Genomic DNA, 57,671 nt, shown 5'->3' with positions numbered 1-57,671 from the left:
GAGCATGTCCCACCACATGCCGCGCGGGGTGTGGGCGATGCCCTGGGGGTCGAATGTCCACACCGTGCCGATCTTGGCCCGTTCGGCGCGGGTGACGGCGTACACATCGGACTTGTTGGAGGTCAGGAGCACCGCACCGCGGGCCCGCAGCACCCGGGGGATGGCAATTCCGGTGGATTTTCCAGCGCGCGGTGCCATGAGATCCAGCTCCACGTCCTCGTACGAGGAACGCAGTTCGGGCCCGGACGGCTCCAGATCGCCGAGGAGATTACCCGTCTCGTCCGGGTGCAGCTCGTCGACACCCTTCAGCGACGGGCGCAGTTCACGGGCGCGGGCAGCGATGCCCTGGGGAGCCATGGCCGCCAGTTCCCGTCGGCCGGCCAGGCCCTTGGGCCGGGAGCGCACCCCTCGTATCCTCATCACGGCCACGGCGGACAGGACGGCGATCACCGCGAACAGGGCGATCACACCGCCGTACACGGCGTACGGGGAGGTGCCGGGCCAGAGTCGGCCGGGGCCGTCGGCAACCAGGGTGGCGAAGGTCGACAGGACGAAGGGCGGCGGATTCCAGCCCGCCCCCGTCGCCGCCGCGCCCACGGTGCCACCCAGCCAGGTCACACCGAACAGCACCAGGTTCACGGCGGCGACGGCCACGATCGCCCAGGGGGCGAGATCGCTGCCGTGCAGACCGCCGGGCTTTCCGCTCATGCGGTCCACCTCCCCGACGGATCGGACAGGTCGGCGGCGGGACGGGACAAGTCCGCGGCAGGGCCGAGGTCTTCGAGGGCAGGACCGGGACCGGCGGCGAACGCGGCCGCCTTGGCCGCGGCCCGCTCGGCCGCCCGTTCCTCGGCGTATCCGTTGGAGGTCCAGCGGGTGTTGGTGTTGTGCAGCTCCCGTTCGGTGTCGGTGATGGCGACCTTGATCGGGATACCGGGCCGGCCACCGACCTTGATCAGGAACCGGCCGCGTCCCGGCGGCTCTTCGTTCGCCCCGGCGCTCGCCCAGCCGGGCGGCGAGGACCAGGACGAGACCAGCTCGATCTCCCGCCGGGACAGGCCCACAACCCTGCCCAGGTCCTCCATCTCGGCCCGCGGCAGTCCGGCGCACACCACCATGCCCGCCCGCTCGACGAAGCCCCTGGCCTTGGCCCGGTCCGAGTCACTGCCCAGCGCCTCGGCATCCTTCAGAGTGTGGGTGATCTTGGCGTCGCCCAGGCCGAGGGAGCGGTTGAGGCGGGTCAGGGCGTCGATGCGGTCGACGATGCCCGAGGCGGCCCGCAGTGGGCGCCACAGCTCGTCGAGGACGGTGAAGAACCAGCGCCGGGGCGCGAGTCCGGCGTCTGCCAGGGCGTGCGAGGCCGCGACCGTACCGAGGCCGTCCGACCAGGCCGCGAGCATCGCGGCGGCCGTCAGCTGCGTGTCGGCCTCGCCGATACGGGAGATGTCGATGCAGACGGCGGGGGCATCGGGGTTGATGCGCGTCGAGGTCTCGGATGCGAAGGTGCTGCCCAGTGGGCCGTCCAGGATGCCCAGCAGCGAGCGGTGCAGTGGATCGACCGCGTCCCGGTACCGGGTGTCGTCGCCTCGGTCCAGGGTGACCGCGCGCACGCGGTCGGGTCCTTCGTTGAGCACCCTCAGCAGGTCGGGCAGGAGGAGAGTGCGGCTCTGTGGGATGCGCTCGCGCAGATGGTGCAGACACGCGGAGAGCACCGACTGCTCGTGGTCGTCCATCGGCCGCCCGCGCACGATCGTGATCAGCGCCGCCACCATGTTGAGCACGCGGCCGTGGGTCTCGGCCGCCAGCGCCTTGCCCGCCTCGCCGCCGATCTGTGCGGCGGCGGCTCCCATGGCACCCGGGTCCAGGACGTTGATGCCGCCGACCCCGCGTCCGATGGAGATCACCTGGCCGCCCAGGGCCCGTACGGTGTCTGCGTAGTCCGGCTTGAGGTCGCCCAGCACCAGCGGCACCACCCCCGTGGCGGACAGCCCGATGAGCATTCGGTTGATCAGGGTCGACTTCCCGAGTCCCGGCATGCCCAGCATGAAAAGGGAGGGGTTGGAGATGTACCGGGCCCGGGTGAACCAGCTCAGCGGGTCGCCGCACACAGTGGCGCCGGTGAACAGATGTTGCCCCAGCGGCACGCCGGTCATGGGCGCACCGGAGCCGGCCGCGAACGGCCACAGCCCGCACGCCTGCACGGTGGTGGCACGCCACATGGTCGGCGGGTCCATATAGCCGACGCGGCCGCCACCGGGGGCCGGCCAGCCGCGGGAGGGCACGAACTGCTCACGGACCGGGCGGGCGGAACGGTTCTTACTCCCGCCCGTGCCCTCCCTCTGCGTCTCCTTCCGCGCCTCTTTCCGCGTTTCCTTCCTGGTCTTCTTCCTGGTTCTCGGCCGGCCCTTCTTCTCGGTGTCGTCCTCTGTGTCCGCCCCCGTGAGGGTGATACCGCTCAAGGCGGTGGTGCCGCCGGACGCCCCCTTCGGCCAGCCCGCGCCGAGGTCCAGGACGCGCTCCTGGGAACGGTTCCCGCTCACAGCGCCTCCTGAAGCTCGTGCGGAACCAGCGTCTGCTCCCACGGAAGGATCCCGGTGGGCAGGGTGCAGCTGAACGCCGCAGCCTGCATCCGGTCGGCCGGGCGCATCGAAATGCGCGAGGAGGCCAGGAGGTTGCGTACGGTCACGCTCGCGTCGCCGAGCTGGTCGGCGGAGTCGACGGTGACGGTGAGCATCAGCGAGAATTCCACGAGACCCGCGCCCGACGCCTCCTCCGCGGCTGTCTGCTCGGCCGCCCGTACCTCGGAAGCTGCTCGCGCCTGCACCATGCCGCGCCCGGAAGTGGCCATGAACTGGGCGCTGCGGCGGTCCGCCTCGACGATGCGCGCCGACGTCGCGGGGTCGATGGGCCGGTAAAGGAGAGCGACCCGCTTGCGGCGGGTCCCGGGGGCGGCCTCCAACATGCCGCGCAGCACACCGGAGCGCACCGTGCCGCGCGGGGCGAGGGTCAGCATCCAGGTGCGGGAGATCCCGGAGTCGTGCTGGTAAGCGTCGACCGTCTCGAGGCAGGCGGCCGGTCCCGCGTCCTCCCACTCCAGTCCGGTGCCGCCGTGCTGGGCCCGCGCGCTGAGAACGTCCGCCGCGACGGCCGGGTCGTAGGCAACGCGTACGACCTCGGCGATCCGTTCCGCGGACAGCGGATACGCCGAGCCTCCGCCGGCCCCGACAAGTCCGCTGAGAAGACCTGGAATCCGGATCGCCAGGTCGGCGAGAACGTCTTCGTGCTTGCGCTTCTGGCCCGGCGGGATGCCATAGGTGAGGGTGATGTAGGTGTGCATCTCGGAGGAGGCGGACGGGTAACGCTGGACGACTTCCTCCATCACCGCGCGCGCGGCGGGCGGGGCGTCCGGCGAGATCCGGGGCAGCACTTCGGCGGCAAGCCGGGTGCCCGGATCGGGGGCGGTCTCGATGATGATGGAGGCGCCGCGCAGCCCCGGTTCGTGGGACAGCCGGGCCAGCCACTCGCCCCACATCGCCACCCATACGTCCACCTGGTCGGGATCCACCAGGGAGCCGCCGTCGGGTTCGCAGCCGAGGACGACGGTGTACAGGTTGCGGTTGCGGTGGTGCAGTACTCCGAAGGGACGGTCGTACGCGTCCCGGCCCTCGTCCGCGGTCACCCGGTTCAGCAGGCCGGGCGGCCGGAACCGGCCACCGGGGCGCTGTGACAAGGGGCCCGAGACATAGAGGTGCGCGCCCTTGGCCTTACGGCGCCTCCAGCCGATGCGCAGGGTCATCAACTGGTAGAGGTTGCGCCCGTCCTGGGTCCGCAGGGTCAGCGGGGTGAGTACGACCACGAGCGGGACGAGCACCACCGCGGCGGCAACCAGCGAGACCAGCGACGCGAGCAGCACCAGAACCAGCCCGCCGAACACTCCGACGGTGCCGACCAGACCGAGCGGGCCGAGCCCTGGTCTCCTGGGCCGGCGCCAGTTCCCGTAGGTGGGATGCGTAACGGCTTCCGTAGACATGGTTGTGCTTCCTTTCCCTTCTGCTTCGTTTGCGGACTCGCTGCTGGATCGCCGGGCGGCGGACTGCGGCAATGTGCCGGGGCCGGGCCGGGGGCGGGACCCTGAAGGGCCTCGCCTTCCCGCCCGGCAGCAGTACGCGTCGGCGCAGGAGCCGCTATCTGTTGTGGCCCGCGTCCCCGTCCGCGCCGTCCAGGGCACCGGATGCGACCTGCCCCACTCCCTTGGCGACGCCGATCGCCACACCCAGCGCCGCACCGGCGGGACCCGCGGCGGCCGCAGCTCCCGCACCACCGGCAGCACCACCACCGGCAGCGCCGGCCCCGGCACCACCGGCAGCGCCCCCTGGCGCACCGCCTTGTTGACCGGCCTCGCCGGTGCCGCCGGAGGAGCCCGCACCGCCCGAAGAGCCCGAAGAGCCCGAAGAGCCCGAAGCACCCGAAGGCCCGGGGCTTCCCGCCGATCCGCCCTGACCGCTGCCCACCGAAGAGGAGCCGAGCGATCTGGCTCCGGTGGCCACGGCGCCGCCCATGGTCGCCATCCCCTTGCCCACGGCGTCTCCGCCGCCGAGCGCCGCGGTCGCGGGCACAACGAGCTTGAGCAGGGCGGGCAGGGCGACAGCCGACAGAAGCATCACGCCGATACCGGCGATCCGCTCGTGGATGTCGTTGTCGGGACCGTCCGAGATCATCGCCGAGCCGGCGTACATGACCAGGCCTGCCGCGGGCTTGTAGAGCAACCAGGCGATCATCCAGCCGATGTGCTTGCGCCACCAGCCGTTGCCCCAGTCCGTCATCGAAGCCGCTGCGGCCAGCGGCAGCGTGCCCAGGAGCACGATCATCACGCCGAGGCGGATGTAGAGCAGGATGGTGTGCAGGATGGCGGCGATGAGCAGGAGGAAGGCGAGGACGAGCAGCAGGAACGACTCGATGCCGTTGCCTTCCTGGCAGCCGATGTTGCTGGTCAGCTGCTCGTAGGCACCCTTCTTGAAAAGGAAGTCGGCGTACCGGTCGGACAGGCCCGCCAGAAGAGTCACCACCGTGGTCGCGGCGCCTGCCACCAGGATCACCCGGAGCAGGCCCTTGAGAGCGGTCGCCCCTGCCTCCCCGCGCCGCTCGAGAGCCATCCGGATCGAGGCGAAGATCAGTGAGCCGACCGCCGTATAGACCACGACCCACTGCGTCTGGTTGTTGACCTGTTGCGAGGTCCCGGACGAGGAAAGCGTGGGAATGGAGGTGGTCAGTTCACCGAAGACCGCGATCGCGCCCGCGAGCACGGCGTTGGCGATGCCCTCGACGATGGTGCCGATCGGGTTGCCGAGGAAGGAGAAGAAGCCAACGACGGCGTCGGCAAGGGGGTTTCCGGTTGGGCAGGCCATGTCACACCTTCCACATGATGAATCCGGCGTTTCCCATCACGGTCGTCATCGATGTGTAGAGGGATCCGTTCGACTTGGGCTGCACCTTCCAGTCACCGCCGTCCCACTTCACCGCGACGAAGGTCGATCCGTAGCCGCCCGAACCGTTTTTGATGAGGAGTTGCACCTTGGCGGCGTCCGGGGAGTACGAAGCCAGCGCGAAGCCCGCGTAGGAGCCGACGGCACTCCCGTTCTGAGCCGTCTGGGGGACGGTGGACCGCTGGGCCACGAAAATGTCCCGCCCCGGCCCCGCCACCACCTGCTGCTGGGTGACGCTGCGCCAGTCGCTGCCGCTCATGTGGGTGGGAATGATGTGTGCGGCCATCACGGCACCCATAGGTGTGTGGGCGAAGCACCACATGAGTGGACCGTCGGACCGGATCGGGCCCGCCGAGGGCGACACGGGAACCCGCGCGACGCCGACCTGCCGCCACTCGATGTCGTCGGGCGACGCCGTCGGCTTCGCGTCGGCGCTGTCGTCGGTGCGGCAGCCGTCCGGCCGTCCGTCGACGCGCTGTCCTCCGCCGCCGTTCGCAGCGGCCGAGGACAGCGGGCCCTTTTTCCCGGCGGCCTTGTCCTGGCCGGCCGAGTCGTCGTCGCCCGTCGTCAGCCAGGTGACCCCCGCCATGACGAGAGCCACGGCGAGAAAGGCCGCAGACAGGATCCATCCCTGCTGCTTCCAGAACGGTGACTCCGCCCCGGCATTCCTCCGATTGCGTCCGAACACGATGTCCGACCTCTCTGGTCAGGCGAAGACGAAGGTGACCAGCGGACCCGCGGTGGCGACCAGCACACAGCCGCCGAGCACCATTCCGAGGCGGCCCATGTGCTCGGAACTCTCGCCGCGCTTCAGGGAGATGGCCATCATCGCGCCGGTGATCAAAACGCCGGCGACACCGGCGGCGGTGCCTGCCCACGCGGCTATGCCGAGCACCGTGTCCACCTTCTGCGTGAGCGGATCCGGTGCGTTACGTCCCGGATTGGGCACCGCGCCGCCGGCCTTGATCAGAAAAGGCGTGAGCATCCTCATGGGAATCTCCTGCGAGTTCGTACGCCACTGACGCGTGGCTGTGGAAGGAAAGGAATGAAAAGGGGTCCCGGAAGTCGGGAAGTCCGGCGCGGCCCGGAAGGTCGAGACGGCCGTGAAAGCGGTGCGGGAGGTGCGTGCGCCACGGATCGAAGGTTTCGGGGGTTGCCCGTGGACGCTCCGGCGTGCCTGCCGTCCCTCAGAGCCCGAGCGGGCCGAGGAAGCTCACGATCGGTCCCGCGGTGCTGGACAGGACGCAAGCGAGCATGACAAAGAAGAAGCCTCGGAAGTGCTCCCCGCCCTCGCCCGGGTCACCGCGGCGCAGCTGGAGCGCCATCATCGTGCCTACTGTGATCACACCGCCGACCCCGGCGGCCGAGGCGCACCAGGCGAGGATGCCGAGCAGCTGATTCGCTTCCGCACCGGGCGTGAAGGTCGCGGCGAGGGATCCGGCCGCGAGGACCGTGTCCGTCACCGTGGTTCACCCGCCTCGGCGGGCCTGGTCCCGGCCAGGGCGCCCAGTCGGAAAACTTCCTTGGGCAGGTCCTTCGCCTGCTTGCCCATGCGCCAGGCGGGGATCCACGGGACGCGTCGCACTGGTGCGACGGATCGCAGTACCCGCACCCGGCGCGCTAGCGAGATGGGGAGGCGCCCGGGCGCGTCGGCGACGAGCACCAGGGCCACCAGCTCCATGCCCCTGGGGTGCCGGCCCTCACGGAGGGCCCCCAGTGCCCGGGACGCCGCCCGCATTCCGTCGGCATGGGTTCGCGCCACCAGCATCACCTTGGCAGGTTCGCCCTGGGACGCGTCGGGCCAACGGCACCCGAGATCAGTGCCGCCGAGCACCTTCGCGAGGGTGCTGGCGCCGGCACCGCCGTGCGCCGCGACCCAGCCGACGCCTTCGCCGGACAGCGCCCGTTGTTGCCGGGTCCGCCCAGGGCGCTGCGGCCGCCCCTGCTGCTGGGGGCGTGGTTGCCCCGGGTGGGCGACTCCCGGTCCCTCGGCGGGGACGGACCTCATGACCATCGTGGGACTGTCCCTGACTTCCGTCTGCTGCGCGTGGGGAGCCCCTTCGGCGACTTCCTGCGGTGCGCCTGCCGACACGGGAGCGGTCTGCTCCCCGGTTGGCTGCTGGGCGGTCGGTCCCCGCACCCACATCTGCGGCCCGGAAGGCCCCGCTGAGGGGACGCTCATACGCGTCCCACCCCCTCTCCTGATCGATACATGCGTGTTTGAACTGGTTCGCTCCGAGCCCCGTTGCGTTCTTCGAGTCCGTCGTGATCCATCAGACCCACAACGGGAGCCCACCCCGCACCGGTTCAAGACTTCGGCGACTCTCTTCGAACAAGCGACGACAAGCGAGAAGAAAGGGGAGAGCGTGATGCGCTCATGAGCAGTGGCGAAGGGGCGGGCGATCAGCCCGACGACTCCTCGAAGAACGCGAACGCGACCAAGATCGCCCTGGGCGCGGCGGGCGGTCTCGGCTGTCTGATGTCGCCCGCTCTGCTGCTCGGCGGGGTCATCGTGATCATCATCATCGGCGGTTTCGGCGTCCTCCTCGCCCCGCTCATCGCTCTCATCCTGCTGTTCGGGGGTGGTGGCGGAGGCTCGGACCCGGCCGACGACGCCAACCAGGTCGTCGATGTGCTCCAGGGTGACGGGAAAGGTGAACTGGACCCCGACCAGGTGCCGGCGGATCTGGTGGAACCCATTCGGAACGCGGGCGCGATATGCGACGTGATCGGTCCGATCGTGATCGCCGCCCAGATCGAGCGGGAGTCCAACTTCAATCCGACGCTGGTCGGCCCAGACGGCTCCGAGGGGATCTCCCAACTGCCCCCGGCCGTGTTCAAAACGTTCGGCGAGGACGAGGACGACAACGGCAAGGTGTCGGCCTTCGACGCACCCGACTCGATCATGGCCCAGGGCCGCTACCTCTGCTCCCTGGCCAAGGAGGTCCAAGGACTCCTCGACAGCGGTCAGGCCATCGGCAGCGTTCTCGACCTGACGCTCGTGGCGTACGACGCGGGCGTGGACGCGGTACGTACGGCGGGGGGCATCCCAGCCACCAATCAGTCGCAGGGCTATGTCGTGGGCATCAGGGCGCTGTTCGCGAAGTACCAGGGGCTCGGCGCCCCGCCGCCGTCGTTCAGCCCCACCCCCACCCCGAGCGGAACGCCGCAGGAGACCCCATCCGGAAGCACTGAGTGATCAGGAGACCCCACCTGGACGCGCTGAGTGATGTACGAGGCGTCAATCGGCTGTCAATACGACGTGGAACCGGTCCCGCAAGACTCCGGACAGGCGAGGGCCGGCCGAGTCGGCGGCCTTCTCAACTCTCGGCCCACGGGGGTCGAACGACCGAGGGAGTACGCCGTGAAGTGGTCCGTCATCGGATCTGCGAACGCGCCGGACGAACAGGAACGAGCGATGCGCGCGCTGTACGAGGAGCAGGCGGACCACCTGTACTCGTATGTGGTGCGTCTGCTCGGCGGGGACCGTCACCGGGCCGAGGACATCGTTCAGGAGACCCTGCTGCGGTGTTGGAGGAGACAGGACCTGCGCGTCGGCGGGCAGCTGCTGAGGCCCTGGCTGTTCCGGGTGGCCCGCAATCTGGTGATCGACGGGCACCGGAGGCGGCTGGCGCGTCCGCACGAGATCGACGGCGACGGCTGGCTGCGCGAACTGTCCGACGACGCGGACGAGATCGAGGATCTGCTCTCCTCCGTGGTGGTCGGCGAAGCCATGAAGGCGCTGGCTCCCTCACACCGCGAGGCGCTGTACGAGACGTACTTCGTCGGCAGGACGACTCGGGAGGCAGCCGTCGCTCTCGGCGTCCCGCAGGGCACCGTGAAGTCTCGTGTCTACTACGCCCTTCGGGCCCTGCGGCTGGCCCTGGAGGAACGCGGGGTCGCCACGCACGCCTCGCGACCGGTGCGTGCGGCGCGGGCATGAGCGGTCCGGTCGGCCCGGGCCTCCACAGCGCACTGCCGGCATGTGGGGCCGGGCCGTCAAGGGTCGAGTACATCGCCGGGTTCCCCTCGCTCCTCGTCCAGTCGGCGGAGAGAGTCGCGGACATGCTCGGCGTCGGGGTGGCCGATCTCGTCCAGGCGTGCAACGGCCTGTTCCCAAGCCGTGCGGGCCGCATCCAGGTCCCCCGCCGCGTGCCGGGATCCGCCGAGATGTGTCAGCGAGTGGGTCTCCATATAGCGTTCGCCAAGCTCCCGGTAGAGGTCGATCGCGTACAGGAAGCGGTCGGTGGCCTCGTCGTGCTCCCCGAGATGGTGCAAGGCGTAGCCGACGCTGTCCTGGGCCGCTGCCTCTCCGTAGCGGTCGCCGATTTCCTGGTGCAGCGCGATGGCGTGCGTGCACTGGGCGAGCGCCTCTTTGTGGTTTCCGAGCAGGATGTGCGTCCAGCCGACCTCGTTGAGGACGCTGGCCTCCCCGCTGCGATGGCCGGCTCCGTGGTACAGCGTGCTGGCCTTCTGGTAGTGGCCGAGCGCGTCGCGGTGCCGCTCGTCGCGGTTGGCCAGGAAGGCGAGGGAGCGGTGCGTGCGGGCTTCCCCGAAGGTGTCGCCGAGCGCGGCGTACAGATCCAGCGCGTACCCCAGGTGACGGGCGGCGTCTTTGGCGCGGTCCAGCCGCAGGCAGGCGAAGCCGAGGGCACGTTCCGCGTGCGCCTGCCCGAGCCGGTCCTGGATGCTACGGGCGGCTGCCAGCGCGGCACACTGGATCGTGAACTGGTCGTGCCAGTAGCCCAGCCGGTCGAAGAACAGGTCCAAGGCGCAGGCGAGCCGCCAGGCGTGCGCGGCGAAACCGGCCTCGGCGGCCCGCTCGACGGCGGCGACCAGCACCCGCCGCTCGGTGCCCAGCCAAGCCATCGCCTGCTGGTGGTCGCGGAACGTCTCCGTACCGCAGCCGGGTTCGGCCTCGGGCAGGGGGATCGTCTCGCGGTGGGGAGCGACCAGCATGGAGACGCCGTGCGCTGTGTGGAGGTGGTGGTCGAGCATCCTGTGCAGCGCCTTGTGCCGGTCGGCCTCGGTGTCCAGGGTGCCGGCGATTTCGGCGGCGTAGGCGCGCAGCAGGTCATGGAAGGTGTAGCGACCGGGGGCGCGTTGGGTGATGAGGTGGGAGCGGGTCAGGTCGGCGAGGAGCGAGCGGGTCTCGCGCAGCGGCAGTCCGGCGAGAGCGGCCGCGGCGGGGGCGGAGATGTCTGGCCCCGGGTGCAGTGCGAGCAGCCGGAAAATCCGGGCCGCCGCGGGCGGCAGGGCGTGGTACGACCAGGAGAAGACGGCGCGGGCGTCGGTGGCGGCGTCGGTTCCGGTGAATGCGTCCAGGCTGCCGTGGCTCTCGCGCAGTTCCTCGGCGATGGCGTAGAGCGGAAAGTCGGGATAAGTGACGGCCCTGGCAGCCACGATGGCCAGCGTCAGCGGCAGCCCGCCGCAGAGCGCGACGATCTCGTCCACGGCTTCCGGCTCTGCCGCAGTGCGGGCCTGCCCGATCCGGCGGGTCAGGAGTTCCCTGGCCTCGGAGGACGCGAGCAGATCGAGGGTCAGAGGGTGTGCTCCCTCGCTGGTGACCAAGCCGGAGAGCTGATTGCGGCTGGTGACGATGACCAGACAGCCGGCTGTGCCGGGGAGCAGTGGCCGGACCTGCTCGGTGTCGCGGGCATTGTCGAGGACGATCAGCACACGGCGGCGGGCCAGCAGACTGCGGTAGAGCGCAGCCTGCGCCTCCAGTCCGGCCGGAATCCGCTGCGGAGGGATGCCGAGGGCGTCGAGGAAGGCGCGGATGGCCTCGGTAGGGTCCATGGCGGCGCCGCCGGGATCGAAGCCGCGGAGGTTGACGTAGAGCTGGCCGTCGGGGAAGCGGGGCGCGATCTCGTGGGCCCAGTGCACGGCCAGTGTCGTCTTGCCGATGCCGGCCATCCCGCCGATGGCGCTGATGATCACGGTGGAGGGGTATTCGCCGTCCGGGAGCAGGGCACGGGTTCTGTTGAGTTCGGCAAGGCGCCCGGTGAACGCCGGCAGATCGGCGGGCAGTTGGGAGGGCAGTGGCGCGAAAGCGGGCCCGGCGGCAGGGGCAGCACCGGACACGGCCCGGTCCGCGTGTCCCGCTGTGCTCTTGTCTTCGCCGGTCCCCCCATGGTCACCGGCCGGTGTCATGTTCTCTGCCGGATCGGCCGCGACCGCAGCGGCCCATCCACCGGCAACCGACGACGTCCCCCCGCCCGGCCCGGCCTTCCCAAGATCTCCGTCGGCGGCATCGGGGTCGGCCACAGCGGTGCCCGGGACCGGAGCTCCGGCTCGGGCCTCTTCGGGACGTCCGGTCCGCCCTCCGTCGACGGCGGCAGCCGTGCCCGGACCGGCACCTGGATCGACACCGGCACCGGCGGTCGCCTCGTCGGCCGCACGGGGCCCCACGGCAGAACCCTCGCCTCCGCCCCCGCCATGACCCGGCCGGGCCGACGTGACCAGATCGGCGGCCGGGCCGGCCGCGGCCAGCACGGGGTCCGCGGCCAACAGCCTCATATGCGTCTCGCGAAGCGCGGGACCGGGTTCGACGCCGAGTTCGTCCACCAGTTTCCGACGGGTGGCCCGGTACGCACCCAGCGCCTCCGCCTGCCGTCCGCAGCGGTACAACGACAGCATCAGCAGCTCGCACAGCCGCTCCCGCAGCGGATGATCGCCGCAGAGCCCCTTCAACTCGGGCACCAGCTCGGCGTGGTGCCCCATCTGCAGATCCACCTCGATCCTGGTCTCCAGCGCGTTCAGCCGGCGCTCGGCCAGCCGGGACCGTTCGGCCTCGGCGAGCGGCCCGGGTATCCCGGCCAGCGGTGTGCCCGACCAGGCGTCGAGAGCGATGTGCAGCAGTTCCCCGGCCTCCGGCAGTTCGCCCGCGGCCCTCAGCTGCTTGGCCCGGGCCATGCGCTGCTCGAAGACGCCGAGGTCCAGGGCGGTCTGCGCAACGCGCAACGCGTAGCCGTCGCCGATCGAGACCACCAGTCCAGAGCTTCGGCCCGGGATCCGGTCCGGTTCCAGGATTTTGCGCAGGCGTGAGGCGTATGTACGTAAGACCGATACGGCGCCCGGCGGCGGGTCCTCGCCCCACAGCGCATCGATCAGCTCTCCGGCCGTGGCCGGGTGCCCTCGTCGCAGCAGCAGCGCGACAAGCACCGCCTTCTGCTGGGGAGAACCGAGGCCCATCTCCGCCTCGCCCCGCCACGCACGCACGGGACCCAGGATGGAAAACTTCACATCACCTTCACCATTTGCTGCCACGCTGCCGGACCCTAGCCGGTCGTCCGGAGCATCACGTCGGCGCCGGCGGAGTGAGACACGACACGTATCGGGCCCGAAACAGGGCTCGGACGAGGCAGTTGACGGAATTCTGCCGCGGTGATCGGCCGAGCCCTCGAGGTCCGGCCGGGCGACCTGTCGGCGCTACGGGCACAGGGACGGCCGGAATTCGACGTCCAACGGCCGGGAGGGGACGCGTGACACCCGGCGAGGTGTGCGGTGGCCTGCCTGCCGCACTCCCGCCGCCCAACCTCCGTGTGGCTGCGACGGGACAGCCGCGCGGCGTGCTGAACCCCTTCCCGTGTGAACCGGTGCCGTCCCGAATCCGTCGAGGGGCATGAAGACAGCCCTCCGGCCCGGAGCCTCGCCACGAACCCCGATCCGCCCGACGACGGAGAACAGCGTCCATGACACTTTTCGAACCCGCCCTCGCTCTTTCACTCTTCGATGTATACGTCTCCGACGAGGGTACTGCCGTCCTCAACGGCGAACGTGTCGCTGTCATGGAGGGGCAAACCGTCCACGAAGCGATCCTCGATCTGCTCCAGCATCATGCGCGCGCCCGGCGGTCGCCGGTGCAGGCAATGGTCTTCGACCGCCCGGACGCCCGCACCTTCCGTATCGAGGTGGCGCCCGACGGTTCCAGTCGCATCCCCGAAGCGGCCGTGGACGATGCCGCAACGACCGGGGACGATCACCGAACGGGTCGGCGCCACCACGTCGCCGCCGCAGGTACCCCGCGGGAGCCCACCGAAGGGGACAGGATCCCCGCCTCGCTCGCCGACCGGATTCATCGCGTCGAAGAAGCCATCTTCCAGGGAGACATGGAACATGCCTCCGTCCTCGCCGCCGCTCTGCGCGAGCACCTGACCAGCAGTCATGGCGCCGATCATCCTCACTCCTTGGAGGCCCGGGCGATGGAGGCGTACGTCGCGCACCTCGGCGGCCACCACCGGGCGGCCACCGTGTTGTCCATGGGGGTCGCGCGGATCCGCTGCGGACTTGGCGACACGCGCGCCGGGGAGGATGTGATGAGAGCCACGGCCGCGTGGCAGCGGCTGCACGACGACCGCGCCGCCGTGGCGCACGGCCGTGAGCTACTGCACCTATGGGCCCATCTCGAGGACAAAGGTCTGCTGACGCCCGCGCACAGCGAGGCAATGCGGCAGGTACGGCGACGCCTTGTGACGTTGGGCGTCGCGCCAGCACAGGACCTGGACGTCCCTGCCCCGCACTCCGGTCATCAGTGGCCGAGCGAGGAGCAGCGCCTCCGAGAAGCCTCACGCAGGGCCAGGGCGAACGAGTACTGCCGGTCCACCGGGCAAGGGGGACCGTCTGCCCTGTGAGGATTGACTCATGCCTTCCGCGCAACTGGCCCAAATAGCAGGATAAATGCTCCCGAAAGGAGGCTGCTCTCCCGGTGGATCGGCCAAAGGGCTGAAATCGGTACCCCGCACTCTGTTCTCCACGCCTATACGGTCAATCGCAGAGAACGCTTCTGTGAGGGGCGGGAACACCGATGAGATCAACCGGCGTTGCCGAGCTGCGGTTCACTGTTCTGGGACCACTCCAGGCATGGCGCGGCGACGACGAAGTGCCGCTCGGGTCACCGCAGCAGCGGGCCGTACTGGCGACGCTGTTGCTCAGGCAGGGACGGCCGGCCACCGTCGAAGAACTTGTCGACGCCGTCTGGGACGAGGATCCGCCGACCGGAGCCGTCTCGGTGCTGCGGACATACATCTCCCGGTTGCGTGGCGTACTGGAACCGGACCGGGAAAAGGACCAAGCTCCCAGCGTTCTGGTGTCGGTCGCCAACGGATACGCCGTCCGCGTGCCCGACGGGGCCATGGATCTCACCGAATTCGAGCACCAGGTGCACGAAGCCCGAGAGCTCAACACCCAAGGCGCCACCCGTGCCGCCAGGGACCTGCTGCGCATGGCCCTGGACTGCTGGAAGGGCGTCCCACTGGCCGGAGTTCCCGGGGCCTTCGCCGACTCGGAACGATCCCGGCTCGCCGAACTACGGGTGTGTGCGACGGAGACGCGAGTGGACCTGGACCTGGAGCTCGGAGGTCACCGCGATGTCGTGTCCGAGCTCATCACACTCACCGCGGCGCATCCGCTGAGAGAGAGATTACGTCGGCAGCTGATGCTTGCGCTGTACCGCTGCGACAGGCAGGCGGAAGCACTGGCGGTCTACCACGACACCAGACACACGCTGATCGAGCAGCTCGGTATCGAACCCGGCACCGCACTGCGGGAGTTGCACGGACTGGTGCTGGCGGCGGATCCGTCCCTCTCGGCGCCACCGGCCGAACCCGGGCCCAGGACCTCGGCAGTGAGGCCGGCCCAATTGCCCTCCGACCTGGCAGACTTCACCGGCCGCGAAGTGGAGACGGCCGAACTGAGCGCGGTCCTGTCGGATGAATCCGGGACGGCCGTTCCCGTCGCCGTCCTCACCGGCATGGGCGGAGCCGGCAAGACCACACTGGCCGTGCACGTGGCCCACAAGGTGAGCGACGACTTCCCCGACGGCCAACTGTACGTGGACCTGCGCGGCGTGGACGGAACACCGGCCTGCCCGGCAGCCGTGCTGGGGGGATTCCTGCGAGCCCTGGGAGAGAAGGACCAGGGCATGCCGGACAGCCTTGCGGAACGGGCCGCACTGTACCGCTCGATCCTGTCCCGGCGGCGGATCCTGGTGGTGGTGGACAACGCCCACGACTCGGAGCAGGTCCGCCCGCTCCTTCCCGGCTCAGGCAGGTGCGCCGTCATCGTGACGAGCCGGTCCAGGCTCGCCGCACTTCCGGCCACCGGACGTGTATCCGTGGAGGTCTTCCAGCCGCAGGTGGCGGCCGCCCTGTTCGCCCGTATCGTCAGCGGACCCCGGACCGACACCGAGCGCCTGGCGGTACTGCGCGTTGTCGAACTGTGCGGCGGGCTTCCACTGGCCGTACGCATTCTCGCCTCCCGACTGGCGGTCAGGCCGGAGTGGAGCATCACGGACGCGGTCGACCAGCTCAAGGACGAGCGGCGGCTCCTGGGCGAGTTGCGGGTTGAGAGCCTTGCCGTAGAGGCCTGCTTCCGACTCGGATACGGTCAACTCGACCAAGAGCAGGCGCGAGCGTTCCGTCTGCTGGCCCTGCCCGCGCCGAACACCTTGGGTCTGGTCGACGCGGCCGCCGTTCTCGATCTGCCCCTGGAACGGACCGAGCCCCTGCTCGAATCGCTGGTCGAAGTCGGCATGCTGGAATCACCGACCCGAAGACGCTACCGATACCACGATCTGCTCCGTCTGTTCGCCCGGCAGCGCGCCCAGGAGGAGGAGTCGACGGACACCCGCGCCGCGGCGCTGACGCGTCTGCTGGACTCACTGGTGGCCACCGCGCGCAACGCGTACTGCCTGATCCGCCCGGGACACACCACCCCTGCGTCGCTCGTCCTCACCAAGCACCGGGGGGTGACCTTCGCCGACGCCGAAGAAGCATGCGCCTGGGGTGCCCGGGAACTGTCCGCGGCACTGGAACTCGTCGAGCAGGTCGCCCAGACGGCAACCGCAGGCGCCGCCGATCTGCTGCTGGCTCTCGATCCACTGCTGATGGCCGAGCACCGTTGGCACGATGTCATCCCAGTTGCGCGAGTGGTGGCGGCCGCGGCACGCCGTGCGGGTGACCGTCGCGCCGAAAGGCGGGTCTGCTACATGCTGGGCGGCGCGCTGATGCAGGTGGGCGACAACGGCAGCGCACGCGAGGTGACCAGCCGCGCCGTCGACCTGTCCGCCGGCACCAGCGACCAGACGGTCCACGCCATGGCGCTGAACGTACAGGGGATTCTGCAGTCCCATGCCGGCCGCGGTCAGGACGCCGTGGAGCTGGGCGGGCGCGCCGTCACCATCGCCCGGGGCATAGGAGACCGATCGGTCGAGGCACTCGCCCTGGGCAACATCATCCAGGCACGCCTGTGGCTCGGAGAATCGGACCAGTCGCTGCTCAACGCGGCCCAGCAGCTGGTGGGCCTGCACGAGAGTCTCGACGATCAACACGGCAGCATCATGGCTCTCTACCGGGTCGGGCAGGTACTGCGAAGGCTCGGCCGGCCGGCCGAGGCTCTGCGCAGACACCAGGAGAGCCTTGAGATCCTCGGCGCCGACGGACAGCGCTTCCTCCAGGCCGGCAACTTGATCAGGGGCGCTGAAGCCTGTCTGGACCTGGACCAGCCCGAGGCGGCCGCCCGCATGGCCGAGCGAGGAATCATGGTGAGCCGGGAGCTGGGATTCGACCGGCTCGAGGCCATGGGCGCGTTGACTCTCGGCGACGCGCTGATCCGTATGGGACATCAGTCCTGGGCGCGTGCTTGTTGGGAACAGGCACACGACATCTGTGTCCGACTGGAAATGACCCGTGAGGCCGGAGAGCTCCGGGACAGGCTTCTCGCGGAACCCGCTCACTCACACTGACCCTCTCACCGCCGTCTGCGATCCTCTCTTCTCCCTTGAACCGTCCATAGGGATGGGTCCGTTGTAGGGAGGGCGGGACGAGTGGATTTCCTGCCTCTGTCTGCTGCGCCGGGTGGCGGCGCAGATCCATGAACTCGAATGGATGACGGAGCATCAGCCGAGATGAGGCGGAGCGTTATCGGAAACCGAAGCAGGACGACAGCGGCCGCGGCCCTGGTCTGTGTGATTGCCGTAACCGCGCAGGGGGCGGCGTTCGCCTTCCCCGTCACGGAACCACGCCCGGACCGGCCCCTCTCCCTCGCCGAGGTACGCAAGGAACTGAACCGTCTTTACCACGACGCGGAGGTCGCCACGGATGCTTACAACGCCGCGAAGGAGAAAGTGGATAAACAGTCCAGGCGGGTGACCGCGCTCGCTGAGGATGTGGCCGAGGGGGAGAAGAAGCTGGAGATGCTGAAGGCACGCGCAGGCGCGGCTGCTCGACTCCAGTACCAAAGCGGCGGCCTGCCGCCCGAGGTCCACCTGTTCCTGAGCGACGATCCCCAGCAGGATCTGAACGACGTCGGTGTGGCACACCAGGTTCAGGAGGACACCAAGGACCTGCTGATCGCGCTGACGACAACACAAGAAGACCTGCGGGAAAAGTCCGAGGACGCCTCGGACCAGCTGCAGAAGCTGGATGCTGGCCGCAAGGCCAAGGCGAATGCCCAGACGGAGATCGAAGAACGTATCTCCGCTGCCGAAAAACTCGAATCGAAGCTGAAGAAGGAGGAGTTGGACCGGCTTCTCGCGATGGAACAGGAAGCCGGAGCCGAAGCGCAATCGGCGTGGTTGAGCTCCGGCATCCTCAAGGACATCAAGGCAGAGGCGAGCGCGCAGGGCGCCAAAGCCCTCGCATACGCGATCCTGCAGATCGGCAAACCTTACGAGTGGGGCGCCGAGGGGCCGAATTCGTATGACTGTTCCGGGCTCACGTCGCAGGCCTGGGCCGCTGCGAAACGTCCCATCCCGCGTACGTCGCAGGAGCAGTGGCGGCAGCTTGCGCACATCGACATCAAGGAACTGCGCCCCGGCGATCTGATCATTTACCACCGGGACGCCAGCCATGTGGGCATGTACATCGGCCACGGCTCGATCGTGCACGCACCCCGCCCCGGGCGGAATGTCACCATCGCTGATGCCGGCTCGATGTACATCCTTGGAGTCGTCCGTCCCGACAAGTGACTCTTCAGTGTCACTACGGTCTCGCCGGAGCCCGGCATCTGCTCACCCACCCCGCGGCGCTGGTGCTGCCTGTGCTCGTCCTGCTGTCGCGGCCGGTGTGTTCACCGTCCCGTCTGGTACGGGCGGGCATGATCGACGCGCTGGCCTCACCGTATGTTGCCCAGGCCCGCCGCTACGGAATCTCCGGCGTCCGCATCCAGTACGGGCACGCGTTGCCCGACGCCATCGCGCCTGCCGCCCAGCAACTCGCCCGGACAGTGGTCTGTTGCCGTGCGGGGTCATCGTCGTGGAGTCGCTGTACGTGATCCCCGGGCTGGGGACGGTGCTGATGAATGCTGTCGCGGAAAGAGATGTTCCCGTGGTGCAGGGCCTCCTGATGCGGCCCGTGGACGTGCTGCTCGCTGTGCCGTCGCTGCTGCTGATCTTTCTGGTGGCCGCCGTCTTCTCGCCCGGGGCGGTGGGCCTCTCACTGCTGGTGGCCTTGGTCAACTTCCCGGACGCCGCGCGGATCGTCCGCGCGGCCGCGGCCGAGGCGGCCTCACTCCCGGCCGTCGAAGCGCTGCGCATGCCGCCGACTGCGGCCCGTGCCACCGGTACTTCGGCACCTCCCCCGCCGGAGTCCCTCACATCCGATTCGCAGGCCGCCCGCGATTCCGCTGAAGCCAGTTGCACTGGGAGCCCGATGGACTCCCGCACGCTGCGCCGATCAGGTCACCGGCCGTCCGGCGGCTGCGTCCGGGGAGTTGTGGGCGGTCCCGGTCCACGAGACCCTCCGCTGCTGCATCGTGGTGATCCTGCGCACGACGAGGACTGCTAGCACGCCAGCGGCGATGTCGAGGAGGTCGGAGACCATCAACAGGCCCACTGCCTGCTTGATCGCGCCCCCATCGTCGGCCGCGCCGTAGAACCGGGAGGCCAGATTGCCCAGTATCGCCTGGGAGATCCATACTGCCCACCATGCGTTGACGAGGGTGACCGGTGTGCGCGGTGCGTCGGGCACGTCGTGCGGCAGCTCACTCGCCGTCCCGATGTCCAGTGTGACGCGGCGAGGCAACCACAGAAAAACGACCGGTACGATCCAGCCCCACACCGCCCAGCTCGGCGATCTCCTGTGCGCGTCGGGCGCGAAAAGCTGGGCGTTCTCCCGCATCTGCCGAAACCAGAGGATGAACACCATCCCGCACATCACGAACGTGATGGTCTGGAGCACGCCCGCAAGGCTGTAGAGGCGCTCGGCTCGCTCCATTTCCTCAAGGCCGAGCGCGTGGAACCCTTCCTCGCCGAAGCCGCTCCAGAGGCTGTAGTACTGCGCTCCCGTGCCGAGCGAGAAAACGTCGGCCAGCATGACCAGGCCGAGCAGCACACAAGTCACCGCGGCAAGCCCGGTCGACACCGGCACCCGGAACTCGGGTCTGGGCGTGAAAGCTGGAGATGTGGACATGAAAGACAACCCCCCACAGGTCTACGACGTCCACCGCCTGCGGCGGGCGCTCGCGGAATCTATGTGGAGAAGACACGGGTTGTCCAAGCGGTTTGCCGGCGGGCCTGGTCGCCGAAGGGCGGAAGGAAGAGGGCCAGTCGCCTGCCTTCGATGAAACGACGACTGGGTTGGATGACAACGGACAGGCGCATCAGTGCGGTGCGCAGGTGCTGTCCTGCTCGGCCGCGCCGCGGGCACCGCCTGCCACCTCGTCAGGTCGTGCGTCGTGAGGGGCGGTGCCCGCGGCGGCCGGACCGATCGCCGTCAGCCGTCGGAGGGTTCGACCCGCAGGACGACGTGGTGGCCGTCGCCGGCCTCGTTCAGGACGGTGATCCTGGTATTGGTGTCCGGGACGATCACGCCGCTGGTGGGGTTGGCCGGGTCGTAGTAGTGGTCACCGTGGTGGTCGTCGAAGACCCGCACGCCAGGCGCCGTGGGCACCTGCACCTCGACACCGTTGCGGTGCAGGGTGAAGGCGCCGGTCGGCCGGAGACCGAAGGGAGAGTCGAAGGTCTGGATCAAATTGGTCATCAGCGTGCCGTCGGCCCAGCGCAGCGGGGTCGGGTGGGCGTCGACGGGCAGGATCTGGCCGTGGCCGGGGTGCTGGCCGACGTTGTTGTCCGGCTGGGAGGTGTCCCACAGCGAGATGAGCAGGCCGTTCTGGAAGGGGTAGTGCTCCACCCACCGCGGGCGGGTGGCGCGCCAGCCGAAGTTGTACGGGCCGGTCTGCAGGGTGGTGTCATAGGAGACGAACTGACGGTTCTCGGCGATGTAGTACTGCGGGTACCGGCTGATGAATGCCTCGCCGATACGCGAGAAGCCCCTCGCGGTCCAGCCGTTGTCGCCGCCCTCGACGTCGTCGGAGAGCAGCGTGGCGCCGTCGGCGGTGACGGTGATGGCGTCGGCGGCGAAGCCCTTGCCCTGGACGGCTTCGTCGGTGGCGTAGCGGAACCTGACGTCGGTCTTCTGGCCGGCGTAGGCGGTCAGGTCGTAGGCCAGGTTCTTGTAGGCGCCGCCGGTGCCGGTCAGGGCGGGCGTGCCGGCGCCGTCGTGGCCGATCGGCGCGCCGTCGGCGGTGCCGGTCAGGGCGGTCCAGGTGGTGCCGCCGTCAGTGGAGGCCTCGGTGTACAGGAAGTCCCAGTCCTGCTCGATGTCCCACCAGCCCTTGAGGGTGAGGGCGGCGCTGGTCTTCCCGGTGAGATCGAGGGGGCGAGTGAGGGTCGTGGTCAGCTTGTCGCCCATGCCCGACCACCACTGCCTGCCGCCCTGGGCGGGGGTGGTGATGGGGGTCGCGACCTGCTTGTCGGGCAGGTCGACCACCAGGGCCTGCGGGTCCTTGCTGTTGAACTCGGCGTAGCCGAGCTTGTAGGTGCCCTCGGTGGCAGCCTTGGCGGTGGCATAGTCGAGCCAGCCCAGCTGAAGCTTGTCCCATGCGTTCATGTCGCCGGGCAGGTCGCCGATGACGCCCTTGCCTCGGCCGAGCCAGGAACCCTGCGACATCACGCTCCAGGAGCCGGAGGAGGATTCGCCGGTGCCGCTGGTGTCGTAGTGGTCGGGCAGGCCGAGGTCGTGGCCGTACTCGTGGGCGTAGACGCCGAGGCCGCCGTTCTCGGGCTGCATGGTGTAGTCGCCGACCCACAGGCCGGTGTCGCCGACGGGGGTACCGCCGCCCTTGTTGCCTGCCGGACCGGTCCTGCCGGCGTTCTGTCCATAGACGTAACTGCGATGGGCCCAGATGGCGTTGCTCCCCTGGGCGCCGCCGCCGGCGGACTGGTCCTCACCGGCGTGGACGATCTGGAAGTGGTCGACGTAGCCGTCGGGCTCGTTGAAGTCGCCGTCGCCGTCGTAGTCGTTGCGGTCCCACTGGTCGTAGGAGGCGAGGTCGGCCTTGATCTGCTGGTCGGTACGGCCCTTGGCCTTCTGGTCGGCCACCCAGGCGTTGGCGGCGTCGCGGACCAGGTCCTGGACGTTGTCGCAGATGCGGGCGCCGCAGAAGTCGGAGCCGTAGCGGGCCTCGTTGTAGGGGACCTTCACCCAGTCGACGACCGTGCCGTCCACGGAGTAGCGGCCCGAGGACTGCCGCTCGTAGTACTTGGCCACCGACTCCTTGGAGGCGTCGTGCGAGAAGTACAGGTCCTGGAAGTGGCCGCGGTCGTAGTCGGCCTGCCAGGCGGTGGAGTTGTCCATGGCCGGGTCCGGCTGCGCGATCTGGTTGTGCACCGGCCCGGGCTCGCCGCCGTACTTGACCACCGGCGGCTTGGGGCCGGCGCCGTCCGGGTCATAGGTGGTCGTGTTGTCGACTGTGTCACCGAACTCGGCGAGGATGACGAAAATCCTGTCGGTCTTCTCGCGGCCGAGCTCGGCGTACTTGCCCTTGCCCAGGCGCACGACCTGGGAGGCGCCATGCTTCTCGACGGAAGCCTTGCCGGAGAGCACCTGCTCGAGGGCTTCTTTGCGCTGGGCCCGGTTCTTCTTGGTGAAGGGGCCAGGCAGGTCGTGCTCGTCGGGGCCGAGGTCCGCGCCGGGATCGGCCACGGCGTCGACAGCGGGGTCAGAGGGGTCGGCGTCGGCCATCGAGGGCACGGCAGCCAGGGCGAATCCGGCCAGCATGGCCGTCGCGACGAACAGGGTAACGGACGGACTGGTACGTCTCTGATGTTTCAAAGCAGCCTCCCTATGTAGTGTGTGACATTGCACAGCACGGGAACGGGAAAGAACAAGACCTGGGCGCGTCTTAGAGGTCGTCGTCTCCCGCTGTTTCATCCCGGAGTGGGGTTTTCATCCCGTGGTGTCAGGTGGCGCCAGGAGATGGTGTTCTCGCCGGTGAGACGGCGGGCCATGAGGTCGGTCAGGGTGCATGGCTGCGGCGCAGCCTGCCTCTTGGCTTCAGCTACGCGCCGGCCCTCGATCCGGGCATCCAATTGGACGTGGAACGACGAGGGGCGCAGACACTCGGTGACCTGCTGCTTCCATGGCGGGAGAAGTTCCCGTCGGTGGACGTCGTCGAGAAGGCCGTCGTCGGCCCTGCCGCGCAGCAAGTGCTGTATGCGGCCGCCCCGGCAGATCTGGTGGTCGTCGGCCGCCGTATTCGGCGCGGTCCCGTGGGTGCGCACGTCGTCCACGTTGCCCATGCGGTGATCCAACACGCAGACGCACCCGTCGCCGTCGTCGCCCATCACTGACGGTGTGTGGCGGCGCTCGTCAGCGCACGGGCGCCCTCAGGCCTCGAGCTACGGTGCGAGGTCCCGACGCGCGAGCAGCACGAACGCCGCGGTCAGTCCGGCCAGGCCGGCACCTGCCAGGACGCCGAAGGAGGCCCACGGGACCGTGCCGTCGGCCAGCGCGTCACCAGGTGTGTAGTAGTGGAACGGGCTGACGAAGCGCAATGGCGCCGCCCTGGACCAGGCCAGCGCGACGAAGTTCACGGCGAATCCCACGGATCCGAGGGCTATCGTCGCCCCGACCACCTGACCTCTCCTTCGACTCACTGCCGAGACGGCGAGCGCAAAACCGGTCAGGCAGAGGGCGAAGCCGCAGCCGAGCAGCCCCGCGGAGAAGACACCAGTGATCGGCACCTCGCGGTGCAGGCGCGGTGAGAGCAGAACTCCGACGGCCATGGTGCCCGTGGCCGCCGCGTTGAGCAGTACGGAGGCGATGGCGAGGGCGGCCGTCCGCTCGGCCAGCAGCCGTGCCCGGGACACCGGCCGGACCATCAGAAGTTCAATCGTCCCGGACTCCACGTCCGCAGCCACCGCGGCGGCCGCGAGCGAGCCGATCACCGTGAGCTGCATGGCAATCCAGAAAGGGTGGACCAGTCCGGCGCCCAGCAGTCCGGGATAACTGGCGATAGACACATCGCCGGTGGAACCGCTGAAGGCCTTGAACGCGCCCGGCGGCGTTCGTCCCTGCCCGCCGAAGAGCTGGGTGGGCGGAATTGTGTTGGCGATCACCACGATGAGGGTTTCGAAGACCACCATCCCGAGGGCCAGCGCCGCCAGCATCCGACGACGCCGGTGCAGCGCCAGCCACAACAGTGCAAAGCGGCTCCTCACGGCTGGTCCTCGGCACCCGTATGGCGGTAGAAGTCGAGGAAGGCCTCGTCCAGGCCCGCTTCCTCGACCGTCAGGTCTCCGACCGGCAGTGTGAGCAGGTCGCGAAGAGCATCCACCACCTCATCGGGCGGTACGAGCAGCTCGACCTGTTCACCCTCCCACTTCGGCGCCCACTGTTCGGCCGCACCGAGCGGACGCCGCCCCTGCCCGTCGCTGAAGGTGAGCCGGACCTTTCTGGCGCGAGCCTCGCGCAGGGCCGCCACCCTGCGTACGGTCACAAGCCGCCCCTCCCGGACAATCGCCACCCGCTCGCAGGTGCGCTGCACCTCGGGCAACACATGACTGGAGAGCAGAACGGTGCGTCCCGCCGCCACGGCCTCCGCCAGCAGTTCGAAGAACGTCTCCTGGACCAACGGGTCCAAGCCCTCGGTCGGCTCGTCGAGCACCACCAGCTCGGGGTCGTGCTGCAACGCCTGGACGAGTCCCAGCTTCTGCTTCATCCCACGCGAGTACTCCAGGACGCGGCGCCCGAGGACCGCGTCGGACAGCGCGAGCCGCTCGCACAGTTCCGCGCAGCGCGGCACCGCCGCCCCCTGCAGGTCGGCCAGCAGCTCAAGCGTTTGCCGGCCTGTCAACTCCGGGTACAGCCGCAGCTCACCGGGCAGATAACCAAGTGCCGGCGTCAGCCGGAGGTGGTCGGCAATGGGATCCAGTCCCAGCACACGGACCCGCCCGGACGTCGGCCGCAGGAGCCCGACCAGGCATCGGATGGTCGTCGTTTTGCCCGCCCCATTGGGGCCGAGAAATCCGAACACCTCGCCGCTGTTCACGGTGATGTCCAACCGCTCGACGCCGATGGTCTTCCCGTAGCGTTTCGTCAGGGCTTTGAGTTCGATCGCCGGTGTCGCGCGCTGCACCGTCCCGCCTCCCTCTTGCCGACGAAGGCGCCGTTCGCCGTCCCCCTGCCGAGCAGGACTCAGGCAACGTGGCTCAGACGGCCTCGGTCGGGCCCACTCCTGCCCTGCTGTCCGGCCGGACAATGACCACCGGACACGTCGCGTGCAGAGCACATTGCTGGCTCACAGAGCCCAGGAGAGCACGGGCGAAACCACCCCGCCCCCGGCTGCCCACCACGAGCACCTCAGCCCCCTCTGCCGCGCCCAGCAGCACCGCCACCGGATTGCCACGCACCAGACTTTCCTGCACCTCCACGGACGACGCGTCCCCGACCACACTGCGCAGCTCTTCGACGAACCGGGAGCGCGCCACCTCCTCGTCGAGATCGGCGTCCACCGCCGGAGCAGACCAGCCGTGCATCCCCGGAAGCTCCCAGGCACCCACTGCCTGCACGAAGCCCCCGATGAGACCGGCGTACCTCATCGCCCACCGCAGAGCGGTCTGCGACGACGGCGAACCATCGACACCCACCACAACCCGGCCGGCCGATGCTTTGCTCTCCATACCCTGTCGCCTTTCTCGCACGGACCCCTGTAATCCACGCTGCCCGCCCTCGGCTGAGCCCGCCACGCGAAGACCGGCCCCGGCACCGCCACGCAGAACCGCAGGGTGGCGTGCTCAGTCGTGCCTACCGCGGGACCGTGCACAGTCCCGTCCCGCTCGGTCCAGCGAACCCGTCACGGGGTGCAGAGCTCTCTGGCAATCCCATCCGCCCAGGTGTCAATGGCCGGACAGTCACGGTAGTCGCCGTACCTGAGGCCCATCAGCCGGAAGATCACTCGCCCGGTGACGGGCAGCTGGCTGGGCTTGATGACACCCGACAGGAGGCGATGGGTCCTGTAGGGGATGTGATCGGGGAGGTCGTCGATGATGACCGCTTCCTCCTTGCCAGCCAAGGGCCTCCACGGACCGCGCATCGCGCCGGGCATCCCCACGCTGAAAATCCACACGGGGCGGACCCGGAACAGATCGCTGTTGCGGTGCACAAAGTTCTTCGCCGCGTCCAGCCAGGCCTGCCCATGGACCGAGCTGCCGAGCACGAACGCCTCGTACGCGTCCCCGTCCTCGACCTCGCTCATGGGCCGCACATCGGCCTGCAGACCCGCCTCGCCGAGGCGTGCCCCGATGCGCTCCGCGATCTCCCGTGTGGAACCGTGTGCGGTGGCGTATCCCACCAGAACGTTCATGGCTTCGCCTCTCTGTTGTGCCAGTGCGCGGCGTGGCGGTGATCGTCAAGACCGTGCGACTGACCGTCAACCGCTGACGCGCCAGACCGTTCGAGCGACCAGGAACTCCGAGGCATCGGCGAGGGTCGTGAGTGGGGAGAGTCATCCTCATCGATGGGTACGCCCGTGTGATCGGACATAAGTGCTCCAGTACACGTCGTCCGGGGCCCAGATCCAGGGCGTACGCGGCGGTGATGTGGTGGGCGACGACGGCTTCGTGGACTTGGACCGCGCCCTTGGGGACACCGGTGGTGCCGCTGGTGAAGTGCAGCAGCGCCATCTCGTCGGGGTCCGTGCGCGGCACGGTGAAGTCCTCGTCCGCCTCCGCGAGCAGCGTTCCAGGAAGAGCGTGCCCACCAGGTCCTGCCGGCGCTCCCCGGCAATCAGCGCATCTTCGAGCTCCGGCAGGCGCTCCCTGACAGAGGCGACTGGCGCGCCGACCGTGTGACGGGGCTCCGGACGTAAGGCAGGCCGCGATCACACCGGCTGCGGTACGACGGCCACGGGGCAGTCGGCGTGGTGCAGCACTGCGTGCGCCACCCGGCCGAGCTGGAGACCGAAGTGGCCCTGGCGCCGCTGTGCGCCGAGGACGAGCAGATCCGCAGCGGCCGAGCGCTGCGCCAGCACCTTGTGGGCCGGGCCTTCGACCGTGGTCCGGTGCACTTGCACGGCCGGGTTGTCACGTACGGACTCTCCGAGCGCCTCGTCCAGCAGCGTCGCGGCCTGCTCCTCGTAGTAGCGGGCAGGATCGCCGGCGAGCAGCGGATGGTCCGTTGTCTCGTGCGCCGGGCGGCGCCAGGCACGGACCGCATCGATGTTGCAGCCGCGGGCTTCGGCCTCGCGCAGGGCGAACGTGACCGCCGCCCGTCCCCCGGCCGTGTCGGCTACGCCGAGGAGGATCCGCCCGTGCGTGCTCCCGAGTGCCGCCTTGTCGCCGCGCACCACGATGACCGGGCAGTGCGCTCGGGCCGCCACGGCCAGACCGACCGAGCCCAGCAGCAGCCCCCTCAACTCCCCACGGCCGCGCGATCCCGTGACCACCGCCGAGGCTTTGCGGCTTTCGCGAAGAAGCACGGTTACCGGGTCGTCGGTAAGTACCTCTGCCGAGACCTTCACATCCGGGTTCCGTCGGCCGGCTCGTTCGGCGGCCGATCCGACGATGTTCTCCGCGAAGACCTGCTCGTCGGGACGTCCGAGGCTCCCGGCAAGAGCGACGCCCTCGTAGTGCTCCCACTTGGAGGCGTACACCAGCCGCAGTGGCACTCCATGCCGCGCTGCCTCGTCCACCGACCAGTCGAGTGCCTGGAGGCTGGACTCGGATCCGTCGACACCCACGACCAAGGGCAGCTCCATCGTGCCCACCGCCTTCCGTTCGGCTGAGGGGAGCGGTTCCCGTTGTCACCGTCGCACTCGGGGCGGGCCGCTCGGGAGGGGCGGTTCGGCCCTGGTACGGGCTCTTCGGCCCAACGCCGCCGCGCACCAGCGCACCCGGATCTCTCGGCACCTTCCGCCGGGCGAAGCGGCGCTGTCGGGGGCGGGGCCGCCGCTGCGTCGTCGACTCGGCTCAGTCCGGTTCCATGTAGGGGCGGCGGAAGACTGGTGCTTGGCCGGTGCCGTACGGGCGTACGGCTGCCAGCGCCTGGACGACCGCGGCCTCCAAGGGACCGCTGGTGTCGACCGTGACGGCTTCCGTCCAAGGCGGCTCTTTGCCTGCCATGGCGGTGGCCACATCAAGGCCGGCGTCGGATGCTCCGGGGGCGCGCGTACGCAGGCGGGCCGCTGACACGCCGTCCGGCACCTGGCAGTGCAGGGCCACCAGGTCGGCGCTGGTGCGTTCGGCCATGCGCAGGGCAGCTTCGCGCTGTTCCGCATCGGACCAGGTGGCGTCGACGACGACGGACTCGCCCGAGGACAACAGGGCGGATGCGCGGTCGAGCAGGGCCGTGTAGGTCTTGGCGGTCCACTCGGGGGTGTACAGGCCTTCGCCGTAGCCGGTCGCCGCGGACTGTTCCGCCGAGATACCGGCCAGCTCCTTGCGGAGGCGGTCGCTGCTGAGCAGCGTGACGCCGAGGCGATCGGCCAGCGCGCCGGAGAGTGTGGACTTCCCGCTGCCCGGCAGCCCGCCGACGAGCGTCAGGCCGACAGCGGACGTCCGCAGGTGACGCAGCGTCGTCAGGACCAGTCGCCGTGACGCAGCCTCCGTGCCGGGCGCACCCTGCTGGGCCTGGATGAAGGAGACCTTGGCACGGACGAACGCGCGGTAGGCGACATAGTGGTGCCGCAGGGACGGCGGTGCCGGGTCGCCGGAGTACTCGCTGTACTGGGCAAGGAAGAACCCCGCGGCCTCCGGGGCTCCCAGCTGTTCCAGGTCCATGGCGAGGAAGGCGGCGTCGTCGAGGCCGTCGACGTAGCGCAGGTGGTCGTCGAACTCCAGGCAGTCCAGGAGGCGGGGGCCGTCGTCGAGGCAGAAGATGTCCTCTGCGAGCAGGTCGCCGTGGCCGTCGACGATCCGCCCCTGCGCGATGCGCGTGTCGAACAGCTGCTGGCGGCCGGCGAGGTAGCGGCGCACCAGTCGCTCGACCTCCTCCACCTCGTCGGAAGCGTGTGCGTCGTCGGCCAGAGCGTGGACCTGAGCGAAGCTCGCTTCCCAGCGCGAGGACAGCGCGTCCCGGGTACCCTGCTCGTCCACGTCCCGGCTGCGGGGCGCATCCGCGTGATGGGTGGCGAGCTGCCGGGCGACGTTCCGCAGGGCACCGTCGACGACGACGCCCTCGCTGATCAGCCGGGAGAGGCGGCGCTCCGCCGGCATGCGGCGCATCACGACGAGGGGTTCTGGGGTGTCCGCGCCCGGGCTGCGAAATTCTCCCAGGCCCAGGTAGACGTCGGGGGCGAAGCGACGGTTGAGAGCCAGTTCCCGCTCGCACGCCACACGCCGGGCCGCCACGGTGGAGTAGTCCAGGAATTCCAGGTCCACCGGCTTCTTGAGCTTGTAGGCACGGTCGCCGACGAAGAAAACGACCGCCGTATGGGTTTCGCAGACCTCTGCTCGCGGGAACGGCCGTGCATCGATGCCGGTGCCTGTCCGGAGCACGGATGCGTCGATTCGTAGCGTGGACATCGTGATCCTCCCTGCGGTGGTCGCGAACAACATCTGGTCGACCACGGCGTGCGGCACCACGTTCAACGGCCTACGTGCCGCTGGTGGAACTCGCCGTATCGTCGGTCCGGTAAGCGATTTGTTCCGCGACCGAAACCACGCCGTCCACACTCCGGCACAGCCGCATAATGATCGGGATCAGACTCCTGACCTCGACAGAGCCACCGAGAGTGACCTGCCCTTCGTGCACCTCAACGGTCACCTGCGAAGGGCCGAGGCGCATCGTCGAATGCAGCACATCCCGGTTGATCTCATCGCGGATGGCGTCGTCGCGGCGCAGGAAGATCCGCAGCAAGTCGCTGCGGCTGAGGATGCCCTGCAACCTGTCCGCCGCGTCCACCACGGGCAGCCGCTTGATGTTCTGAACTGCCATGAGGCGAGCCGCCTCGGCAACGGTCCACTCCGGACGCGCACAAACGGCCGGAGCCGACATCAGCTCCTCGGCGCAGGCTCCCTCGGCCTTAGCCCGCTCCCACGCCTCCAGATGCGGCATCGGCACCCGACCCGACGGGTCGGACTGGCCCGACGACTTGCGCAGCAGGTCGGCCTCGGACACCACACCGATCGGGCGGTCCAGTTCGTCCACGACGGGTACGGCGGTGACATCGTTCTCGACAAGCAGCCTCACGATCTCCTTGAACGGCACGTCGCGCCGCACCCGGACAACCTTCCGGGTCATGAGCTCTCCGACTGTTCGGTGGTGCATTCCGCCCTCCCTTCGGCGCCGTGACAATCAGTCACGGTCACGGATCAAGCCTTCCAGGGGCCGGGCGTCATCGGATGAGCCTGCCCGTCGTGTTCCCCGGGCTGGACGCGCACATCAGCCGTGGTCGGCCACCGCGTCGTAGTCCGCGAGGTCCACGGCTGCCGCCTCCTGTACGTCTCGGCTTCACCCTCACCATGTGCCTTTGTGCCGCTGTGCCGATTGGGCCGGAGAACCCCCACCCAGGGACCGATCGGCCCCTGTGCGTCTGCTGTCGCTCCACCACAGGCTGGGCGGAGAGACAACAGATTCACATCGGAAGCTGAGGAGAGGAACGTCATGAAGGCACTCGTCTTCCACGGCCCCGGCCAGGCCTCATGGGACAACGTGGCCGATCCGGGCATCCAGGAGCCGACAGACATCGTCGTCCGTATCGACACCACGACCATCTGCGGAACCGACCTGCACATCCTCAAGGGCGACGTACCTGAAGTGACCTCAGGGACCGTCCTCGGGCACGAGGCAGTCGGAGAAGTCGTCGAGGCGGGCAGCGATGTCAGCACGGTCCGCCCCGGCGACCGGGTGCTCGTCTCCTGCATCTCCCCCTGCGGCCGCTGCCGCTACTGCCGGGAGCAGATGTACGGGCAGTGCCGGGGCAACGGCGGATGGGTGCTCGGCCACCTCATCCACGGCACGCAGGCCGAATACGTACGCGTCCCCTTCGCCGATTTCTCCGTTCACCCGCTTCCCGCAGCAGTGAGCAGCAGCGACGCCGTGCTGCTGTCCGACATCTTCCCCACCGCGTACGAGGTGGGCGTCCTCAACGGAGGAGTCCGGCCCGGAGACACCGTCGTGGTCGTCGGGGCAGGGCCGATCGGGCTCGCCACCATCGCCACTGCAAGACTCTTCTCGCCGGGCAGGATCATCGCGGTGGACCTGGCCAAGTCACGGCTGGAGGCCGCTCGCGAGCTCGGCGCGGACGCCGTCGCCAACGCGTCAGAGGGCCCGGAGCAGCTGGTATCGGATCTGACCGAGGGGCTCGGGGCCGATGTGGCCATCGAGGCCGTCGGAGTACCGGAAACCTTTGAACTCTGCACGCGTGTGGTGCGGCCGGGAGGCCATGTGGCCAACGTGGGCGTGCACGGCAAACCCGCCACGCTCCACCTGGAAGACCTCTGGATCAAGAACGTGACCATCAGGACCGGCCTGGTGGACACCTACTCCACACCGGTTCTGCTGGGCATGCTGGCTGCCGGTCGACTGCCCGCGGCTGCGATCGCGACCCATCGCTTCGAACTGGGACAGATCGAGGAGGCGTACGACGTGTTCTCACGCGCGGCCGACACGGGAGCGCTCAAGGTCGTGCTCGGTGGCCGGGAGCACAAGGACGTGGAACGCACGAGCTGACGCCCCTGCCGAGCCGGGCGCCTCAGTTGATAGCCCGTCACATCGGCATCAGTCGGATGCGCCGTCCGGCTCCGATGGTTTGTCCGCTGTCGTCGGGACGTCGCCGCTCAGAGCCCACTCCTCGTCCGGCCTCAGAAAGACCTTCAGCAGGTCGGAACGGCTGACGATGTCCAAGGGCCGCCCGGCCCTTCCCCGGCGCCGATCGGGCGATTGACGCTGAGCACAGACAGCGCCTCGAACGAGAACCTGCGAGCGTGGACCGGACGGCTCACCGGTCATCACCGAGGAAGCCGCGCAACTCGAAACGGAGACCCAGCGATGAGCACTCCCTCCCCCACCCGTATGACCGCCGTCCTGTCCCCCGAGCATCGTGCCCGGCTGCTGGATATCGCCCGGGACGTCAAATTGCCTGAAGGAACCCGCGTCTTCGAGGAAGGCCACCCCGCCGACCGCTTCTGGATCATCCAGTCCGGCACTGTCACGCTCGACATCGACGTGCCCGGACGACGGCCGGCAGTGATCGAGAACCTGGGCTTCGGTGAACTCGTCGGCTGGTCCTGGCTGTTTCCCCCATATCTGTGGCAGTTCGGTGCCGAGGCCATGACACCCGTACGCGCCCAGGAGTTCGACGCCGCAACGGTGCGGATGATGATGGATGCCGACCCTGCCTTCGGCTCCGCGCTCGGACACTGGGTCGGCAGAGTGCTCGCTCATCGGCTGCATGCCTCACGGATCCGCCTGCTCGATCTGTACGCGCCTCACGGCAGCGGAATGACTCAATAAACAGCGTCCGGGAGGCCCGCCATGCCCGATTCCCCACACTCAGTGAGCGACGTCATGACGCACACCGCAGTCTCGGTGGGGCGCCATGCCTCCTACAAGGAAATCGTGGAACTGATGGAGCAGTGGCACGTCAGTGCCTTGCCGGTGCTGGAGGGCGAGGGCCGTGTGATCGGCGTGGTTTCGGAGGCCGATCTGCTGCCCAAGGAGGAATACCGCGTCGACGACCCCGCACAGGCAGAGCGGCCGCTGTCCGACACAGCGAAGGCGAGGGCGGTCTCGGCGGCGGAGCTGATGTCGAGCCCGGCCATCACCGTGCACGCGAGCGCCACGATCGCCGAGGCCGCGCGGATCATGGCGCGCCGTCGCGTCAAGCGCCTGCCCGTGGTCGACGAGGTCGGCCTGCTGGAGGGAGTTGTCAGCCGCAGCGACCTGCTGAAGGTGTTCCTCAGGCCGGACGAGGCCATCGCCGACGAGATACGGCGTACCGTCATCGGGCACCTGCCGCCCCCGGCGCAGGTAGAGGTCTCCGTCGCGGACGGCGTCGTCGCCCTCCACGGCAGCCTCCGGGACCGGGCGCTGGTCTCCCTGCTCGCCCGGGCCGCCCGCGCGGTCGAGGGCGTCGTGGACGTCCGCCTGAGCCTCAGCAACCAGGCACCCTCAGCGCCGTTGCCCTGAGGCCCGTACGACAACGTCGGCCCGGACATGCCAAGGCGAAAAGGGCCCATCCGCTTCTCGCGGATCCTGATTGCGTGGTGCACGGCCACGAGCCGCTTCTCCACGTCCTCGTCAGGGCCCTTTCCGTCAATTCCATGAAAACACGGGGTGTGCGCTGCTGCGAGGGCCGAACAGCCCCCCGTCGGTCCCGCTCGGCCCTGCCCCACCATTACTGCTTGACGACCAATCGCCGCAGCCATGGCTGTCTGCTGAGCCGGGCGGCGGCGAATCCGGCCAGACCCACGGCAACGGCCACAGCGACATCCGTCCCGCCGAGCGGCTCGGTCTCCAGTACCGAACGTAGGAACGGTACGTACAGAGCCGCCGCCGCGAGGCCGGCTGAGGCGAGCACCGCCGTCGGCAGGAAGAGGTTTTCACGAGTGAGAAGGCGATCCCGCAGCCCCATGGCGACCCCGAGCTGTGCAGCCAGCAGGGACAGGAACAGCACGCTCTGCCAGGGGGCGTCCGCTGCACGGGCCGAGAGCCCTGCAGCCAGGCTTGCCATGGTGACCACGGCTCCGAGGAATAGCACCCGTTGCCACAGACCGTGGCCCAGCACGTGCTGATGCGGCGGGCGCGGTGGCCGGTGCATGGCGCGCGGGGAAACCGGCTCCGCGCCCATCGCCACCCCGGTCAGGCCGTGGGTGAGGAGATTGATCCACAGGATCTGGCCCGCCCTCAGCGGCAGCGACAGCCCGAGCAGGGGGCCCACGAGCATCACCAGGATTTCTGCGGTGCCCCCGGCGAGTCCGTAGACGAGGAAGCGCCGGATGTTGTCGTACACGCGGCGCCCCTCCTCGACCGCTGCCACCACGGTGGACAACTCGTCGTCGGTGAGTACCAGATCGGCCGACTGTCTCGCCACCTCGGTGCCTCGCCGGCCCATTGCGACGCCGATGTCCGCCTCTCGCAGTGCGGGGCCGTCGTTGACACCGTCACCGGTCATCGCCGTCACGTCCCCCCGTTCACGCCAGGCTTTGACGATGTCCAGCTTCTGCTGCGGGTCCGTGCGGGCGAACACCCTTACCGTGGTGAGGTCGTCGACGGCTCCCTCCGCCAGGGCCTGACCTGTGACGACCTTGCCCGGCTCGCTGTCGGGGGACAGCAGACCAACGCGCGTGGCGATGGCTCGTGCGGTGGCGGGATGGTCACCAGTGATGAGTACCGGAGTGATGCCTGCAGCCCGGCAGGCAGCCAGCGTGGTGCTCGCCGCCGGTTTCGGAGGATCGTTGATCGCCGCCAGGCCGAGCAGCCGCAGCCCCGATTCGGCGTCCGCTGCACGCGCCGGAGCGTCGTTTCGATCGCCGCAGGCCACGGCCAGCACCCGGTATCCCCGGGCGGCGAGCAGCGCTGACTCGTCCCGGGCCCGATCGAGGAGCTGCGCGGGCTCGTCGAGGACAGCGGGGTCGAGGACGGCTTCTGGAGCGCCCTTAAGACACACCATCAGCTGTCCTGACGGCGTTCCGTGGAGCGTGCTCATGCGCTTGCGAATGCTGTCGAACGGCGCTTCGTCGGTCCTCGGGTAGGTCCGGTGCAGCGTGCTCGGTTCCGCGCAGCGCGCTTTGGCCGCGGCCGTCAGAAGCGCGGCCTCGGTGGGGTCGCCGAGGGCAGTCCAGCGGCTGCCGGTGTCGTCGGCCGGTTCGTCCGTTGGGCGCAGCGCGGCGTCGTTGCACAGCGCCGCGATGGTCAACAGCTTTTGTACGGGCCTGAGTTCGTCGGGCTCTGCCGCCCGGCCGTCGACGCGTACGTCGCCGAACGGCTCGTACCCGGTGCCGGTGAAGTCGACGGCGCCCTCGGGTGTCCACACGCGTTCGACGACCATGCGCCCCTCGGTGAGAGTGCCGGTCTTGTCGGTCGCGAGTACGGTCACCGATCCGAGCGTCTCCACGGCGGGGAGGCGTCGTACGACGGCGTGACGTGCGGCCATGCGCCGCGCTCCCAGGGCAAGTGCCAGCGTGACGACGGCAGGGAGCGACTCGGGTACCGCGGCGACGGCAAGACTGATCGCGGTCACCGCCATGGTGCCCGGTGCCAGGCCACGTATCAGGCCCAGGGCAAAGACCAGCAGGCACAGTGCCAGGGTGGCCACGGCGAGAACCCGTCCCAGTGCGGCCAACCGCCGCTGCAGAGGTGTCGCCTCGAGTCGCCCTTCCAGCAACGCGGCGATACGGCCCAGCGCGCTGGCGGCCCCGGTGGCAGTCACCGTGGCGATGCCCCTCCCCCGGACCACGACGGTGCCCGCGCTCAGCGTCGCGGCCCCCGGCCGTCCAGAGCGCAGGTCCTTGTCCACGGGCACGGATTCACCGGTCAGCATGGACTCGTCGAGGAGCAGCGCCGATGCCTGCGTGAGGAGCGCATCGGCGGGAACGACGTCTCCTTCGCCGAGTGCCAGCACATCGCCCGGGACAACTTCGGCCGCGGGCACCTCCCGCTCGGAACCGCCTCGCAGGACACGTGCGGTAGGGGCTGACATGGCGGAGAGTGCGGCAACAGCGTTGTCCGCTCTGACCTCCTGGATCACTCCCACCGTGGTGTTCACGACGATCACGAGTGCGATGACGACAGAGTCGGCGTGGTCCCCGATCGCCACGGTCAGTGCCACCGCCCCGAGGAGAACCATGATCAGCGGATCCCTGAGCTGTGCCACCACGCGCGTATGCAGGCGCACAGTTCTCCGGGCGGCCACCTCGTTACGGCCGCATTCGACGAGGCGGCGGGCCGCATCCTCTTCGGTGAGCCCTCCACGGCGCTCGTCGGTGGCCGGCGGGGTGCGGACAGGGCGCGAGGTCACATCGGTGCTCCGATCGACGGGAGGGGCTGGTGTGAAACGGACGGTGTCGGATGGTGTGTTGCGGGGCCGCCTTACGCGGTAGGAACGGTGATCGCCCGGCAGAGTGCTCGGTGCAGCAGGCCTTGGACGACCGAGCCCAGCCGCATGCCGGTGTCACCACGAGATCAGGATGGTGAGGGCCACAGAGCTCCCGGAAGGGGCCGAAGGTCCCCTTCCCGCTGAGACTGATCCATTCGGTCCGCCCCGAGGACCTCTCGGCCCTGTGCACGAGGGCGGGATTGGTTCCACGCTGGCATTCAGGACTGCCTGATCCGCCATGTGAAGGAAAGGACTGGCGCGCCATGAGGCACCGCAGCGTCGCCGACCTGATGTTCCCCACGGCCGTGAGCGTGCAGCGGGGCACCCCATGCAAAGAGATCGCCCGGCTCACCTACGACGTGGACGACTCCGCGGCTGCAAAGGGCGGCGACCGCCATGTCTGAGGTGACCACGACCGATCTGTACGAAGTGACGATGGCCATGTCCTACCTGCGGGAGGGGATGCGTGCTCCGGCCACTTTCAGTCTGTTCGTACGGGACTTGCCGCCCGACCGCGGGTTCCTGGTCGCCGCCGGCCTGGAGCCTTCGCTCGACTACCTGTCCCGTTTCCGCGTAGGTCCGCACGACGTGGAGGAATTCGCCGAGGCTCTTCACCGGCCGGCCCGGGATCTCGAGCCGCTGCTGGGCCTGGAATTCAATGGCGAGGTCCGCGCGGTCCCCGAAGGGCGGCTCGTGTTCGCCGGAGAGCCGCTGCTGGAAGTGACCGCGCCCCTGCCGCAGGCCCAGCTCGTCGAGACCTACCTGCTCACTCAGCTGTGTCATCAGACGGCGGTCGCCTCCAAGGCGGCGCGCTGTGTCATCGCAGCCGCGGGGCGGCCCCTGGTGGATTTCTCCCTGCGCCGCACGCACGGGCCGCAGGCGGGGTTCCAGGCCGCCCGGCTCGGCGCACTGGTCGGATTCGCGGGCACCAGCAACGTGGCAGCGGCCACCAGGCTCGGCATTCCCGCTTCCGGCACCATGGCTCACTCATACATCCAGGCCTTCCCGGGCGAAGAGGAGGCGTTTCGGAGGTTCGCCCGTACCCACCCCGGACCGGTGACCTTCCTTGTCGACACGTATGACACCGATGGCGGAGTCGCGATCGCGGCACGGGTGCTCAAGGAGCTCGGGCGCGGTCCTGGCTGCGCCATTCGTCTCGACAGCGGTGACCTGGGGGCTCTCGCGCGCAGGGCGCGGGACATTCTCGACGCCGGCGGCCTCACGGACGTCGGCATCATCGCCAGCGGTGGCCTGGACGAGTACGCAGTGGACGAGCTCGTGCGGGCCGGCGTCCCGATCGACGTGTATGCCGTCGGTACCCGCGTCGGCGTGGCCGCGGACGCGCCCTACCTCGACGCGGCATACAAACTGGTCGAGTACGACGGGCGGCCGGTCATGAAGCTCTCCTCCGCGAAGGTGACGGCCCCCGCGCCGAAGCAGGTCTTCCGCCGGTCCGGCCGCGCCGACGTGATCGGCGTGTGGAACGAGGACCCACCGCCCGGCCGGGAACCTCTTCTCCGCACGGTCATGCGCGGGGGCTGCAGGACGGGGACGCCGGACCGCCTGTCGGACGCCCGCGCGCGGTTCGACGCCGACCTCGCCGCTCTCCCGGCATCGGTACGGCGTATCCACAGCCCCGAACCACTCCGCCCGGTCACATCCCGGCGACTGGCGGCCATGACGGCCGTGGTACGTCGCCGTATCGAGGAGGAGATACGGACATGAAACTCAGCAATGTCGCAAGCCTGATGGTGGGCGAGGTCATCTCGGTCACGCCTGCCACGCCGTTCAAGGATGTCGCCAAACTGCTCGCCGAACACGACATCACCGGACTGCCTGTCCTCGACGACGACGGCAGAGTGCTCGGGGTCGTCTCCGAGAGCGACCTTCTAGTCCGTCAGGCGTCAGCCGGAGGAGCGGACGAGGAACAACAGGGACCTCGGCACGGGCGGACCCCCCGCTCGACCGCGGACACGCGGGACGACAAGCGGGAAGGCCTCACCGCGGGCCTGCTGATGTCCGCACCCGCGATCACTGTCCGTGTCGAAGACACGATTGCCAAGGCCGCCCGGACGATGCTCCGGCGCGGCGTCGAACGGCTTCCTGTGGTGGACGCCGAAGACCGCCTGGTCGGCATCGTCACACGGCGCGATCTCCTCCAGGTGTTCTTGCGACCCGACTCCGAAATCCGCCGCCATGTGGTCGAAGACGTGCTGACGGACGCACTCGGGCTGGCGCCGAACGTGATCGAAGTCCATGTCGTCGACGGGGTGGTCACGCTGGAGGGGTTGCTGGAGCGGCACAGTCAGATCCCTGTCGTACTTCAGCTCACGCAGCGGTTGGACGGAGTGGTGTCGGTGGTGGACCACCTCTCGTCACGCGTCAACGATTCTGGGCTCGCGCCACCGGAAGGTACGGAGTACGGGTGGCCCTGGTGACCCGGACGACGCTCCCCAGGGCCGACCGGCCCTGTCGGAGCAGCCCGCCCGGCCCTCGTGCCACAGCCCGCGGCGGGCCCAGCCTGGAGCCATGACCGCTGAAGCAGCAACGCCTCACGCACCGCCGCAGGCGGAGTCGGCGGTACTGCGATGCACGGAGCTCGTCCGGCGCTTCGGTGAGCGCACCGCCGTCGACGGGGTGAGCTTCAGCGTGGCGCCGGGTGAGACCTACGGACTGCTGGGCCCCAACGGGGCGGGAAAGACTACGACGATCCGGCTCGTGTGCGGACTGCTGCCGCCCGACGGCGGCACCGTCCAGGTGCTCGGGCGACCGGGCCGGACCGCCCGGGCCAAGCGACTGATCGGCTTTGTGCCCCAGGAAGTGGCGCTCTATCAGGACCTCAGTGCCCGGGAGAACCTGCGCTTCTTCGGCCGTCTCTACGGGCTCTCCGGCCGGCGGCTGGAGCGGAGAGTGGACGAGGTGCTGGAGCTGGTGGACCTCAGCAACCGGGCAGAGGACCGGGTCGAGGCGTTGTCCGGCGGAATGCGCCGACGGCTCAACATCGCCGCCGGTCTTGTGCATTCACCGACGCTGCTGGTGCTGGACGAACCCACGGTCGGCGTCGACCCGCAGAGCCGCCACGCGATCCTCGAGAGTGTCCACCGCTTCGGCGCGGAGGGCATGGCGATCCTGTACACCACGCACTACATGGAAGAGGCTGAACGACTGTGCGATCGCGTGGGCATCATCGACCGGGGGCAGCTCGTGGCCGAGGGGACGCCACGCGAACTCGTCGCGCTGGTCGCCGAGCGCGACCGGATACGACTGACCGCCTCCGGTGACCTCGCCTCGTACGCCGCCGCATGCCGGGCCCTGCCGCGTGTCGACGGCGCGGACGTCGGGGGCGCGGACGGGCGCGTCGTCCAGGCCGTGGTCCAGGACGCGCGCAGCCTGCTGCCCGCCCTGATCGACCTCGCGCATGAGCGGCGTATCCAGATCAAGAGCGTCGAGATCGTCGAGCCGGACCTTGAAGCAGTCTTCCTGCATCTCACCGGCACCGCACTGAGGGAGTGAACGGGCGATGCACGCGGTGTTCACCATCGCCGCCAAGGACCTTCGCCAGAGGCTTCGGGACCGCTCGGCGTGGATTCTGGTGTTCCTCGCTCCGCTCGCCATCACGGCTCTGATGGCGTTGTCGTTCGGCAGCGGCGTGGAGTTCCACGCCGATCTCGGCTACGTGGACCAGGACCGGGGGCCCGCAGCGACGGGACTGCGGCAGACCCTGGAGAGTCCCGAACTGGCACGAACAGCCTCGCTGCGGTCCTTCACAACCGCCGAACAGGCCAGGGCCGCGGTCGACGCCGGCAGCGTCCAAGCGGCCGTCATCGTGCCGGCCGGCTTCACCGCATCTCTCAGCGGCCGGACACCCGTACCGGTCACCGTGTACGAAAGTGCCGACTACGCGCTGCAGGCGCAGTTCGCCCGCGCCGTGACCGAGTCCTTCGTGGCGCAGGTCAACGCCGACCGGCTGTCCGTCGGCACCGCCGTGGCGGCCGGAGTCTCGAAATCGGACGTGCCCTCAGTCACCGAGCGGGCCCTGCGGCTGAGGCTGCCCGAAACAGTGGAACCGAGCGGCCTGCCCAACGACCCGATCAAGGCCGTGAGTTACTTCGCCCCCAGCATGGGCATGTTCTTCGTCCTGTTCACGGTGGGATTCGGTGCGCGTGGCTACTTCGCAGAGCGGCGCAACGGCACCCTTGACCGCATCGGGGCGGCTCCGGTCAGCCAGTGGACGATCCTGCTCGGCAAGTCGCTGTCCACGTTCGTCTTCAGCTTCGCCGGGCTCGGCACGACCATCACCGCTGCCTGGCTCCTGTTCGACGCAGAGTGGGCCGACCCCCTCGGAGTGGTGGCGCTGTGCGCCGCGACCGCCGTGTCAGTGGTCTGCTTCACTGCCTTCGTGATCACACTTGCGCGCACCGAGCGGCAGGCCGAGGGGCTGAGTTCGATCGTGGTGTTCGCCCTGGTCCTGGTCGGCGGAAACTTCGTCTTCGCACCCGTGGGCCCCGATCTCGTACGCCGTATGGCCCTGTTCACGCCGAACGGCTGGGCGTTGCGAGGGTTCACCGATCTCGGCACCGGAGTGCGGGGGCTGGAGGCCGTGGGCGCGCCACTCCTCGGCATCGGCTCCGTATGCCTCGTGATCGTCGCGGTCACGGCACTGCTGATGCGCCTGCGGAGGCCCTCATGAAGAGGACCGCGGTTCTTGCCGTCAGCCGGACGACACTGCTGCGCACGGCGCACGACCGGACGGCCCTGTTCTTCATGCTGCTGCTGCCCGTGGGGATCATCGTGGTCATCGGGGCGGTCGTCGGCGGCTTCGACCAGTTCCGGATCGCGGTCGTACGGCCCGGGGACGGTGCCGAAGCCCCCATCGCGCGGTCGCTGGCCACCGAACTGGACCGCTCCGACGGGCTCAAGGCCCGGACGTACGGCGACGAGAGCGCGGCACGCACCGCGCTGCGGCGCAGCGAGACCGACGCGGTCGTCCTGCTACCGCCCGGCCTGGACACCGCGGTGCGCGCCGGGCGGCCGGTGTCCGTCCCGGTGCTCGTGCAGGAGTCGGCAGCGGGCGGCCACGCCGCTGTCTCGTCGATTTCGGCTGCGGTCGCCCGGCATGCGGCGCAGGTACAGGCGGCCCACTTCGCCGTCGCCGAGGCGGGCGGCACCTTCGATCAACGTCTGGCGCAGGCCCGTACGACCGAAGCCCATGTCGCCCCCATCGAGGTGCGGTCGGTCTCGGCGAGCGGCCCGAGCGACATCCTGCCGCTCGGCTACGGCTACAGCACGCCCACCATGCTTGTGCTGTTCGTGTTCATCAACTCGCTTGCCGGTGGCGCGGCGATAGTCCAGACGCGCCGGTCCGGCGTCTACGAGCGCGCCCTGGCGGCGCCGGTCACGGCCGGAACCCTGATGCTCGGGGAGACCGCGGCGTATCTGGCCCTGGCGCTCGTGCAGTCGGCGCTGATTGTGGGCATCGGTGCGCTCGTCTTCGGGGTGTCGTGGGGGAACCCGCTCGCGGCCGGCCTGCTGATCGCTGTGTGGGCGCTGATCGGAACCGGCGCCGGCGTGCTGTCCGGGGCTGTGTTCCGTACCCCTGAGCAGGCAAGCGCCATCGGCCCGGCTGTCGGCATCGGCCTTGGCATGCTGGGCGGCTGGATGTGGCCGCTCGCCCTCGTGCCCGGGTGGCTGCGCACCGCAGGTCATGCCGTGCCGCACGCATGGGCCGTCGACTCCTGGACCGTCCTGCTGTCCCAGAACGGCGGTGTCACCGACATCCTCCGCAATCTCATCATTCTGTCCGCGTTCGCCGCGGCACTGCTGACCCTGGCCTCGTTCGGGCTTCGCCGGCAGCTGACCGGGGCGGCACCCGGCACAAGGAGCTGACCGCCATGACGACGACTGCCGCGGCATACCGGGCGGTCAGAGTGGAGTCGGCGCTCGATTCACCGCTGTCGCGCCGGCTGTGGCCCGCTGATGAGGGCGCTCCGGTTCCATCCATGGCTTCTGATGAGCGTACGCCTCGACACCGGGCTGGTGGTCGCCGTCGCCCAGCACTGGCGCGCGTCACTGTACTGACCGGAGGTCCCGCGGGAACCAGGGCCGGTCGGCCCCTCCGGGGGACCCTCGGCCCCTCCTCCCACCGCGGCCGGACAGTGACGCTGGAACTGTGGCCGCACGCGTGGCTCCTGAGGAGGTCCGCACCATGACCCGCAACGTGACCGTCGGCCTGGACGGGTCGCCCGAGAGCCGCGCCGCCGCCGCATGGGCTGCCCGGGAGGCAGTGCTGCGCGAGGTGCCCCTGCATCTCGTTCACGCGGAGGAGTGGCCCACGACCGCGGCCATACCCATGGTCGGACCCGAAGTGCAGCAGCAGTGGGCCGACAAGGTTCTGGCCGATGCCGCCGACGAGCTGAGGCAGCGCCATCCCGGACTGGAGATCACCACACTACGGCTCTCCGGAAGGCCCGCTGCCGCCCTGCCCGTCGAGGCGGGTGAGGCGGAGATGCTGGTGCTCGGCTCCCGGGGTCTTGGCAGCATCATGGGCTTCCTCATCGGCTCGGTCGGCATGGCCACGGTCAGTGTCACCGAGCAGCCGGTCATGCTGGTACGGGCCCCCAAGCACCACGACAAGGAGTCCCGCACCAGGTCCGGCGGCGCCGAGCAGACCGACGCCGCATCCGGGTACCGCGACGTGGTCGTCGGCCTGGACATCTACCAGTCCTGCGACAAGCTCCTGGCCTTCGCCTTCGACGAGGCCGCACGGCGTGGCTGCACCCTCCGCGCCGTACACGGCTGGACGCTCCCCCTCGTGTTCAGCTACGCGCCGATGCTCGACCCCGGCATCCAGCTGGAAGTGGGCCGGCAAGTCGAGCAGGCCCTCAGCGACATGCTGCTGCCATGGCAGCTGAAGTTCCCGTCGGTGCAGGTTGTCGAGCGGGCTCTCATCGGATCGCCTGCGCAGCAGTTGGTGTACTCGGCCGCCGACGCCGATCTGGTAGTGGTCGGCAGGCGCCTGCGCCGGGCTCCCTTGGGTGGGCACATCGGCCCCGTCGCCCACGCCGTGATGCACCACAGCGCCGCACCTGTCGCCGTCGTCACCCACGACTGACCGCTCCGGGCAGGAGGATCAAGTGCCCTCACCACCGCTCGACTCGACCACCGTGACAGCCCTCGTCGAGGACGCCACGGCAGCCCCGTCCATGCACAACGCACAGCCCTGGAAGTTCCGGTTCCTGAGCAGCACCGGAACGATGCAGCTGCGCGCCGATCCGGAGCGCACGATGCCCAAGTCGGACCCAATGCACCGTGCCGTCCATCTCGGCTGTGCCGCGGCGCTGTTCAATCTGCGGGTGGCCGCCGTGCACGCCGGCCGGGAACCGGTCACCACACTGCTCCCCGACCCCGCCGATCCGTGGCTGCTGGCCGAGGTGAACCTTGCCGAACCCGCGGGCCCCGAGCACGATCTCGCCGTACTCCACCCCGCCGTCCGCCAACGGCACACCAGCCGCCACCCCTTCACCGACGAGGAGATCCCGGACGACATCCTGGACGGGCTGCGCGGCGCCGCCCTGCTCGAAGGCGCCCGGCTGTACGTTCCCGACGCATGGCATGTGAAGTCCGTGCTGAACCTGGTGCACGACGCCGAGGGGCGTGAAGCGCTCGAACCCGAAGTGCGGGAAGAGCTGGCTCGCTGGACCGACACGGGCGCCAAGGGTGATGCTTCGCGGCGGGAGGGAATCCCCGCGTATGCCTTCGGCCCCCGTCAGCACGATGTCACCGCTCCCGTGCGGGACTTTGCCGGCCGGCGTCCCATTCCCGGCCGCGGCTCTGCCACCTTCGAAAAGCAGCCCCGCCTCGCGCTGCTCGGTACGGCCGGCGACCGGCCGGAGGACTGGCTGCGAGCAGGTCAGGGGATGGAGCGGGTTCTGCTCCAGGCCACCCTGGACGGGCTGGTCACGTCCCTGACGTCGCAGGCCCTCGAATGGCCGGAACTGCGGTGGGCCGTACGCGACCCGGGGTCGGCGATGGGTCACGTGCAAATGGTGATCCGCCTCGGATACGGCCCCGAAGGTCCCGCGACCCCGCGCCGGTCGGTGAGTGATGTCCTCGACTTCACGTGACCCGCACCGGTGCCCGGCCCGCCGCCCGGGGCGGCGGGCCTCGGGGACGCAGTAGTAGCCACCCCGACGGATGTACTGACTCCCGGCGGCTCCGGCGAGGAAGCTGCGGCGGCAGATGCCGACGGCCTCGCCATACGGACGCTGCCGCCCATCGGTGTGTACTCCGCCCTGGACACCTCGCCCCGTGGACTGACGACCGCGGCAGCCGACGCCAGGCTCCGGCAGTTCGGGTCCAATGAACTCCCGCGCGCAGCGCACCCGGCCATGTGGCGGCAAGTGGCAGCCCAGTTCACGGACCTCTTCGCGGTAGTCCTGCTCATCGCTTCAGCGATCACATTCCTCGCGTACGCACTCCAGGAGCCACGGGACGTCGGCACCCTGCAACTCGCCGTGGCGATCCTGGGCGTGGTGGTACTGAACGCGTCCATCGGGTTCGCCCAGGAGTACTCGGCCGAGCGGACGGCGGAGTCGCTGCAGGCGATGGTGCCGCACACCTGCCGGGTGCTGCGCGACGCCGTGCTGCGAGAACTGCCCGCGCGGGAGCTGGTGCACGCTGGCTGTTCGACCAGCGCTGGGGTGTCGACATCGCCGTCCCTGCTGCCACTCCGCTGATCTCCCTCATCGAGGAGGCAACCGGCGCCACCGATACCGTGGCACTGCTACGCCTCAGCAAGGCGGGGGTCGAGATCATGGAAACCGTGATCACCGCGCGCTCTCGCGCAGTCGGCAAACCCCTCTCGGACATCCCTCTGCCCGACGGAACCGCCGTCGCCACCGTCATACGGGACGGACGGCCGACCGTGCCCGGACCGGCTGTCCGCCTTCAGCCCGGTGACGAGTTGCTGCTCGTCTCGCACAGCGCCACCGAGCAGGAGATCCACGCGGCGTTCCAGTGAGTGCGGCCACTGGGCCGAAACGCGGCCGGACGCCCCTGCGTCGGGACCTGTCGGCCCATCCGAATGAGGCGCCGGAGTGTGACAGTGGAGGCCCCCCGCGAAGCAAGGAGGGTGCGGCACCGCGGACGGGGTACGAGGAGTGCTGCTGCTGGCCCGCGAGGCGGGCGCGACGGTCTTCGCGGACGAGGAGACGGACCCGCTGCGGAGTTTCGCCGGTCAGGCGGCGGTGGCGATGGAGCTAGCGGAGCGACGCAGCGACGCAGAGCAGATCGCATTGCTGGAAGACCGCGACCGGATCGCCCGTGACCTGCACGACCTCGCAATCCAGCGGCTCTTCGCCACCGGCATGACACTCCAGAGCGCGGGGCGTCTGATCGAGCACTCCCCAGCTTCGGAGCGTGTGCTGCGCGCAGTTGACGACCTGGACGAGACCATCAAGATCATCCGATCGACCATCTTCGGGCTGCGCTCACGCGAGGCCGGGACCGGGCAGGGCCTGCGGGCACGCGCGGTGCGGACCGTCGGAGAAGCAGCTCCGGTACTGGGCTTCGCGCCAAGCCTCAGGATGGAGGGGCTGCTGGACACCAACGTGCCGCGGGAGATTGCCGACCACCTGGTGGCAGTTCTTTCCGAGGCGCTCACCAATGTCTGCCGCCATGCGCACGCCACCCGGACTGACGTGGCACTGGAAACCGACGGACGGGAAGTGGTACTGACCGTCTCCGACAACGGGGTGGGGCTCCCTCCCGACGGGCGCCGCAGCGGCCTGGCCAACATCTCGGAGCGGGCCCAGCAGCTGGGCGGCGAGCTGGAGTTGACCTGCCCGTCCGGTGGCGGAACCTCGCTGGTCTGGCGCGTCCCCATCGACACCGCCTGAGTCCCACTCGCAGGTTCCACCGCGATCACGGGGCGGACGGCTGATCGCGCGACACTCGCCCTTCCGAACGGAATTCATTGCGGTCCACAACACGTCCGGTCACCAGTTCGGGACGGATCCGGATGAATACTCCGTCCGGCACCGGCACCCACGAGCGCGGTCCGGTCCGCAGCAGCCGTTCGCGCTCCCCCGGGTCAGTGACCAGGCTCGCCGGGCCCATGACGACGACACTCCACCCGGTGCCGGCCGCCTCGTCGAACCGGTCCGCCTCGAACGCCACCACTGCCTGGTCCACCGCGCGGGCCACACGGGAGGCCGCCGACGTGCGCAGCACCACGGAGGAGTCGTGGTCCAAGGAGAAGTTCACCGGCAGGATGGCAGGCAGGGCCTGGTCGGTGTAGACGATGCGGCCGATCGACACCTGCCCCAGCAGACGCAGGCACACCTGCCGGTCGAGCTCTCGGAAGCCGTCGTGGTGGTGCATGGCGTCCATCCTTAGGGCGGTCCGCCCGGATTGAGGTAGGGCACGCACGCCCTCGCCGTTACCTCTCTTTGTCCGGAACTGCGGCTGTACGCACCCAACACTCCGGCGTCGGCCAGTGCTTGGGAATGGGCCGAGAGTCCCTGGCAAACGGGCGAACGGCTTGGGGTCGGCAGTCGCGTGCATGGGGCCTCGACTCACCCGGCGACAACAAGCTTGGGCGGCGTTCGCATCGGAGCCGTCGCCGCTTCAGCCGTGGCAGCCGAACGGGTACCAGTGTTGGGCCGACCGGCTCTCGGCCGACTGCCCCGGTTCCGTAATGCTGAATGGACATGGGCCGGTTCAGGTGACCGTGCCCTCTACCCCGTACGGAGGCAGCCTCATGACCCGCGCAATCGCTGTAGGAGTGGACGGTTCCCCGGAAAGCCTGGCCGCGGCCGACTGGGCAGCCCGCGAAGCGACACTTCGGGGGCTGCCGGTCCGGATCGTGCACGCCTGGCTCTGGCAGCCCCTCGACGTGCCCGTGGTCCAGAACAGGGAGGCACTGACGCAATCGGCCAACGCAGTGGTACGGGAAGCCGAGACGCATGTGGCCGCCCGGTACCCGGACCTGTCGGTGTCCGCCGAGGTGGTGCCCGACACCGCCGTTGCCGCGCTGCTCGGCGCCGACGAACAGGCCGAGATGCTGGTATTGGGATCACGAGGGCAGGGCGCCCTCGTCGGCTTCATGCTCGGCTCGTACGGTCAGCAGGTGATCGCTGCTGCCACGCGTCCCGTGGTCTCGGTCCGGGCCCACGCAGGGGACGCAGGCGAGCCGGAGGGCGCTGAGATCGTCGTGGGACAGCAGGGCGGGGCGGAGTACAGCGACGCGGTGCTGGGATTCGCCTTCGAGGCCGCGGCGGTACGGGGGGCGACCGTGCGAGCGGTGCGGGCCTGGAGTCTGCCGCCCGTCTTCGCCTACAGCCCTGGTTCGATGCGCCTGGCCGATGAGGCGGGAGGGCTGGAACCGTTCGAGAAGAAGGCACTGGAGCAGGCACTCGCCCCCTGGCGCAAGCGGTTTCCCGACGTGCCGGTGATCGAGCATGTCGAAATCGGGAGCGCGGGGCAGGTGCTCCTGTCGGCCGCCTCTCGTGCGCGGTTGCTCGTGGTCGGCCGCCGCCTACGCCGCTCCCCCATCGGTACGCGCATCGGGTCCGTCGCCCGTGCCGCCCTCCACCATGCGACCTGCCCCGTCGCGGTAGTTCCGCACGATTGAGAGCCGGCCGGCCTCCGCAACGTGGCCCGCGCAGTGGCGGGTCATGCCGGTTTGGCATCACACACGGCAGACTCCGCCACGCCCGCCGAAATCGAGGAGGACAGGGATGGACATAATCGCGTTCGGGGTGCTCGCCGATGAGCGACCGCAGCTGGAGGTGGCGTTCGCCGACCAGCACGCGGTGCGCTGTCTCGAGCTGTTCCTCAACCCTGACACCGCGCCGACAGCCCGCGGATACGAGGTGGTCTCCAGCAGCGTCAACGACGTCCTGGACGCGGACGTCCTCGCTGCCCTCGCCGACGGCGGCACCCGGATGATCGCCCAGCGCTCGACCGGCTACAACAACATTGATCTGGACCGGGCCAGGGAGCTGGACCTGACCGTGGCACGAGTCTCCTCCTACTCCCCGTACTCGGTCGCCGAATTCGCCTGGTCGCTGGCCCTGGCCCTCAACCGCCGGACCGTCCGCGCTGCCGGGCGCACCAGGGAGTTCGACTTTCGGCTCAACGGTCTGATGGGCAGGGACTTCCACGACCGAACCGTCGGCGTCATGGGGACGGGAAAGATCGGCACCGCGTTCAGTCGCATCGCGCACGGTTTCGGAATGCGCCTGCTGGGATGGGACGTGCAGGAGAACAGCGACTGCCTGGCACTCGGCATGGAGTACGTGGACAAGGACCGCCTGTTCGGTGAAGCCGACCTGATCAGCCTGCACGTTCCCCTGCTGCCCGCGACCCATCACATCGTGGACGCCGACGCCCTGGGAAGAATGAAGTCAGATGCGATCCTGATCAACACAAGCCGCGGCGGGCTCATCGATGCGGCCGCGCTGGTGGCAGCGCTGCGCGACGGCCGACTCGACGGGGTGGGACTGGACGTCTACGAGGAAGAGGCCGGTGTGTTCTTCGTCGACCACTCCCTGGAGGTGATGACGGACGACACCCTCGCCCGCCTAATGACCTTCCGAAACGTCCTGGTGACCTCCCATCAGGCGTACTTCACCAGGGACGCGGTCGGCCAGATCATCGACACTACGGTGCGAAACGTCGCGGACTATCTCGCCGGACGCACCAGCGACAACGTCCTCGTCCGACCCAAGGAGTAGCCCACGGTCCGGCGCCTTGAAAGTAACTGTGGTGCCACGGCTGCGCGTTGTTATCAACGGGACGGCAGCAACGTCCCGTCCAATGCTCACTGGAGCCTTTGGCGTGCCACCACAAGCGGGGCCCGTTCTTTGGCCGTCGGGGGAACGTGGCCGTGGGAGGAACCCGGCGGACACTCACTGATCAGATGGAGTGATACGGCGCCCCGTGAGGCGCGTCGGCTGGATCGACACCCACAGCTCGCGGTTGCCCCCTGCCCACGGATCGGTGTGCGACCGCTCGACCAGCCGGCGCGCGTCGTCGGGCTCGGCAACCGCCCGCGCGGGGCCAACGGCGAGCACGCTCCAGCCCTGGCTCATGGCCTCGTCCACATGGTCCACCTCGAAGGCGACCTCTGCCCCCACAGTCACTGCCGGGGTGGAGCCAGGGGCGGTCCTGAAGAGGATCGCGTCCTCTATGACCTCGTAGTTCACCGGGATGACCGCTGGGCCATCGGGCGTGGATACCGCGACCCGCCCGACGCCATGTGTGGAGAGCCGGGAGCGGCATTCCTCCGCGGTCAGGTCCTGCAGCCGGGGGTGGCGGAGCGCCTGTCCCTGGCCGGGCGGCAGATCGATGCCGACTCCGCGTAGGTCGGCGACCCTGGTCCCCAGGGCGCCGGCCAGCCTGATGAGAGTCGCTCGGCTCGGGTCGGCCGGCCGCTCTTCGAGATACTTCAGGTACGCCGGTGCCATTCCGGCACGGCGAGCCGCTTCCGCCTGGGTAAGTCCCTGGCGCTTGCGTTCGAGAGCCACGCGCCGACCGATATCACCCGGGTTGGGTGCTCGTTGGGACGCGGTCGTGTCGGACACGGCAACCGCCTCCCCTCCTGAATCGTCCGTCCTCGGGAGGGACATGTGTCGAGGCGCTTCGAGCCCGTGCTCGGTGTGTTGTACATGCGCGTCGGGCCCCGGGAACACCAGCGTGATCCGTTCGGTATCCGACCAGCGAACGTCGTAGGGAGGCGTACCGTCCTCGTGGTGGAGTCCGACGATCTCGCCGTCTCGTCTGGTTGAGCCCGTGGTCGGGCCTTCCACCACGAGATGATCACCGAGTTGGGCTCGCATGACCGCCACCGCCTTCCTGCTCTTGCCACCCAACGTGCCACGCCCTAGCGTGCCGACGCATGAGGCGACATGCCCTGCTGAAAGGGCCGACCGGCCCCGAACGGGCGCCGGACAGCTCCGATGTCTACGCCCCGAACCAATGCTTCCGCTGCGAAGCGATGCGGTCACACTGCGCCCGACGGGGCGTCGTACCGTCCTGTGTCCTGGCGATACTCCCGGGGGCAGGATGAGCGTGCAGGATTCCCCGGGCGCCACCGAGACCGTTCGGTCCAGCAGGGCGATGTCGATCGGAGACCGGTCGGATTCGGGCACGGTGACCTGCAGCCGTCCCGCGCGCAGCCGGAGCCGTACACCCCAGTGACCCTGGTAGCGGATCACCTCGTACCCGAGCCGGTGGAAGAGGCCCTGGAGTTCGGTCGGTGAGAAGAGATCGCCGAGCATCAGCGCGTCGGCCTGCTTGGACGCCTGATAGTTGTTGGCCGTCTATCCTTCGGCCTCCAAGATCCGGTCGAGGCGCCGAATGTCACCGTAGCGGTCCCGGTAGCCGTCCCAGTCGAGTTCCGCGAGCTCGCCGTAGCCCTCGAACTGGCTGATGACCCCGCCGTGGAAGGGGACGTGGAGCAGCCGGGAGACGCCCTCCCAGAGGTCGAGTTCGGCTCGGCGAGTCCGGTGCGCTCGAAGAGGTCCCGGCGGCGCGGCTCCGGGAGAGCGCGGCTCCGGGAAAGAACGCAGTAGGTCGAGACTGCGGGCGAGCACCCAGGCCGCGGTGACATTGGTGTGTCAGAGTTCGAAGACGATGCGGGCGCCGAACTGGCCGCGCAGCGCGCCGGGTCGTCCTTGCGGGCATCGATACCGGGGGCGTACGCAGGGCGCCTCGAGGCGGATTCTGACCTCCCCGAGTCGGGGCTCGAGGTCCGGACGCTCCTTAATGACCATGGCTCACCGAAGGCTCGTACGACTGCCGCTTTCGTGGTCCGTTTCTCCTGGGGATGGCTCCTCGGCGTGGCGTCAGTCGTGTGGGACCACGGCGACCGGCGAGGTGGCGTGGTGAAGCACGGCATGAGTGACGGGCCCGATGTGGGCGCCGAGCGGCGAACGGCGCGTGCGGCGGCCGACGACGAGCAGGGACGCGTCGCGGGAGGCGTCGACCAGGTGGTTGGCGGGCTTGCCGGATCGGGGCCGCTCAACGACCTCGACGGCCGGGAACTTCTGCCGCCAGGGGCGCAGCGCCTCGGCCAAGGTGTCCGCCCTCTGGGCGTCCAATTCGGCGTTCAGCCTGGGGTCGGCGGGGAGTCCGTACGCGAAGTAGGGGGGCAGACTCCAGCCGTGGATGACATGCAGGGATGTGGCACGGCGGGCGGCCGCGTCGAACGCGAACTCCAGCACCGTGTCGTCGGGGCTCCGCACATCGAGACCCAGCACGACGGGCCGGTACGCCGTCGTACCGGGCGGGCGCTCGTCCTCGGCCCGCTCCTGTGCCCGTACGAGGACGACGGGCCGCTCGGTGTGCGCCACAGCGGCCATGGCGACGGACCCGACGAGGAATCCGGCGACGCCGCTCAGGCCCCGGGACCCCAGGACCAACAGCTCGGCATCGCGGGCCTCCTCGGGTAGCACGGTGCCGGGCCGGCCGGCGACCTGATCCGCGCTGATCTCCACATCGGCGTGACGGAGCCGCAGCTCGTCGGCCTCCTCACGGGGAATGCGCTCCGCCCAGTGCTGTAGGGTCTCGCCACCCAGGAGGGGAGCCTGAATGTAGGGCTGCGGTTCCCAGACGTTGACGAGCCTCAGCGGCAGTCCGCGCAGCCGCGCTTCGCGGGCGGCCCATTCGGCGGCGGCCAGGCTCTCGGGCGAGCCGTCCAGGCCCACGGTGACGGTGCGGGACATGATGCGTACCTCCTGTGGGTGACCGGAGCGGATCTGTCGGTCGATCCGCTTCCAGCCTCGTGGTCGGGGCGGGTGTGTTGGAGGGGCCGCAGGTCCCCGGCCGTGGCCGACCGGCCCATACCTGGGCGGCGGTTGGCCAGAGACCGGCGCCCCCTCCTCGGAAAGTGGCACAGGGGTCAGCGCAGCCAGCGGGTTCACCGTACGAACCGCAGCTGCGCCCAGATCCGGCCGAGGCCCCAGGTCTCGCCCACGGAGGTCAGGGGGAGACGGGTCCACGCGGCCGCGTAGATGACGTGGTTCTCCACGACGAGGTTGGTGGACATGCTTGTGAACAGCGCCCGGTGATCGTCGTACGCGGTACGGCCGGCTGGCCCACGCCGCGCGGCAGCACGCCTCGGGCCCCGTTGCTGTCGTGCCGCAGCGGGTGTGAGTGGATGCTGGCACTGCGGCTATGGAGACGGTGGTCGTCCGGCTTACGCTCAGCGGTGCGCAATCACGGCAACGGGCGCGGCCGAGTGATGCAGCACCGCGTGGGTGACCGGGCCGATGTGAGCGGTGAGCGGCGCGTGGTGGATACGCCTCCCGACGACCATGAGTTCGGCGTCTGCGGATGCGTACACCAGCTGCTGAGAGGCGCCGCCGAACAGTGGTTGCTCGACGACGTTCACCGATGGGAACTTTTGTCGCCATGGCAGCAGCATGTCGCTGAGCAACTGTGCGACCTCTTCGCCCGAGTCGACAGCCGCGAACTTGGTATAGACCAAAGGCATCGTCCAGGTGTGCTCCACCCGGAGAGTGGCGGCACGCCTGGCGGCAGCGTCGAAGGCGAACGCGATGACCGAGTCGCAGTCCTGGCGGATGTCGACCCCGAGGACGACGTCACGGTACGGGCCCGACGCGTCGGCCCCTGTGGAATCGGCCTGCACGTCCACTCGCCCGGGTGTCGCACGTACGAGAACGACCGGCTGTTCGGTTGCGCTCACCGTGGCCAGACCGACCGAGCCGAGGAGGAAGCCCGCGATGCTGCCCAGCCCTCGGGATCCGAGTACCAGCAGATCCGCTTCGCTCGCAGCGGCCGACAGGGCGGCGGGTGGCGGCCCGGCGAGCTGCCGGGTGATGACATCCAGCCCCGGATGGTGTTGCCGCACATCGGAAGCAGCCTGCTCCAGCATCTCCTCGGCCCAGGTGCGCCGCATCTCAGGGGTAATGGCGGGCCGGGTCAGTGCCGAGGGCCCTTCCTCTACGTGAACGAGGTGCAGCGGCACCCCGCGCAGCATCGCCTCGCGCGCCCCCCACTCGGCTGCGGCGAGGCCTTCCACTGTGCCATCCAGACCGACGGTGACATTGCGCGTCATGATGAGGATCCTTCTTCCGATCGGACCTTCGCCATGAGGAACGAGTCCCCATGTGGCGCTCTCTGTGGACGCGTTTCCAGGGTCACCGGCCGTCGGCTGTGACACGAGGGGCCAAGGGGCCCCGGAACGGGCCGAACGGCCCCGGTGCTCCGTTCGAGGCGTTCCGAGGGCCGCCGACGGTGGAGTTGGGCGGAGCCACCCGCGGTACGCCTCGACCGCCGTGTGGAGGGTAGGGCACAGCCATGATGGTGATCCCTGCGGAGGCATGGGGTCGGTGCCTGACATCGCTGACTGTGGTGGCATGTTCCGCGCCGTCGGGGTCCGAAGAGCGGTAGCGCTGGGGCTGAACGGCCCTGGTTCCGGGGCTCGTTGGCGTACTTGCGCGGGATCATGTGCCTGTCGGCCCTCGCGGCTGCGTGGGGGCGGCGGCATGCTGAGGGGGCGCGACGAAAGGAGTCCCATGTCCCAGCGCGCCGGTACAGGCGGCCCGAGGTGGCGCCTGGTGCCCGGAATGGCCGTACTGGTGGGGTACGAGCGTTCCTGGCTGCGCGGTGACCTGTTGGCCGGGGTGACGGTGGCCGCGTATCTCGTGCCACAGGTCATGGCGTATGCGGGCGTGGCCGGGCTGCCGCCGGTCGCCGGGCTGTGGGCGATCCTTCCCGCACTGGTGCTGTACGCGATGTTGGGCTCGTCGCGTCTGCTGTCGGTCGGCCCCGAGTCGACGACCGCCCTGATGACCGCCGCGGTGGTCGGGCCGCTCGCCGCCGGAGATCCGGGCCGGTATGCCGTGCTGGCGGCTACGCTCGCCGTCGCGGTCGGGCTGCTGTGCCTGGTGGCGTGGGCGGTACGGCTGGGTTTCGTCGCGGATCTGCTGTCGCGGCCGGTCCTGATCGGCTATCTGGCCGGCGTGGCGCTCATCCTGATCGTGGACCAGTTGCCCAAGCTCACCGGCGTACCATCGGACGGATCCGGATTCTTCCCGCAGCTTGCCTCCTTCGTACGGCATCTCCCCCAGGCTCATGCGGCGACAATGGTCTTCGCCGCGGCCGCGCTGATCTTCCTCTTCACGGTCTCGCGGTATGCCCGGGCCGTGCCCGGCCCGCTGCTGGCCCTGGTCCTCGGAACCGCCGTCGTGGCGGCTTTCGGCCTTGAGGACCACGGCATCGCGGTGATCGGCGAGGTCCCCGCGGGACTCCCCCGACCCGATGTACCGGACCTCGGCGAGCTGCCCCAACTGCTGCTGCCCGCACTCGGCGTCCTCCTCGTCGGCTACACCGATGTGATCCTCACGGCGCGGGCCTTCGCGTCACGTGACAGCGGCCAACGGCTGGACGCCAACCAGGAGCTGCTGGCCCTGGGCGCAGCGAACCTCGGCGCCGGCGTACTGCACGGCTTTCCGGTGAGCAGCAGCGCCAGCCGCACCGCGCTCGCCGCCTCGGGGGGCGGCCGCAGCCAGGCGTACTCACTCGTCGCGTGCGCGGCCGTGCTGGCGGTGCTGCTCTTCCTCAGCCCACTGCTTGCCGACACACCCGCGACCGTGCTCGGCGCACTGGTCGTCTACGCCGCCGTCCGCATGATCGACCTGGCGGGGTTCCGGCGGCTGGCCTCCTTTCGCCGTCGGGAACTGCTGCTGGCGCTCGGCTGCCTGGCCGGCGTACTGACCCTGGACATCCTGTACGGCGTGCTGGTGGCTGTCGGTCTCTCGGTGGCCGAGCTGCTGGCGCGGGTGGCCCGGCCGCACGACGCCGTCGAGGGCCTGGTGCCCGGTGTGGCCGGGATGCACGACGTGGACGACTATCCGCAGGCCCGCACCATTCCCGGGCTGCTCGTCTACCGCTACGACTCGCCGCTGTTCTTCGCCAACGCCGAGGACTTCAGACGCCGCGCCCTGGCCTCCGTGGACGAGCACGAGGAGCCCGTGTCCTGGTTCGTCCTCAACACCGAGGCCAATGTGGAAGTGGACATCACCGCGCTCGACGCTGTCGAATCGCTGCGCCACGAACTGACCCGGCGCGGCATCGTGTTCGCGCTCGCGCGCGTCAAACAGGATCTCCGCGACGACCTGGACGCGTACGGGCTGAGCGAGTCCGTCGGCCCCGACCGGATCTTCCCCACCCTGCCGACCGCCGTGGACGCATACAGGCAGTGGTACCGCGCCCAGGGAGACGATCAGGCTCAGTGACCACCCGGCGAGCCGCGCCCGCGAACGCTTGCTCTCCGACGAGTTCACGCCCCGCCTATTTCCGCAGACAGGCCTGATGGCATGGGCTGCTCACGCCGCCCGGCCCTCGAGGGCGGCGCGTCCCGCTTCGAGTCGGGCGACCGGGACTCGGAACGGGGAGCAGGAGAGGTAATCGAGTCCGGCGTCGTGGAAGAAGTGGATGGAGTCCGGGTCACCACCGTGCTCGCCGCAGACGCCGATCTTCAAGCCCGGATGGGCTGCGCGGCCCTCTTCGACGGCGATGCGGATCAGCCGGCCGACGCCGTCCCTGTCGAGGGTCTCGAAAGGCGAGGTGGCGAAGATCCCCTGGTCGAGGTAGGCAGGGAAGAACGAGGCTTCTACGTCGTCCCGGGACAGGCCCCAGGCGGTCTGGGTCAGGTCGTTGGTGCCGAAGGAGAAGAAGTCGGCGGCCTCGGCGATGCGGCCGGCGGTCAGCGCGGCGCGGGGCAGTTCGATCATCGTGCCGACCGGGCACCGCACAGCGACGCCGGACGCCTCCGACACCTCGGCGAGGACGCGCTCCGCGGCGGCGCGTACGATCCGCAGCTCCTCGGCCGTACCGACCAGCGGGACCATGATCTCGGCCCCGTGGATCCGCGCCGGCCCGCGTCCGCTCCACGACGGCCTCGGCGATCGCTCGTACCTGCATCTGCACCAGGCCCGGGACGACGAGCCCGAGGCGCACGCCGCGCAGACCGAGCATGGGGTTGCTCTCGTGCATGCGCGACACGGCCGCCAGCAATCGCCTGTCGTGGTCGGTCGGGGCGGTGGCGACACGCACGGCGAGTTCGGTGCGGTCGGGCAGAAACTCGTGCAGGGGCGGGTCGATGAGGCGGATCGTCACCCGCAGGCCGTCCATGGCGGCGAGGATTCCGGTGAAGTCGCTGCGCTGGAGCGGCAGGAGGGCGTCCAGCGCCGCCCGCTGCCCGGCCTCGTCCTCCGCAAGGATCAACGCCTCGACCAGACTTCGGCGCTCGCCCAGGAACATGTGCTCGGTGCGGCAGAGCCCGATGCCTTGGGCCCCCAAGCGCCGGGCACGGACCGCGCCCTCGGGGGTGTCTGCGTTGGCTCGCACCTCCAGTCGCCGTACGGCGTCGGCCCGTTCGAGGCTTCGGGCCACAGCGCTCGTCAGCGCCCCGTCCTGCTCCCCGGTCTCCAGGAAGCGCGCAACCGGCGATTCCCTCAACGGCAGGGCGCCGAGATGGACCGTGCCCGCCGTGCCGTCCACGGAGATCACCGTGCCTTCGGTGACCATGGTCCCGTCGGCCGCGGTGAACTGCCGTGCCCCGGTGTCCACCGCGAGTTCCTCGGCCCCACACACGCAGACCTTGCCCATGCCCCGCGCGACGACAGCCGCGTGGCTGGTCTTGCCGCCCCGGCTGGTCAGTACCGCCTCCGCCGCAACCATCCCCGACAGGTCGTCGGGCGTGGTCTCACGTCGTACGAGGACCGTCTTCTCCCCGGCCGCGGCACGTCGAACCGCTTCGGCGGAGTCGAACACGGCCGCTCCGACCGCCGCGCCCGGCGAGGCCGGGACACCGTGTGCCAGAGGTTGGCCGGTCGCGTCCTCGTCGAAGCGGGGGAACATCAGCCGGGCGAGCTGGTGCCCGCCGACCCGGGCAAGCGCTTCGTCCTCGCTGATCAGGCGCTCGTCGACGAGCTCGTGCGCGATACGGAACGCAGCCCCGGCGGTGCGCTTGCCGACCCGGGTCTGGAGCATCCACAGCGTGCCACGCTCGATGGTGAACTCGACGTCGCACAGGTCCCGGTAGTGGCGTTCCAGGGTCCGCAGGTGGTCGCCGAGCTGCAGATAGGAGGACGGATCGAGGCGCTTGAGCTCCTGAAGGGGTACGGCGTTGCGGATGCCGGCGACGACGTCCTCCCCCTGCGCGTCGGTCAGGTAGTCGCCGTAGACGCCGCGTGCCCCGGTGGCCGGGTCGCGGGTGAATGCGACGCCCGTGCCGGAATCGGGACCGAGGTTGCCGAACACCATCACCTGGATGTTGACGGCAGTGCCCAGGTCGTCGGAAATGTGCTCGCGCCTGCGGTAGAGGCGGGCGCGCTCGCCGTTCCAGGAACGGAAGACGGCACGGATCGCCTGGTAGAGCTGCTCGACCGGGTCCTGTGGGAACTCCTCGCCGGTCGCCTCCCGGATCAGCGTCTTGAACTCGTCGGCCAGCACGGCGAGATCGTGCGCGTAGAGCCCGGTGTCGCTCGCCACGCCGCGGTCCGCCCTGTGCCGCGCCAGGGCGTCCTCGAAGGCCTCCGGAGCTACGCCCAGCACCGTGCGGCCGAACATCTGCATCAGCCGGCGGTACGAGTCCCAGGCAAACCGCTCCTGCCCGGTCGCCTTCGCGAGTCCGCGTACGGATGCGTCGCTCAGGCCGATGTCGAGGATCGTCTCCATCATGCCGGGCATCGAGAACCTGCTGCCCGAACGCACGGACAGCAATAGCGGGTTGTCGCTCTCGCCCAGCCGCCGGCCGACCCGCCGCTCCAGATCCGCGAGTGCCCGCGCGACCTGCACCCCGAGCTCCGCCGGTTCCTCGACGGCGGCCAGGTACTCACG

General features: G+C 69.5%; 48 protein-coding genes and 6 pseudogenes (2 of these 54 only partly in view). 25 read left to right on the top strand and 29 right to left on the bottom strand.

Going from position 1 to position 57,671, the window contains the following annotated elements:
• The 8 genes from OG729_RS39205 to OG729_RS39170 all read right to left on the bottom strand — a co-directional run.
• A protein-coding gene (locus tag OG729_RS39205) for a TraM recognition domain-containing protein (protein WP_405810943.1) crosses the window boundary here: on the bottom strand, positions 1-708 show its 5' end (the start). It extends 1,083 nt beyond the left edge of the window; the window shows 708 of its 1,791 coding nt (coding positions 1-708); its start codon is at positions 706-708; its stop codon lies off the left edge, out of view.
• Positions 705-2,234: an ATP/GTP-binding protein gene (locus OG729_RS39200; protein WP_405811443.1), complete on the bottom strand. Its 1,530-nt coding sequence runs from the start codon at positions 2,232-2,234 to the stop codon at positions 705-707. The genes OG729_RS39205 and OG729_RS39200 overlap by 4 nt, the downstream gene beginning before the upstream one ends.
• Positions 2,235-2,536: 302 nt before the next feature.
• On the bottom strand, positions 2,537-4,030 hold the full coding sequence (locus OG729_RS39195) for an SCO6880 family protein (RefSeq protein ID WP_405810941.1): 1,494 nt from the start codon (positions 4,028-4,030) through the stop codon (positions 2,537-2,539).
• 154 nt (positions 4,031-4,184) lie between these two features.
• Positions 4,185-5,405, bottom strand: a complete 1,221-nt coding sequence (locus OG729_RS39190) for a hypothetical protein (protein ID WP_405810939.1) — start codon at positions 5,403-5,405, stop codon at positions 4,185-4,187.
• A gap of 1 nt (position 5,406) precedes the next feature.
• Entirely contained in the window at positions 5,407-6,171 is a 765-nt protein-coding gene (locus tag OG729_RS39185; protein WP_405810937.1) for a hypothetical protein, read from the bottom strand.
• Positions 6,172-6,189: 18 nt separating this feature from the next.
• Positions 6,190-6,474 (bottom strand): hypothetical protein, encoded by a 285-nt coding sequence (locus OG729_RS39180; RefSeq protein WP_360875804.1) that lies wholly within the window; start codon positions 6,472-6,474, stop codon positions 6,190-6,192.
• Between the two features lie 196 nt (positions 6,475-6,670).
• A complete protein-coding gene (locus tag OG729_RS39175; protein ID WP_360875802.1) occupies positions 6,671-6,946 on the bottom strand; it encodes a hypothetical protein in 276 nt (91 codons plus the stop codon).
• Complete coding sequence (locus OG729_RS39170) at positions 6,943-7,497, bottom strand: DUF6668 family protein (protein ID WP_405810935.1); 555 nt, start codon at positions 7,495-7,497, stop codon at positions 6,943-6,945. Before OG729_RS39170 ends, OG729_RS39175 begins: the two co-directional genes overlap by 4 nt.
• A gap of 363 nt (positions 7,498-7,860) precedes the next feature.
• Between OG729_RS39170 and OG729_RS39165 the strand changes: the two genes are divergently transcribed.
• Positions 7,861-8,682, top strand: a complete 822-nt coding sequence (locus OG729_RS39165) for a transglycosylase SLT domain-containing protein (RefSeq protein WP_405810933.1) — start codon at positions 7,861-7,863, stop codon at positions 8,680-8,682.
• Positions 8,683-8,847: 165 nt separating this feature from the next.
• Positions 8,848-9,426 carry a sigma-70 family RNA polymerase sigma factor gene (locus OG729_RS39160; RefSeq protein WP_405810931.1) on the top strand — a complete coding sequence of 193 codons (579 nt, stop codon included), beginning with the start codon at positions 8,848-8,850 and terminating at the stop codon, positions 9,424-9,426.
• A 56-nt stretch (positions 9,427-9,482) separates the two neighbouring features.
• On the opposite strand, the gene OG729_RS39155 is transcribed toward OG729_RS39160, so the two are convergent.
• A complete protein-coding gene (locus OG729_RS39155) occupies positions 9,483-12,704 on the bottom strand; it encodes an AfsR/SARP family transcriptional regulator (RefSeq protein WP_405810929.1) in 3,222 nt (1,073 codons plus the stop codon).
• A gap of 503 nt (positions 12,705-13,207) precedes the next feature.
• Positions 13,208-13,663 (bottom strand): hypothetical protein, encoded by a 456-nt coding sequence (locus OG729_RS39150; RefSeq protein WP_405810927.1) that lies wholly within the window; start codon positions 13,661-13,663, stop codon positions 13,208-13,210.
• Positions 13,664-13,672: 9 nt separating this feature from the next.
• Here OG729_RS39150 and OG729_RS39145 point away from each other — a divergent pair, with 9 nt between their 5' ends.
• The 5 genes and pseudogenes from OG729_RS39145 to OG729_RS39125 all read left to right on the top strand — a co-directional run.
• Positions 13,673-14,116 (top strand): hypothetical protein, encoded by a 444-nt coding sequence (locus tag OG729_RS39145; protein WP_405810926.1) that lies wholly within the window; start codon positions 13,673-13,675, stop codon positions 14,114-14,116.
• Between the two features lie 173 nt (positions 14,117-14,289).
• Positions 14,290-17,226, top strand: a complete 2,937-nt coding sequence (locus OG729_RS39140) for a BTAD domain-containing putative transcriptional regulator (RefSeq protein ID WP_405810925.1) — start codon at positions 14,290-14,292, stop codon at positions 17,224-17,226.
• A gap of 222 nt (positions 17,227-17,448) precedes the next feature.
• Complete coding sequence (locus OG729_RS39135; protein ID WP_405810924.1) at positions 17,449-18,450, top strand: NlpC/P60 family protein; 1,002 nt, start codon at positions 17,449-17,451, stop codon at positions 18,448-18,450.
• Positions 18,451-18,488: 38 nt separating this feature from the next.
• Positions 18,489-18,823, top strand: a pseudogene (locus OG729_RS39130) (ABC transporter permease subunit); the annotation flags it as partial.
• Positions 18,812-19,018 (top strand): annotated as a pseudogene (locus OG729_RS39125) (ABC transporter permease); the annotation flags it as partial. The pseudogenes OG729_RS39130 and OG729_RS39125, both read left to right, overlap by 12 nt.
• Positions 19,019-19,156: 138 nt before the next feature.
• On the opposite strand, the gene OG729_RS39120 reads toward OG729_RS39125, so the two are convergent.
• Both OG729_RS39120 and OG729_RS39115 read right to left on the bottom strand, forming a co-directional pair.
• On the bottom strand, positions 19,157-19,813 hold the full coding sequence (locus tag OG729_RS39120; RefSeq protein WP_405810923.1) for a DUF4328 domain-containing protein: 657 nt from the start codon (positions 19,811-19,813) through the stop codon (positions 19,157-19,159).
• Positions 19,814-20,194: 381 nt separating this feature from the next.
• Entirely contained in the window at positions 20,195-22,540 is a 2,346-nt protein-coding gene (locus OG729_RS39115) for an immune inhibitor A domain-containing protein (RefSeq protein WP_405811442.1), read from the bottom strand.
• Positions 22,541-22,725: 185 nt separating this feature from the next.
• Between OG729_RS39115 and OG729_RS39110 the strand changes: the two genes are divergently transcribed.
• Positions 22,726-23,112, top strand: a complete 387-nt coding sequence (locus tag OG729_RS39110) for a universal stress protein (RefSeq protein WP_405810921.1) — start codon at positions 22,726-22,728, stop codon at positions 23,110-23,112.
• A gap of 48 nt (positions 23,113-23,160) precedes the next feature.
• On the opposite strand, the gene OG729_RS39105 is transcribed toward OG729_RS39110, so the two are convergent.
• The 8 genes and pseudogenes from OG729_RS39105 to OG729_RS39070 all read right to left on the bottom strand — a co-directional run bounded on the left by OG729_RS39105 (position 23,161) and on the right by OG729_RS39070 (position 30,028).
• Positions 23,161-23,982, bottom strand: coding sequence for an ABC transporter permease subunit (locus OG729_RS39105; protein WP_405810919.1), 822 nt, complete (start codon positions 23,980-23,982; stop codon positions 23,161-23,163).
• A complete protein-coding gene (locus OG729_RS39100; RefSeq protein WP_405810918.1) occupies positions 23,979-24,899 on the bottom strand; it encodes an ABC transporter ATP-binding protein in 921 nt (306 codons plus the stop codon). Before OG729_RS39100 ends, OG729_RS39105 begins: the two co-directional genes overlap by 4 nt.
• Positions 24,900-24,972: 73 nt before the next feature.
• Entirely contained in the window at positions 24,973-25,443 is a 471-nt protein-coding gene (locus OG729_RS39095) for a universal stress protein (RefSeq protein WP_405810916.1), read from the bottom strand.
• Between the two features lie 173 nt (positions 25,444-25,616).
• On the bottom strand, positions 25,617-26,126 hold the full coding sequence (locus OG729_RS39090; RefSeq protein WP_405810914.1) for a flavodoxin domain-containing protein: 510 nt from the start codon (positions 26,124-26,126) through the stop codon (positions 25,617-25,619).
• A 250-nt stretch (positions 26,127-26,376) separates the two neighbouring features.
• A pseudogene (locus OG729_RS39085) lies at positions 26,377-26,445 on the bottom strand (hypothetical protein); the annotation flags it as partial.
• Between the two features lie 197 nt (positions 26,446-26,642).
• Entirely contained in the window at positions 26,643-27,518 is an 876-nt protein-coding gene (locus OG729_RS39080; RefSeq protein WP_405810912.1) for a universal stress protein, read from the bottom strand.
• 211 nt (positions 27,519-27,729) lie between these two features.
• Positions 27,730-29,283 (bottom strand): AAA family ATPase, encoded by a 1,554-nt coding sequence (locus OG729_RS39075; protein WP_405810910.1) that lies wholly within the window; start codon positions 29,281-29,283, stop codon positions 27,730-27,732.
• Positions 29,284-29,353: 70 nt separating this feature from the next.
• Positions 29,354-30,028, bottom strand: a complete 675-nt coding sequence (locus OG729_RS39070; RefSeq protein WP_405810908.1) for a CBS domain-containing protein — start codon at positions 30,026-30,028, stop codon at positions 29,354-29,356.
• 336 nt (positions 30,029-30,364) lie between these two features.
• Between OG729_RS39070 and OG729_RS39065 the strand changes: the two genes are divergently transcribed.
• The gene (locus OG729_RS39065) at positions 30,365-31,432 is read left to right on the top strand and encodes a zinc-dependent alcohol dehydrogenase family protein (protein ID WP_405810907.1); all 1,068 of its coding nucleotides are present in this window, start codon (positions 30,365-30,367) and stop codon (positions 31,430-31,432) included.
• A 48-nt stretch (positions 31,433-31,480) separates the two neighbouring features.
• On the opposite strand, the gene OG729_RS39060 is transcribed toward OG729_RS39065, so the two are convergent.
• Positions 31,481-31,606 (bottom strand): hypothetical protein, encoded by a 126-nt coding sequence (locus OG729_RS39060; protein ID WP_405810905.1) that lies wholly within the window; start codon positions 31,604-31,606, stop codon positions 31,481-31,483.
• 144 nt (positions 31,607-31,750) lie between these two features.
• Here OG729_RS39060 and OG729_RS39055 point away from each other — a divergent pair, with 144 nt between their 5' ends.
• Entirely contained in the window at positions 31,751-32,215 is a 465-nt protein-coding gene (locus tag OG729_RS39055) for a cyclic nucleotide-binding domain-containing protein (RefSeq protein ID WP_405810904.1), read from the top strand.
• 21 nt (positions 32,216-32,236) lie between these two features.
• Positions 32,237-32,890, top strand: coding sequence for a CBS domain-containing protein (locus OG729_RS39050; protein ID WP_405810903.1), 654 nt, complete (start codon positions 32,237-32,239; stop codon positions 32,888-32,890).
• Between the two features lie 208 nt (positions 32,891-33,098).
• Here OG729_RS39050 and OG729_RS39045 read toward each other — a convergent pair whose 3' ends face one another.
• Entirely contained in the window at positions 33,099-35,720 is a 2,622-nt protein-coding gene (locus OG729_RS39045; protein ID WP_405810902.1) for a cation-translocating P-type ATPase, read from the bottom strand.
• Between the two features lie 341 nt (positions 35,721-36,061).
• Between OG729_RS39045 and OG729_RS39040 the strand changes: the two genes are divergently transcribed.
• From OG729_RS39040 to OG729_RS38990, 11 genes and pseudogenes are all read left to right on the top strand, one after another.
• A complete protein-coding gene (locus OG729_RS39040; protein WP_405810900.1) occupies positions 36,062-36,202 on the top strand; it encodes a hypothetical protein in 141 nt (46 codons plus the stop codon).
• Positions 36,195-37,523, top strand: coding sequence for a nicotinate phosphoribosyltransferase (locus OG729_RS39035; RefSeq protein WP_405810898.1), 1,329 nt, complete (start codon positions 36,195-36,197; stop codon positions 37,521-37,523). The genes OG729_RS39040 and OG729_RS39035 overlap by 8 nt, the downstream gene beginning before the upstream one ends.
• Entirely contained in the window at positions 37,520-38,236 is a 717-nt protein-coding gene (locus OG729_RS39030) for a CBS domain-containing protein (RefSeq protein ID WP_405810897.1), read from the top strand. The genes OG729_RS39035 and OG729_RS39030 overlap by 4 nt, the downstream gene beginning before the upstream one ends.
• A gap of 91 nt (positions 38,237-38,327) precedes the next feature.
• Positions 38,328-39,311, top strand: coding sequence for an ABC transporter ATP-binding protein (locus OG729_RS39025; protein ID WP_405810895.1), 984 nt, complete (start codon positions 38,328-38,330; stop codon positions 39,309-39,311).
• 7 nt (positions 39,312-39,318) lie between these two features.
• On the top strand, positions 39,319-40,488 hold the full coding sequence (locus OG729_RS39020; RefSeq protein WP_405810893.1) for an ABC transporter permease: 1,170 nt from the start codon (positions 39,319-39,321) through the stop codon (positions 40,486-40,488).
• A complete protein-coding gene (locus OG729_RS39015; RefSeq protein ID WP_405810891.1) occupies positions 40,485-41,684 on the top strand; it encodes an ABC transporter permease in 1,200 nt (399 codons plus the stop codon). Before OG729_RS39020 ends, OG729_RS39015 begins: the two co-directional genes overlap by 4 nt.
• Before the next feature lie 319 nt (positions 41,685-42,003).
• Positions 42,004-42,909 carry a universal stress protein gene (locus tag OG729_RS39010; RefSeq protein WP_405810890.1) on the top strand — a complete coding sequence of 302 codons (906 nt, stop codon included), beginning with the start codon at positions 42,004-42,006 and terminating at the stop codon, positions 42,907-42,909.
• 22 nt (positions 42,910-42,931) lie between these two features.
• On the top strand, positions 42,932-43,921 hold the full coding sequence (locus OG729_RS39005; RefSeq protein ID WP_405810888.1) for an Acg family FMN-binding oxidoreductase: 990 nt from the start codon (positions 42,932-42,934) through the stop codon (positions 43,919-43,921).
• A gap of 9 nt (positions 43,922-43,930) precedes the next feature.
• A complete protein-coding gene (locus tag OG729_RS39000; RefSeq protein ID WP_405810887.1) occupies positions 43,931-44,533 on the top strand; it encodes a cation-transporting P-type ATPase in 603 nt (200 codons plus the stop codon).
• Positions 44,534-44,571: 38 nt separating this feature from the next.
• Positions 44,572-44,817: a TrkA C-terminal domain-containing protein gene (locus OG729_RS38995; RefSeq protein ID WP_405810885.1), complete on the top strand. Its 246-nt coding sequence runs from the start codon at positions 44,572-44,574 to the stop codon at positions 44,815-44,817.
• A 115-nt stretch (positions 44,818-44,932) separates the two neighbouring features.
• A pseudogene (locus OG729_RS38990) lies at positions 44,933-45,694 on the top strand (sensor histidine kinase); the annotation flags it as partial.
• Positions 45,695-45,719: 25 nt separating this feature from the next.
• Here the strand turns inward: OG729_RS38990 and OG729_RS38985 are convergent.
• Complete coding sequence (locus OG729_RS38985) at positions 45,720-46,178, bottom strand: pyridoxamine 5'-phosphate oxidase family protein (RefSeq protein ID WP_405810884.1); 459 nt, start codon at positions 46,176-46,178, stop codon at positions 45,720-45,722.
• A gap of 379 nt (positions 46,179-46,557) precedes the next feature.
• Here OG729_RS38985 and OG729_RS38980 point away from each other — a divergent pair, with 379 nt between their 5' ends.
• Positions 46,558-47,430: a universal stress protein gene (locus OG729_RS38980; RefSeq protein WP_405810883.1), complete on the top strand. Its 873-nt coding sequence runs from the start codon at positions 46,558-46,560 to the stop codon at positions 47,428-47,430.
• A 106-nt stretch (positions 47,431-47,536) separates the two neighbouring features.
• Complete coding sequence (locus tag OG729_RS38975) at positions 47,537-48,535, top strand: 2-hydroxyacid dehydrogenase (RefSeq protein WP_405810881.1); 999 nt, start codon at positions 47,537-47,539, stop codon at positions 48,533-48,535.
• A gap of 174 nt (positions 48,536-48,709) precedes the next feature.
• On the opposite strand, the gene OG729_RS38970 is transcribed toward OG729_RS38975, so the two are convergent.
• The 5 genes and pseudogenes from OG729_RS38970 to OG729_RS38950 form a co-directional block, all read right to left on the bottom strand.
• Positions 48,710-49,639: a pyridoxamine 5'-phosphate oxidase family protein gene (locus OG729_RS38970; RefSeq protein ID WP_405810880.1), complete on the bottom strand. Its 930-nt coding sequence runs from the start codon at positions 49,637-49,639 to the stop codon at positions 48,710-48,712.
• Between the two features lie 483 nt (positions 49,640-50,122).
• Positions 50,123-50,404: pseudogene (locus OG729_RS38965) on the bottom strand (glycoside hydrolase family 65 protein); the annotation flags it as partial.
• Positions 50,405-50,647: 243 nt separating this feature from the next.
• Positions 50,648-51,526, bottom strand: coding sequence for a universal stress protein (locus OG729_RS38960; protein WP_405810879.1), 879 nt, complete (start codon positions 51,524-51,526; stop codon positions 50,648-50,650).
• A gap of 194 nt (positions 51,527-51,720) precedes the next feature.
• A complete protein-coding gene (locus OG729_RS38955; RefSeq protein ID WP_405810878.1) occupies positions 51,721-51,849 on the bottom strand; it encodes a hypothetical protein in 129 nt (42 codons plus the stop codon).
• A gap of 156 nt (positions 51,850-52,005) precedes the next feature.
• Positions 52,006-52,881: a universal stress protein gene (locus OG729_RS38950; RefSeq protein WP_405810877.1), complete on the bottom strand. Its 876-nt coding sequence runs from the start codon at positions 52,879-52,881 to the stop codon at positions 52,006-52,008.
• Between the two features lie 460 nt (positions 52,882-53,341).
• Here OG729_RS38950 and OG729_RS38945 point away from each other — a divergent pair, with 460 nt between their 5' ends.
• Positions 53,342-55,063, top strand: coding sequence for a SulP family inorganic anion transporter (locus OG729_RS38945; RefSeq protein ID WP_405810875.1), 1,722 nt, complete (start codon positions 53,342-53,344; stop codon positions 55,061-55,063).
• A gap of 90 nt (positions 55,064-55,153) precedes the next feature.
• On the opposite strand, the pseudogene ppdK reads toward OG729_RS38945, so the two are convergent.
• Positions 55,154-57,671 (bottom strand): annotated as a pseudogene (gene ppdK, locus OG729_RS38940) (pyruvate, phosphate dikinase); it runs 141 nt beyond the window's last position.

Origin of the sequence: Streptomyces sp. NBC_00210, from assembly GCF_045160975.1 — a bacterium.
GTDB lineage: Bacteria > Actinomycetota > Actinomycetes > Streptomycetales > Streptomycetaceae > Streptomyces.
The sequence above is the reverse complement of the archived record's forward strand: the minus strand, read 5'-3'. Positions and strand labels throughout refer to the sequence as shown.

Excerpts from the sequence above, each read along its gene's own strand:
- OG729_RS39200 (WP_405811443.1), bottom strand. The coding sequence starts at position 2,234 with ATGGACCCGCCGACCATGTGGCGTGCCACCACCGTGCAGGCGTGCGGG.
- OG729_RS39195 (WP_405810941.1), bottom strand. The coding sequence starts at position 4,030 with ATGTCTACGGAAGCCGTTACGCATCCCACCTACGGGAACTGGCGCCGG.
- OG729_RS39190 (WP_405810939.1), bottom strand. The coding sequence starts at position 5,405 with ATGGCCTGCCCAACCGGAAACCCCCTTGCCGACGCCGTCGTTGGCTTC.
- OG729_RS39180 (WP_360875804.1), bottom strand. The coding sequence starts at position 6,474 with ATGAGGATGCTCACGCCTTTTCTGATCAAGGCCGGCGGCGCGGTGCCC.
- OG729_RS39170 (WP_405810935.1), bottom strand. The coding sequence starts at position 7,497 with ATGGTCATGAGGTCCGTCCCCGCCGAGGGACCGGGAGTCGCCCACCCG.
- OG729_RS39165 (WP_405810933.1), top strand. The coding sequence starts at position 7,861 with ATGAGCAGTGGCGAAGGGGCGGGCGATCAGCCCGACGACTCCTCGAAG.
- OG729_RS39150 (WP_405810927.1), bottom strand. The coding sequence starts at position 13,663 with ATGATCGGCGCCATGACTGCTGGTCAGGTGCTCGCGCAGAGCGGCGGC.
- OG729_RS39140 (WP_405810925.1), top strand. The coding sequence starts at position 14,290 with ATGAGATCAACCGGCGTTGCCGAGCTGCGGTTCACTGTTCTGGGACCA.
- OG729_RS39115 (WP_405811442.1), bottom strand. The coding sequence starts at position 22,540 with ATGCTGGCCGGATTCGCCCTGGCTGCCGTGCCCTCGATGGCCGACGCC.
- OG729_RS39095 (WP_405810916.1), bottom strand. The coding sequence starts at position 25,443 with ATGGAGAGCAAAGCATCGGCCGGCCGGGTTGTGGTGGGTGTCGATGGT.
- OG729_RS39090 (WP_405810914.1), bottom strand. The coding sequence starts at position 26,126 with ATGAACGTTCTGGTGGGATACGCCACCGCACACGGTTCCACACGGGAG.
- OG729_RS39080 (WP_405810912.1), bottom strand. The coding sequence starts at position 27,518 with ATGGAGCTGCCCTTGGTCGTGGGTGTCGACGGATCCGAGTCCAGCCTC.
- OG729_RS39075 (WP_405810910.1), bottom strand. The coding sequence starts at position 29,283 with ATGTCCACGCTACGAATCGACGCATCCGTGCTCCGGACAGGCACCGGC.
- OG729_RS39070 (WP_405810908.1), bottom strand. The coding sequence starts at position 30,028 with ATGCACCACCGAACAGTCGGAGAGCTCATGACCCGGAAGGTTGTCCGG.
- OG729_RS39065 (WP_405810907.1), top strand. The coding sequence starts at position 30,365 with ATGAAGGCACTCGTCTTCCACGGCCCCGGCCAGGCCTCATGGGACAAC.
- OG729_RS39055 (WP_405810904.1), top strand. The coding sequence starts at position 31,751 with ATGAGCACTCCCTCCCCCACCCGTATGACCGCCGTCCTGTCCCCCGAG.
- OG729_RS39050 (WP_405810903.1), top strand. The coding sequence starts at position 32,237 with ATGCCCGATTCCCCACACTCAGTGAGCGACGTCATGACGCACACCGCA.
- OG729_RS39040 (WP_405810900.1), top strand. The coding sequence starts at position 36,062 with ATGAGGCACCGCAGCGTCGCCGACCTGATGTTCCCCACGGCCGTGAGC.
- OG729_RS39035 (WP_405810898.1), top strand. The coding sequence starts at position 36,195 with ATGTCTGAGGTGACCACGACCGATCTGTACGAAGTGACGATGGCCATG.
- OG729_RS39030 (WP_405810897.1), top strand. The coding sequence starts at position 37,520 with ATGAAACTCAGCAATGTCGCAAGCCTGATGGTGGGCGAGGTCATCTCG.
- OG729_RS39025 (WP_405810895.1), top strand. The coding sequence starts at position 38,328 with ATGACCGCTGAAGCAGCAACGCCTCACGCACCGCCGCAGGCGGAGTCG.
- OG729_RS39020 (WP_405810893.1), top strand. The coding sequence starts at position 39,319 with ATGCACGCGGTGTTCACCATCGCCGCCAAGGACCTTCGCCAGAGGCTT.
- OG729_RS39015 (WP_405810891.1), top strand. The coding sequence starts at position 40,485 with ATGAAGAGGACCGCGGTTCTTGCCGTCAGCCGGACGACACTGCTGCGC.
- OG729_RS39010 (WP_405810890.1), top strand. The coding sequence starts at position 42,004 with ATGACCCGCAACGTGACCGTCGGCCTGGACGGGTCGCCCGAGAGCCGC.
- OG729_RS38985 (WP_405810884.1), bottom strand. The coding sequence starts at position 46,178 with ATGCACCACCACGACGGCTTCCGAGAGCTCGACCGGCAGGTGTGCCTG.
- OG729_RS38980 (WP_405810883.1), top strand. The coding sequence starts at position 46,558 with ATGACCCGCGCAATCGCTGTAGGAGTGGACGGTTCCCCGGAAAGCCTG.
- OG729_RS38975 (WP_405810881.1), top strand. The coding sequence starts at position 47,537 with ATGGACATAATCGCGTTCGGGGTGCTCGCCGATGAGCGACCGCAGCTG.
- OG729_RS38970 (WP_405810880.1), bottom strand. The coding sequence starts at position 49,639 with ATGCGAGCCCAACTCGGTGATCATCTCGTGGTGGAAGGCCCGACCACG.
- OG729_RS38960 (WP_405810879.1), bottom strand. The coding sequence starts at position 51,526 with ATGTCCCGCACCGTCACCGTGGGCCTGGACGGCTCGCCCGAGAGCCTG.
- OG729_RS38955 (WP_405810878.1), bottom strand. The coding sequence starts at position 51,849 with ATGTCCACCAACCTCGTCGTGGAGAACCACGTCATCTACGCGGCCGCG.
- OG729_RS38950 (WP_405810877.1), bottom strand. The coding sequence starts at position 52,881 with ATGACGCGCAATGTCACCGTCGGTCTGGATGGCACAGTGGAAGGCCTC.
- OG729_RS38945 (WP_405810875.1), top strand. The coding sequence starts at position 53,342 with ATGTCCCAGCGCGCCGGTACAGGCGGCCCGAGGTGGCGCCTGGTGCCC.